The sequence below is a fragment of the Paraburkholderia sp. RL18-085-BIA-A genome (assembly GCF_046027075.1).
In the GTDB taxonomy this organism is placed as follows: domain Bacteria; phylum Pseudomonadota; class Gammaproteobacteria; order Burkholderiales; family Burkholderiaceae; genus Paraburkholderia.
In genome coordinates, this window is the sequence record NZ_JARESU010000007.1 from 114,164 (window position 1) to 170,527 (window position 56,364).

The window sequence follows — 56,364 nt, forward strand, 5'->3', positions numbered from 1 at the left end:
ACCGCGAACACGCCGGTCAGCAGCGCACCCACGATCCCGCCGATGCAGTGCACGCCGAACGCGTCGAGCGAATCGTCGTAACCGAGCTTGTGCTTGAGCCACGTTGCCGACCAGAAGCAGACCACGCCGGCCACGATACCGATCACCAGCGAACCCGCCATACCGACGAAGCCCGAAGCTGGCGTAATCGCCACCAGACCTGCAACGGCACCCGACACGATACCGAGTACCGACGGCTTACCCTTGGTTGCCCATTCGGCGAACATCCAGGCGAGCGCAGCTGCTGCGGTTGCCACTTGCGTTGCGAACATTGCGAAGCCGGCACGGCCGTCTGCCGCCACTGCCGAACCCGCGTTGAAGCCAAACCAGCCCACCCACAGCATGGCGCCACCGATCAGCGTGAGCGTCAGGTTGTGCGGCGCCATCGCTTCCTTGCCGTAGCCGACACGTTTGCCGAGCACCAGCGCGCAGACCAGCGCCGCAATGCCGGCGTTGATGTGCACCACCGTGCCGCCCGCGAAGTCGAGGATGCCCGCGCTAGCCAGCCAGCCGGTCGGTTCCCAGACCATGTGCGCGATCGGCGAGTAGACGATGATCGACCACAGCGTCATGAACACCAGCATCGCCGAGAACTTCATACGATCGGCAAACGCGCCCGTGATCAGTGCCGGGGTAATGATTGCGAACGTCATCTGATAGACGACGTAGACCGTTTCCGGGATCGTCGGTGCGAGGTGGCTGACGGTCAGCGTCGTGGCCTTGTCGCCCTTGATGTAGTTCATGCCCGCCATGAAGAAGCGCGAGAAGCCACCGATGAACGAGTTACCCGGCGTGAAAGCGAGGCTGTAGCCCACCACGACCCAGACGATCGACACAAGGCAGGTGATCGCGAAGCTTTGCATCAGGATCGCGAGCACGCTCTTCTTGCGGACCATGCCGCCGTAGAACAGCGCCAGACCCGGGATCGTCATGAACAGCACGAGCGCGGTGGAGGTCAGCATCCAGGCGGTGTCACCCGAATTGATCTTCGACGAATCGACCGAGAACGGCGCGGTCGGCGCGGCTGGTGCCGCTTCCGACGCAGCAGGCGCGCTGGCAGCCGCAGCGGCGGAAGCGTCAGCGGCCGGCGCCGAAGCGGCGGGCGCAGCCGATGCGTCCGGCGCCGGCGCGCTGGCCGTCGTGTCGGGAGCCGAGGCTGCTGCGGGAGCGGAAGCGTCGTCCGCGAGCGCGGCGCCCATACCGCCCGCGAGCAGCGAACCGGCCATCAGCAGGGACATCAATAATTTGCGCATCTTTCGTTTCCTCTTATCGCTATCTGTGTCGCAATCTTTTCGTATTACAGAGCGTCCGCGCCGGTCTCGCCGGTGCGAATCCGAACCACTTGTTCGATCGGCGTGACGAAGATCTTGCCGTCGCCGATCTTGCCGGTGCGTGCCGCGCGTTCAAGCGCTTCGATCGCCTGGTCGACGATGTCGTCCGAGACCGCGGCCTCGATCTTCACCTTCGGCAGGAAGTCGACGACGTATTCAGCACCCCGGTACAGCTCCGTGTGGCCCTTCTGCCGGCCGAAACCTTTGACTTCCGTCACGGTGATGCCCGACACGCCGATGGCCGACAAGGCTTCGCGCGCCTCATCGAGCTTGAACGGCTTGATGATTGCGGTGATGAGTTTCATGAAATCCCTCGCTAAGTTGCGTAACCCGTTGCGTAACCCGATTGCGTACCCATAACCCGTTCGCGTGGTCTCGTTTCACTGCCGGGAAAGCTTCCGACAGTGCGCGCGGGGCAGTAACAGCAACTCGCATGCCATGTTGTGTCAGACTGCGCCCCGCGCGCTTCGCACAAGGGGCGCAAGCTGCCCTGGCCGGATGGCTAACGGTGGCCACGCGCGGTGGCGCGGCGTATGGATCGTTGCTAGAGTGTCCGAAGGGTTTGAACGCAGACGCGCGCACCAAAGGCGCTCATGCGGCAGCGGCGCGCAACAGAGCACGCACCAAGACAGCCCATGCACGGCGGCCAAGCACAGGCGCAACGAAAAATGCACATTTTTTGTGCACAAAGGGGAACACCATGAAACAACCGAACGATGTTTTTAACGACTTTCAGGCTCGCATGAGCGAGCTGTTCAAGAACTCGCCGGCCAAAGATGTCGAACGCAACGTCAAAGCCATGCTGTCGCAGGGCTTTTCGAAACTCGATCTGGTCACGCGCGAGGAATTCGATACGCAGACTCAGGTGCTGGTGCGCACCCGCGCGCGGCTCGAAGAACTGGAGCGCCGCGTCGCCGAACTCGAACAGAAGCTGCCGGTCACCACGCAAACGCCGTAAGCACGCGTTGCTCGCAGCGCACTAGCTGCGTAGTGCTGCACATCACAGGCAAGCGAGCCGTGACGTCATCAGCGTTTTAGGGGACTCGCGCGCGCCCTGGCGCGCCGTCCGACGGGAGAAAACATGTCGCTTGCCGTGGTGCGCAGTCGCGCGCCGGCCTCCGGCCGCGCGCCCGAAGTAACCGTCGAGGTTCACCTCGCGAATGGATTACCCTCTTTTTCGATCGTGGGCCTTCCTGACCTGGAAGTGCGCGAAAGCCGCGAGCGCGTGCGCGCGGCGCTGCAAAACTGCGGCTTCGATTTCCCCGTCCGCCGCATCACCGTCAATCTCGCTCCCGCCGATTTGCCCAAGGAATCCGGTCGCTTCGATCTGCCAATCGCGCTGGGGATACTCGCCGCGAGCGGACAGATTCCCGCTGAATCCTTGCTGTATAGAGAGTTTGCCGGCGAACTATCGCTGACGGGCGCACTGCGGCCGATGCGCGGCGCGTTCGCGATGGCTTGCGGGACGGCGCGTAGCGCTGTTGCCCAGCCCGATAGTGCGGCGGCTTCGCTTTCCTCGCTTTCCGGCGAGCCGGCAACGGCCCACGTGCCGCCGGACCGCACGCCACAGCTCTACGTGCCTGCGTCCAGCGCGGCGGAAGCGGCGCTCGTACCCGGCGTCGATGTGTACGGAGCCACTGATCTACCGTCGCTATGCGCACATCTGACGGACACACCCGACGCCCGGCTCGCCCCCGTCGCCGCGCCGGACCTCGCGGCCGCTGCGCCGGCCGTCGTTCCTGACATGGCCGACGTGATCGGCCAGCGAGCCGCGCGGCGCGCGCTCGAAGTGGCTGCGGCCGGCGGGCATCACGTGCTGCTGATCGGGCCGCCCGGCGCGGGCAAGTCCATGCTCGCCGCCCGCTTGCCGGGCCTGCTGCCGCCAATGACCGACGACGAAGCGCTCAGCTCCGCCGCCCTCCTGTCCGCCAGCCGCGCCGGTTTCAGCCCGGCGCAGTGGCGGCAGCGGCCGTTTCGCGCGCCACATCATTCGTCGAGCGCCGCGGCGCTGGTCGGCGGACGCAATCCACCGCAACCCGGCGAGATCACGCTTGCGCATCTGGGCGTGTTGTTTCTGGACGAACTGCCCGAATTCGATCGCACGGTCCTCGAAACGCTGCGCGAGCCACTCGAAGCCGGCCGCATCACGATCTCGCGCGCCGCCTTGCAGGCGGATTTCCCGGCGGCCTGCCAATTGATCGCCGCGATGAACCCCTGTCCATGCGGATGGCGCGGCGACCCGGGCGGCCGCTGCCGCTGTACGGCGGAGATCGCGGCGCGCTATCTGCGCAAGCTGTCCGGCCCGCTGCTCGATCGGATCGACATCCAGCTCGAGATTCCGGCGCTCACGCCGGCTGAGTTGTCTGCCCGGGCGACCACGACGGGCGAGGCGAGCGCGGCCATCGCGCGGCGAGTATGCGTCGCGCGCGAGCGGCAATTGCTCAGGCAAGGCAAGACCAATCATGAACTGGCCGGACGGGAAGTGGACGAAGTCTGCCGTCCCGATCCGGCGGGCGAATCTCTGTTGCGCGAAGCCGGCGAGCGCTTCGGCTGGTCGGCGCGTGCTTACTTCCGGGTGCTGAAGGTCGCGCGCAGCATCGCGGATCTTGCCGGTTCAGCAATGCCGAGCGCAGCTCAGATCGCGGAAGCAATCCAATATCGCCGGGCTTTTGGCTCGGTGTGAAGAGAAAAATATGCTGTCAAGACTTGACTTATGCACATCTACGCGCTCCCGATATATTTTGATACATCTGAAAGGCGGATCGAAAGACGTCCAGAAAAGCCTTTGATTTGATTGAGTTTTTTAAAACGTCCGAAGCAGGCGGGCGCTGACAGAATGCCCACGGGATGGGCATCTGCGGCAAATGGCGGCGAGTTCTCAACAGAGTTATCCACAGGCACTTCGCGGAAGTGGAAAACTTCAACGTAAACCGGGAATTAGCGCGTGATGCTGCGAAGGAACTTTCACTGTCAGCGACAATCCAGCGCGCGCCGAATCGGCCAAAAATGCCGATTTCAATACAACTGGAACGACGAAAAAAACTGGTCGACCTGTTCCTGCGGCAACGGTTTGGAAGCGATGATCGCCGCCTGGTAGACATGCCGTCCGCGCGCCGCCAGCCGCGCGTAGACGGTGCGCATTTCGTGCTGCGAGCCCGCCTCGCCGCTCAGCTTCATTTCGAGGCCCAACACCTTGCCGCCCGCGGCGAGCGGGATTTGCACCGCATGCGCGTCCGGCGCCGCGCCTACGTTGCGGGCGAGGCCGTCGCGCAGGAAATCGAGCGCGGCGCGCTGGGTGGCTTCGTGGTCGTCCGGCAACATCACGGTGCCGACCGCAAACACGGCGTTGCCGGCCTCTGCCGTCTGCATCGCCATCTGCATCGGCGCGCCGTCGATTTGCACCGCGCGCTGATCGTTGCCCGGCTTCGCCGGAAAGTCGACGGTGTAGCCGTTGTCGTTGTTCATGACGGTGCGCCAGTCGAAAGTCGGCGAGCAGGCGCTCAGCGCGACGCCAAGCGCCAAGGTGCACGCCGCGGCGCCGAGTCCTGCGCGCGCCCGCTGCAGCAGCGAAGGCGAACCAGCGCCTGACGAGGCAACCGGCCGGCTCTCAGCTAACGGACCACGCCGGCACCCGTGACCAGAGACAAAACACAAAGGGATTCGGGACAGAAAATGACATACGCGGCGGCTACCGCTGCAAGCAGTTCGGAACATGGGGACAGAAGATCGGACTGACCAGAACGTAAAACCCTATTATCCGCTGCCGGCCTCGCTCCTGCTGCGCCAGCGGAATGGAGCTACAATAGCGACGCCATTCAGCACCGGGGCTAGCGCCCCAACCGACCCACTGTCCCGCGCACTCCGCGCGACTCCCGAGGTTCTGTTCATGAACTCCAATCCTTCCACCGCCGCCCGGCGCGCGAACCCGCTTCGCTACCTCATCGCGGCTGCCGTGGCCATCGCGCTGGCCGTCGCTGGATACTTCGCGTTTGCCGGCCAACAGCACGTGCCCGATGCGACCTTCACACTGCTGTCCGGACAGAAGGTCACGACCGCCGACCTCAAAGGCAAGGTCTACCTCGTCAACTTCTGGGCAACGAATTGCGACACCTGCATGAAGGAAATGCCGCAGATGGTCGAGACCTATAACCGCTTCAAGGGGCAGGGCCTCGAATTCGTCGCCGTCGCAATGAATTACGACGCGCCGATGTATGTGACCAATTACACGCAAACTCGCCAGTTGCCGTTCAAGGTTGCGATGGACGACGGCTCGGCCGCCAAGCAGTTCGGCAACGTGCAACTCACGCCGACCACGTTCCTGATCGACAAGGACGGCAAGATTCTGAAGCGCTACGTCGGTGAGCCGCAGTTCGCGGAACTCAACCAGTTGCTGGAAAAAGCGCTGAAGGCATAACGCCAGCCAGCCATTCTGAACTGATCAGATTCAAACGCGCCGGCTTCGCCTCGTGCCGCCGGCGCCGTCACTCGTCAGCGCTCTCCTTCCCCTTTGGCCGCGAGGCCATATCGCTTGATCTTCTCGTAGAGCGTGGCTTTGCCGAGCTGCAGCTTGTCCGCCGCCACCGCGACCACGCCGCCCGCCTGCTCCAACGCTTGCGCAATCATCGCCCGCTCGAATTGCTCGACGCGCTCCTTCAACGGCTGCGTGGCCGCGTCGTCGTCGGCGAAGGACATGACCGGATCGTCCGCGACGCCGAGCACGAAGCGATCGGCGGCATTGCGCAGTTCCCGCACGTTGCCGGGCCAGTCGCGCTGCATCAGGCTCGCGCGCTGGCGATCGGTGAGGATCGGCGCGGGCCGCTGATAGCGCACCGCCGCATCCAGCAGGAAGTGTTCGAAGAGCGGCACGATGTCCTCACGACGCTCGCCCAACGGCGGCAACGCGATCGTCACCACATTCAGCCGGTACAGCAGATCGCGCCGGAACGAACCGTCCGCGACATGCTCGGCCATATCGCCTTTGGCTGCGGCGACGACGCGGCAATTCACACGAATCGGCTGGTTCGAGCCGAGCCGCTCCAGCACGCCGTCCTGCAGCACGCGCAGCAGCTTGACCTGCAACGCGAGCGGCATGCTCTCGATCTCGTCGAGAAACAGCGTGCCGCCCGACGCATGTTCAAGCTTGCCGATCCGCCGTTTCGCCGCGCCCGTGAACGCGCCCGGTTCGTAGCCGAACATCTCCGACTCGAACATCGGCTCCGGCAGTGCGCCGCAGTTCACCGCGATGAACGGCTTGTCACGCCGCGGCGACAACTCATGCAGACTGCGCGCGATCAACTCCTTGCCCGCACCGGTGTCGCCATTGATCAGCACGGACGCGTCGGTCGGTGCGATGTTCGCGATCAGCCGCCGCACCTGTTCGATCGCGGGACTGCGGCCGATGATCCGCGGCGCCACCGTGCCCTGCCCGGCCAACTCTCGGCGCAACGCGAGGTTTTCCAGCACCAGCTTGCGGCGCTCCAACGCGCGCCTCACGGTTTCGATCAGCCGCTCGGACGCGAATGGCTTTTCGATGAAGTCATACGCGCCGTCGCGCATCGCCTGCACGGCCATCGAAATATCGCCGTGGCCCGTGACCAGGATCACCGGCACGTCGGGCGCGCGCTCGTGGCACTGCGCGAGCAGATCGAGACCGCTCGCGCCGGGCAGGCGAATGTCGCTGACGATCACGCCGGAGAAATCCGCGCTGATCATCTTCGCCGCGGACTCCACCGACGCGTGGCCGATCACGTCGAAGCCCGCCAGTTGCAAACTCTGCACGCTGGCGCGCCGCACCAGTTCGTCGTCTTCGATATACAGCACTTGCAGGCCGTGGTTCAGCATGGCGTTTTCCATCTTGATTCAGGAACCCGTGGTCAGCGGGTCTGCCGGGTGGTTCGTTTGCACGCGCGCGCGGCGCAGCGTCAACACGAATAGTGCACCGCCGTCCGGCGCGTTGCGCGCGATCAGCGTGCCGCCGCAATCGCGTGCGATCGACGAGGAGATCGCAAGGCCGAGGCCCAAGCCCTGGCCCATCTCCTTGGTCGTGAAGAACGGTTCGAACAGGCGCGGCAGGACATCGTCGGGAATGCCGGGGCCGTTGTCGTTCACCGCGAATGACAGGCTCTCCTGCGCGGCTTCGATCTCGACCACGATGCGCGGCGGGCTCATGCCGGCGGTCGCGTCGAGTGCATTGCCGAGCAGGTTGATCAGCACCTGTTCGAGCCGCAGATCGTCGCAATTCGCAATCAGTTCGGGATGGTCGTCGGCGAGACTGAGCGGCGTGCGCGTGCCGCTCGCCGCATCGAGCAAGGTGAACTCGACTTCGACTCCCTGCAAGCGCTTCTGCAGCAACCCGACGACGTTGCGCAGCGCCCGCACGACCGGCGCGCGCGCATTGCGCGGCCGCGCCCGGCCGACGAACAGCTTCAACTGATTGGTGATCTTGCCCATGCGCTCGGTGAGCGCCGCGATCGCTTCGAGATTCTCGCGCGCCGACGCCTGGTCGCCGCGTTCGAGCAGCACGCGTGTGTTGTCGGAGAAACCCCGCAATGCTGCGAGCGGCTGATTCAGTTCATGCGTGATGCCGGCAGCCATCTGACCGAGCGCGGCGAGCTTGCTCGCCTGGATCAGCTCGTCGTGCGCGGCGCGCAATTCCTGTTCGGCGCGCGTGCGTTCGGCCACTTCCTTTTGCAACTGTTCGTTTGCCTCGGAAAGGTCCGCGGTGCGTTCGGCGACGCGCTGGTTCAGTTCCGCGTAGGCCTTTTGCAACAACGCGCGGCTACGCATCACTTCATGTACGCGAGCGCGGCGCATGCGCCAGTAGAACGCCAGCAGCACGATCGAGAGATAGCCGAAACCAGTGACGATGGTCGCCTTGCGTGCGTCGGCGTCGACCGGATCGACGGGCGACATCGTGATCAGATGCCAGTCCGGCTCGCCCATGCTGCGCCGCGACGCGAGATAGCGCGGCGCCTGGCGGCCGCCGCCGATGCGCACGATCTGCGCATTGCCTTCGAGCGTGCGCTCGATTGTCACCGGCAGCGGAGCGATCGGCTGCTGCGCGTATTGACGCGCCTGGTAGATCGAATCGGCGACCGGCCCGGATAGCGGCCGTATCGTGTGGTACTTCCACGCCGGCACCGACGACAGAAAGATCACACCGTGATCGTCGGTGACGACGAGCGGCTCGGACGCATCCGCGCCCTGAAACCATTCGAGATCGAGTTTGACGACCGCCACGCCGACGATCTGGCCGTCGCGCCGCACCGGCTGCGAGATGTAATAGCCCGGCGCCTGCGAAATCGTGCCGATGCCGAAGAAGCGCCCCACGCGGCCGTCGATCGCATCGACAAAATACGGCCGGAACTGATAGCCCGCGCCGATGAAGCTGCCCGGCCCGCGCCAGTTGCTCGCGGCGACGCAGTAGCCGTCGCGCGGAATGATGTACGTGACCGTCGCCCGCGCATGACGGTTGAGGTCTTCGAGATAGAGATTGGCGCGCTTGACGTTGGCCGGAGTGGGATCGACGAGCACGTCCTGCACGATGGGATGCTCAGCGAGCAGATACGGCAGCGATTCGTAGCGCTCGAGCGTGCTTTTCAGCGCGATGGCGGTGCGCTCGACGCGCACGGCCGCATTGCGCCGCAAGTTGTCGATCCCGCTTTGCCACGCGATGCTGTAGGTCAGCCAGCATGCCGCCGCGAGCCCGGCAACGAGCGCGAAGAGGATCAGCAGGCGGCGCGTCACGTTAGTCATGTCCGTTCGGTAGGGATCGGACATTGTGGCATAAGGTGGCGCGCCCCCGGCGCTAGCTTCGCTGGCCGGCGGCGCAGTGGATCGGCGCGGAGCACCCGGTTTCATAGCGGGCGTCCGCAACCGTTAAGGTAGGACTCTGAGCCGGCGCGCGGCTTAGACGCCGGCCGGTTCTTTGACCACCACGTCGCCGCGCAATGCGGCATTCAGCTTACTGCGGTCCAGCTCCTTTTCCCATGCCGACACCACCACCGTCGCCACGCCGTTGCCGACGATGTTGGTCAGCGCGCGGCATTCGCTCATGAAGCGGTCGATGCCGAGAATCAGCACCATGCCCGACAGCGGAATGGTCGGCACCACTGCCAGCGTCGCGGCCAGCGTGATGAAGCCCGCGCCCGTCACGCCGCTCGCGCCCTTCGAAGTCAACATGGTTACCGCCAGCAGCGTGAGCTGCTGCATCCACGTGAGCTCGGTGTTGGTCGCCTGGGCGATGAACAGCACGGCCATCGTCATGTAGATGTTGGTGCCGTCGAGGTTGAACGAATAGCCGGTCGGCACCACGAGGCCCACCACCGAGCGCGAGCAGCCGAGCTTTTCGAGCTTCAGCATCAGTTGCGGCAGCGCGGCTTCGGACGAGCTCGTGCCGAGCACGATCAGCATCTCTTCCTTGATGTACGCAACGAAGCGAAGGATATTGAAGCCCACGAAGCGCGCGATGATGCCGAGCACCACCACCACGAACACGATCGAGGTCAGATAGAACGTGCCGATCAGCTTGAGCATCGGCAGCAGCGAGCCGATGCCGTACTTGCCGATGGTGAACGCCATCGCGCCGAACGCGCCGATCGGCGCCAGCTTCGTGATGATGCGCACGACGCCGAACAGCACGTGCGACAGACCCTCGATGAAGTTCGTCACGACCTTGCCCTTCTCACCGGCCGTCGCGAGCACCGCGCCGAACAGCAGCGCGATCAGCAGGATCTGCAGGATTTCGCCTTGCGCGAAAGCCGACGAGAGCGTGTCCGGGATCAGGTGCATCAGGAAGTCGACGGTGGTCTGACCGTGCGCCTTCGCGGCATACGACGCGACTGCCTTGCCGTCGAGCGTGGCCGGGTCGATGTTGAAGCCCGCGCCGGGCCTCAGCAGGTGGGTGGCGAACAGGCCGAGCACCAGCGCGAAGGTCGAGACGATTTCGAAATACAGCAGCGCCTTGCCGCCCACGCGCCCGACCTTCTTCATGTCTTCCATGCCGGCGATACCCGTGACCACCGTGCAGAAGATGATCGGCCCGATCACCATCTTGATCAGCTTGATGAAGCCGTCGCCGAGCGGCTTCATGTCGACGGCGAGGTTCGGGTAGTAGTGCCCGAGTGCGATGCCGATGACGATCGCCACGATCACCTGGACGTACAGCACTTTATAGAAAGGTTTCTTCACGATGGTTCCTGCTTGGGGAGGTGAGCTCAAGGCCTGCCACACTGCGCATCACGCGAACGAGGATTCGTCACGCCCGTGCACGGCAATAGGCCGCGACAAGACGACGAATTCAAAAGTACTGGGAAGGGAAATCGGACATCGTTGTCTCCTAGCTTTAGTTGTCGGACCGTTGCGGCCACGTAGTTTATTTCGCAAGGTCGATGCCAGCTGGGTGAGTCGCCTATCCAGTTGATTTATATTGGGTTTTTATCTCATCAACACGTGTACCGTCCGGGATTCCGGAAATCCGGACGGACGCTGTCGGGGAATCCGGAATTCATCGAGGCGATGTCTTCGGGAAAACCCCGACGGGCATGAGCATGCGTGCCCGGTAGGTCCGGGGCGGCGTTTGGCGTATCGACGACGCTCGCCGCGCTGCGGCGGCTCGATCGACTCCAGCATTTCATGGACGCATGGCAAGCATGTCGTGCGGCAACAGGTCGAGGCGATCTGTGCAGATCATATCGACGCCCCATTGCGCAAGCAGTTGTGCACGCGCGGGATCGTTCACCGTGTAGGCCAGCACGCGCAGCCCCGCGGCACGGATTTGCGCGACCAGCGGCTCGCTCAGATACCGGTGGCTCGCGTGCAGCGACACACAGTCCAGTTCGCGCACGATGCGCAACCAGTCCGCAGGCACCTGTTCGAACAGCATGCCGCGCGGCAGCGACGGCGCGGCGTCTCGCGCCGCGGCCAGCGCGTCGAACGAAAATGACGACAGCAACGGCGGCGTTTGTCCTTGCCACAATGTCGACGCGCCGCTTGCCACCAGCGTGCCCGTCAGTGCGTCGCGGCCCGGACACGGCTTGATCTCGATGTTGGCGGCAATGCCGTCGCGCGCGCATCGCTGCGCCGCGTCCGCGAGAGTCGCGAGGCGCACGCCGGCGAATTGCGCTCCGCGCCAGGTGCCGGCGTCGAGCGCGGCGAGTTGCTGCCAGGTGTGGTCGGCTGCGGCGCCGTGGCCGTTGGTGGTGCGCTCGAGCGTGTCGTCGTGCAGCAGGAAGAGCTGGTTGTCGGCCGAGAGCTTGGCGTCGAATTCGACCATCCGATAGCCGTGGCGCACACAGGCGTCAAAGCCGGCCAGCGTGTTCTCCGGCGCCAGCGTGCCGCCGCAGCGATGCGCGATCAGGCGCGGATACGGCCATTGTGCGGATGAACCGCGATCAATCCCATTTGCCACGTCTCGTTACCTTCCAGATAGAGCGGTTGAGTTTGCACTCGGCGCAGTGCCGGCCACCGTCACCACCATTGCCTCCGGCACCACCATGCGTGATGCGCGCGCCGCAGCGTGCCGCCTTCACGCGCGAGTGCCCGGCCGTAGTATCGCGCGTCGGCGAACGCGGCGATAGCAATCGCTGCACCTCGATTCTTGAAGTTCAGGCTGAATGCACGCCAGCTCGGAATGTACAAATCTACAGGCTCCCCAAAAATACAACACCATCCGGCTCAAGTAGTACGCTCAGATCGCATCGGCGCGCGCTCTCATCGGGGGAAATGCATGTGGCAGGAAGACCGTCACCAGAGAATTCGCGCGTTGCTGGGCTGCCGATTCAATGCGTCACCCAACTTACAGTCAAGGTGACGAAGCACCCGGCAAAAGTTTGAGGTGGGGATCTCTGATTATGGCCGCAATCATAGCCGCGTCATATTCACTGCCTCTTCATTCGTTACCCTAACTAATCTATAGCTGCGGCGTCATATTTCTCAACATGACATCGACGCCAGACTGGAAAATCACCAACAAGCGGCGAGCCGCATCCTGCTGCAACCGCAAAACGGTTCAAGGGCATGCAGTTCGTTCGCCGCGGCGTGAACGATGTTCGGCCTTGGCACCGACGGCGCGTTGACGCCGACCGGTTCCTTGCTGGACCAGAGCGCCGGCACGCCCGACGCGGAAATCGAGCGCGTCGCCAGAAAGGTGAACAGTCTGCTGATGGGGATCAGCGGCGATCTCGAACCGACCTCGCTCGACGATATCGAAACCGCGCTGCTTAAAAGCGCCGTGCAGCGCGCGCAAGGCAATCTGTCGGCTGCGGCGCGCACGTTGGGAATTACGCGGCCTCAGCTTGTTTATCGGCTCAAGAGCCGAGGTCTGCGGGTGTAGGTAATCGCAGGTCGCGGCCGGTTCGGCCGCCACCCGTCGCGCTGCGTGGCAGCGGGCAGCGCTCACCCACGCACCGCTATTGCGCCTACGATGCCGCCCGCGTCCGCAGCCTGCCTGCACCGAGTTCAAGAAGGAGAAGCGTGCTCACCACTCCGATCAACAGGCTGAACAGCACGTAGTACAACGGCGCGGTGTTGCTGCCCGTCACCTTGACGAGCCACGTGTTGATGAACGGCGCGAGGCCGCCGAACAGCAGCACCGCCAGGTTGTACGTCAGCGCGGCCCCTGTGGAGCGCACGCCCACCGGAAACACTTCAGTCAATACGATCGGCACAGGCGCCCACATAAAGCTCATGAAGAACGAGACGCCCACTTGCAACATCACCAGCGACTGGAACGAAGGCGCGGCGATGAAGTGATGGAAGAAGACCCACGCAGCGACACCGTAGCCCAGCATTCCCGGCAGCAGTACCGCCTTGCGTCCGTAGCGGTCGGACAGATACCCGCCCAGCGGACAACACAGCAGGATCACCGCGGTGCCGAGAAAGGTGGCGAGATTGGCGTCCGCCGCCGCGATGCCGAGCCGCTGCTTCGCGAAGATCGGCAGGAAGAACACGAACACGTACGCGGAGACCGTGCCCACTACGCAAATGCCGGTGCTGGAGATCATCTCGCGCGGATACTTTCGCACGAGGTCGCGCAGCGGTGTGCGCGTGGCCTTTTCGGTCGTGGTGGTCGCGGCGCGGCGATAAGCAAGAAACTCCGGCGATTCGTCGACCCTCGAACGGATGATCCACCCCACCGGTCCGATCAGGATGCCGACCAGAAACGGCAGGCGCCAGCCCCAGCTTTCCAGTTGCCCCGCGTCGAGCCGCGTGGTGAGCAGATACGCCACCGCCGCCCCCAGCGAAAACGCCAGCGCCTGCGAACACATCTGGAAGCTACCGAAGAAACCGCGACGGTGAGCCGGCGCGAATTCCACCAGCATCGTGGTTGCACCGCTAAACTCGCCGCCGGCTGAAATGCCCTGAATCATCCGCGCCAGCACCATCAGGATCGGAGCGGCGACGCCGATTGCGGCATAGGTCGGCAGCAAGCCGATCATGCCGGTGCCGACCGCCATCAACGCGATCGTGACCGACAGCGCCTTCTTGCGCCCCACCCTGTCTCCATACAGGCCCAACAGCACGCCGCCGAGCGGACGCACGGCAAACCCGATGCCGAAGGTCGCCAGCGTCAGCATCAGGGAGGCGAGCGGGTTGTCGGCCGGGAAATACAGCCGCGCGATGGTCGCCGCAAACAGCCCGTAGATAGCGAAGTCGAACCACTCGAACGCGTTGCCGAGAATGGAGGCAATCACCACCTTTCTCACCATCGCCGGCGACGGCATGGGGTTAGCGGACATTCCTGTTCTCCTTGATGGGGTGAATGGCGCGCGGGTCTAACCCAGCCGACGCCGTACGATTTCGACGAACACCGCCGCGCCAGAAGGCGCAGTGTCGTCGTCGAAATCGAATTCCGGGTGATGGCAGGTCAAACCGTCGTGGCCCAGGAAGAAGTACGAGCCCGGGCGCTGCTGCAACATGAACGCAAAGTCTTCGGATGCCATCAGCGGCGCCACGTTTGGGATCACGTTGTCGACGCCGAGCACGTGTTCAGCGGCGGCCCGCACCACTTCGGTCTGCTCGGGCGTGTTGACGGTGGGCGGTGAGCTTTGCAGATGCTCGAACTCCACCGTGCATCCGTACATGCGCGCCGCCCCGTCGCAGATGTCGCGCAGGCGCTTCAACGTCAGTTCCTGCGCGGCGACCGACAGCGTGCGCACGGTCCCTTCCAGCACCGCTGTATCCGTGATCACGTTGATCGCAGTACCCGCGTTGAACTTGCAGACGCTGACGACGGCGGTATCCAGTGGATCGATATTGCGACTCACGATGCTCTGAATCGATTGCACGATGGCCGCGCCGATCATCAGCGGATCGACCGACCGGTGCGGCATCGCGGCGTGGCTGCCGACACCCTGAATACTGATCCTGAAGAGATCGCAGGCCGACAGAATTGCGCCGCTGCGCACGCCGACCTTACCCGCCGGCAGCGCGTTGTTGTTGTGCAGCGCGTAGATCTCGTCGCAATGAAACCGCTCGAACAGGCCGTCGCGCATCATCTCCGAGCCGCCGCGCAAAGTTTCTTCGGCGGGCTGGAAGATCAGATGGACTGTGCCGCGAAACGCGCGATGCGCCGACAGGTGCTTCGCGACGCCCAGCAGAATAGCCGTGTGGCCGTCGTGACCGCAGCCGTGGAAGATGTTGTCGTGCGTCGAGCGGTGCGCCACGGTGCCCTTCTCCTGCATCGGCAGCGCGTCCATGTCCGCGCGCAGCCCGATCGACGGACCCGCCCCCAGCGTACCGCGAATCGTGCCGACCACGCCCGTTCCGCCGACCCCGGTCTGGACCTCGATGTCCCAACTGGTCAGCAGGTTGGCAACCATTTCGGCGGTGCGATGCTCGTTAAAGCCAAGCTCCGGATGACGGTGAATATCGCGCCGCCATTTCCGCATCGATTCAGCGAGCGCAACCCACTCCACGTTTGTCTGCATGCCTGCATCCCTTGAAACATGATGTATGTGGCCTCGCCCTCGCCGACGCGGGGCGAATCCCGTTTCACAAAGATACTTTAATAGTTGAAAGTTTCAACTAGTGATTTTACGTACAGATATGTGCGGCAACGAAGGTTCGTCTATCATCGGGATTGATGCGGGCGCCAGCATGTGCGGCGCCCCAGGCGCTTCCCCTCACCCAAACTGAACCGGATAACCCGAAGCGGTATGCCATCTGCCAAACCGAAGACCAGCGTCGCTGCCCAAGACATGAAGTTTGCGCAATACCTCACGTTCAAACTGGACCTGATCAAGAGCGAGATGATCAGCCGCGCCAATGCGGTGTACAAACCCGCGTGCGGCTTCGACGTGCGCTCGCTGCGCGTGCTGCGGATCATCTGCGATGAACCGGGCATCACGGCGACGGCGGTGCGGGAGCAGACCTTGATTGAAAAGACGCTGCTGTCCAAGGTGATGGCGGACCTGATCGAGCGCAAGCAGGTGCGGCGGACCATCCATCCGGACGATGCGCGCCATTTCCAGCTATGGCCGACTGCCGCCGGCAAACGCACGCGCGCGGCCAGCGACGAACTGGGGCGGACACTGGAAGCGGAGTTGTTGTCCGTACTCAGCGACGACGAGCACGCGGTGCTCGACCGGATCGTCGACAAGCTTGTCGGGGCGTTTCGCGCTTCGGCTCAACGCGAAGGTGCAAAATCCGCCGACTGACGGATTTGCAACGCGATCGATTGGGCTGAGGCGCTCCGAGCAGGCGCCGGGCCCATAAAAAAAGCCCGCAACACGTGCGGGCTTTCCTGATACTCAAACCAACGGGGCCAAAACCTTCAGACCACGCCCGCCCCATGCGCCTGCAAATCGGCGTGATAGCTCGAACGAACCATCGCGCCCACTGCCGCGTGCGTGAAGCCCATCTTGTACGCTTCTTCCTCGTACATCTTGAAGGTGTCCGGATGCACGTACGAGCGCACCGGCAGATGGTGTTCCGACGGCTGCAGATACTGGCCGATCGTCAGCATGTCCACGTCGTGCTCGCGCAGATCGCGCATCACTTGCAGGATTTCTTCTTCGGTTTCGCCAAGACCGACCATCAGGCCCGACTTGGTGGCGACTTCCGGATGCAGAGCCTTGAAGTCCTTCAGCAGCTTCAGCGAATGCGCGTAGTCCGAACCCGGACGCGCTTCCTTGTACAGACGCGGCACCGTTTCGAGGTTGTGGTTCATCACATCGGGCGGCGCGGCGTTCAGAATGCCGATCGCGCGGTCCAGACGGCCGCGGAAGTCCGGCGTCAGAATTTCAATGCGCGTTTCCGGCGACAGCTCACGCGTCTGACGAATGCATTCGACGAAATGCGCGGCGCCGCCGTCACGCAGATCGTCGCGGTCGACGCTGGTGATCACCACGTACTTCAGCTTCAGCGCGGCGATGGTGCGCGCGAGGTTGCCCGGTTCTTCCGCGTCGAGCGGATCGGGACGGCCGTGGCCGACGTCGCAGAACGGGCAGCGGCGCGTGCACTTGTCGCCCATGATCATGAAGGTCGCGGTGCCCTTGCCGAAGCATTCGCCGATGTTCGGGCAGCTCGCCTCTTCGCACACCGTATGCAGATTGTGCTCGCGCAGAATCTGCTTGATTTCGTAGAAGCGGGAATTGCCGGTTGCCGCTTTGACGCGAATCCAGTCCGGCTTCTTCAGCTTTTCGATCGGGACGATCTTGATCGGGATACGGGCGGTTTTGGCTTGCGCCTTCTGCTTCGCAGTGGCGTCGTAGGCAGCGGCGGAAGCCGGCACGCCTTCGGGCGCGGGAGAAGCTGCGAGGTTCGCGGTAACGTCAGTCATTCGTTCGGGTCCAGTCAGGCGGTGAGCGCACCGGCCTGTGATTGGGCGACGGCCGCGGGACTGCCGTCGAGGTTTGCGGTGAGGCGTGCTGCCAGGGTGCGGGCCACGTCGTCCCAGCCGGCGGCAGCGCCGAGCGTTGCCATGTCGACCGTTTCGAGCCCCGCGTAGCCGCATGGATTGATGGCCAGAAACGGCCGCAAGTCCATCTTCACGTTCAGGCTCACGCCGTGATAGCTACAGCCGTTACGGATTTTCAAACCGAGCGCCGCGATCTTGGCGCCGGCGTGGAGGCCTTCGTCCGGGCCGGGCGCCACGTAGATGCCGGGGGCGCCCGCCTTGCGTTCTCCGGCGAGATTATACGCCGCCAGGGTGTCGATCACGGCCTGCTCGATCCGCGTGACCATCTCGCGCACCATCAGCTTGCGGCGGCGCAAATCGAGCAGCAGGTAGGCAACCACCTGGCCGGGCCCGTGATACGTGATCTGGCCGCCCCGATCGACCTTGACCAGCGGGATGCCGCTGTCGGCGGCCAGCAGGTGGGCAGGATCGCCGGCCTGGCCTAGCGTGAAGACGGGGGGGTGTTCGACCAGCCAGATTTCGTCGGGGGTGTCAGCGGTGCGGGCGTCGGTGAACGCGCGCATTGCTTCGAAACTGACTTCGTAGGGTTCGCTGCCGCGCCAGCGCAGCGTAAGCGGCGCCGTGGCGGGCAAGGAAGACGGAGAAACCGGGGTGGCGCACATGATCCCGGCAGTTTACCGAAATCTGGGAATCCGCGCCCGACGTGACCGCATCGGGGATGCCTGGCGGCGACGGAGTGGCCGCGGCCCGGGTTGATTAGCGTGCGGATGGGCGGCGTTCATGGCTGGATCGACGCCCAGGTACGCCGCTCATGGCCGCACTCTGGCGCGCCATCTCACCGAACCCGCGCGCCGCCGCCCTACCGCCTCAAACCGTGCGCCAGCCGCCTCGCAAGCGCATCAGCAGCCGTTCGCCAATCCGCGCGAGCCAGTTCAGCGCGCGCTCGTCGCAACGCGTCGGCACGGAAAACGCGACCTTCGCGTGCGTGCTGCCCTCGGCGCTCAGCCAGAGCCGCTCGCCGCGCCGCAGCCGCAGCGTGTGGCCGGGCTGCAGCCAGTAGTCTTCGGTATCGTCGCTGCGCGTGACCCAGATCGCCCCGCCATGCACGACCAGCTTGGTGCTGCGGGCGACCTTCATCGGCAGCGTTTCGCCGTTACGGATTTCAAACGCGATGCTAGAGGAAATTTCTCGCATAATGCCCTCGCCAAAAATCGTTTCATGGCTACAATCGTAGGCGTAGCAAGGGTTTACGCAAAACGATCAATTTTCACCTCTATGTGAGAAATATTGCGATGGACCTCCGTCAACTGCCCGCCCTGAACGCGATCAAGGCATTCGAGGCCGCCGCCCGCCACGAGAGCTTCTCGCGCGCCGCCGACGAGCTTTTCGTCACCCACGGCGCCGTCAGCCATCAGATTCGCGCGCTCGAGGCCGAACTGGGCGTCTCGCTGTTCGCCCGCGACGGCAAACGCGTGCGGCTCACCGAAACCGGCCGGCGCTACGCCACGCACGTGCGCACCGCGCTGATGGCGCTCGCCGACGCCACCCGCGAAATCCGCGCCGGCGACCGCGAGCGGCGCCTCGTGGTATCAATGCTGTCGTCGTTCGCGGCGCGCTGGGTGACACCGCGCATCGGCAGCTTCATCGAGGCGCATCCGCAATGGGATCTGGAACTGCTGTCCACCAATGCGCTAACGGACTTCGCGCGCGACGACGTCGACGTGGCGATCCGTTTCGGCTTCGGCAAGTATTCGGGGCTGCATGCGGAGCTGTTGCTGGAGGAGATTTTCTTTCCGGCCTGCGCGCCGAATTTCAACGGCGGCGAGCTGCCGAAAACGCCGGCGGATCTCGCCAAAGTCCCGCTGCTGCGTTCCGACGACGAACTCTGGCGCCCGTGGTTCGACGCCGCCGGCCTCAGCGACTGGCCGGAGCCGAAGCGCGGCGTGCTTTACCAGGATTCGTCGAATCTGCTGCAGGCCGCGATCGACGGTCAGGGGGTCGCGCTCACCCGCCGCTCGCTGGCGATGCACGAGATCGCCGCGGGCCGCCTCGTGCGGCTATTCGACGTAGATTGCCCGAGCCCGTGGCAGTACTACTTCATCTGCCCGCCACCAATGCTGGAAACCGCCCGGGTCAAGGCGTTCCGCGACTGGGTATTCGACGAGGTGGGAAGGTTCAAGCAGTTGTTCGACCGGGCTTGCGAGGCGGGGCCCGCCGCAAGCGCAGGTCTGGCGGCTAACGCGTTGCGCGTCGCGCTGTGACACGAAGTATCGCGCGATGCGTTAAAGCACCACTTTGACCATCGGATGGCCGGTCAGCGCGCGATAGATATCGTCGAGATGCTCGCGGCTCGTGGCGCGCACAGTGACCGTCAGGCCCGTGTAGTTGCCGCCGCTGGACGGCCGCGTTTCGACGCGCGACGCATCGACTTCGCCGTCGAATTGGCGCACCACCGTGATGATGGTTTCGGCGAACTCCGGGTGCGATTTGCCCATGATCTTGATCGGGAAATCGCAGGGGAAATCAAACAGTGAGTCGTTCGCGGGATTCATTCTCTACTCCTTGCTGCGCTCGTTGCACTTCCTTGGCCTTGGCTCGCTGATACGCCGCGTACAGCGCCGCAAAGACCGCGCCCGGCTTGCCCTCGCCGACCGGTTGACCATCGAGCCGCGTGACCGGCAGCACTTCCTTGGTGGCCGAACTGACAATGATCTCATCGGCCGCGCGCAACTCGGCTTCGCTGATCTCACGCGCTTCGAAGCGGATCCCGCATTCGCCGGTCAGCTCTTCGATCAGACCGTAGCGAATCCCTTCGAGAATCTTGCGGCTGCGCGGCGGCGCCGACAACACGCCGCCCTTCACCATCCACACATTCGACGACGACCCTTCGGTCAACATGCCGTCGCGAAACTGGATCGTCTCGAACGCGTCGTTTTCGGCCGCGTATTGCGCCATCAGCACGTTGCCCAGCAACGACACCGACTTGATATCGCAATTGAGCCAGCGGCGATCTTCGGCGCTCACGCAGGGCACGCCTTGCGCGCGCTGCGCGGCGTCCGGCAGATGCAGCGGCGTGACCATCACGAACACGGTCGGCTGGACGCCGGCCGGAAACGCGTGGCCGCGCTTCGCCACGCCGCGCGTGACCTGAATATAGGCAATCGCGTCCTGATCTGCCGGCAGACCGCCGTCCGCCTCATTTGCCGCAACCACGCGCTCGATCAGTTCGCGCCAGCCGGCGTCGTCGAACGGATTGGCGATACCGATCTTGCCGACCGAGCCCGCGAGCCGCGCGAGGTGCTGCGGGAAGCGAAACGCGGTGCGGCCGCCCTCATGCGCGTACAGCGGCGCGACTTCGTAAATGCCGTCGCCGAAAATAAAGCCGCGGTCGAGAACCGGCACGCGCGCTTCGGACAACGGCACCAGCTCGCCGTTCAGATAAACGATCGGGTCGAGCGAAACATCGGAAACAGCGGTCATTGCGAACGGGCTCTCACTTCTTCTTGTTGAACATCAGCATCAGCGAATCCCACACGCGGCCCACCACGCCGGCTTGCGGCACGGCTTGCAACGCGACCACCGGGAATTGCGCGAGCACCTTGCCGTCGGCCACCAGCTTCGCGGTGCCGACCTGCTGACCGTTCGCGATCGGCGCGATCAGCGGATCGATCTGCTCGATCTGCGGCTTGACCTTGTCGGCCATGCCCTTCGGCAGGGTGATGTACTGGTCGCCCTTCACGCCGATCTGCACGCTGTCCTGCGCACCCTTGTAGACGCGCGGCGTGCCGACTACCTGATTCGCCTTGTACAGACGCACCGTGTCGTACGCGGTGTAGCCGTAGTTCAGCATCTTCAGGCCGTCCTGCACGCGGTCGTGCTCCTTGGTCTCGCCCATCATCACCGCGACGAGGCGGCGCGACGCGTCGGTCGTGCCCGGCAGCGAACGCCTGGCGCTTGCGATCAGGCAGTAGCCCGCCGCTTGCGTGTGGCCGGTCTTCAGGCCGTCGACGGTCGGGTCGATCCACAGCAGGCGATTGCGGTTCGGCTGCTTGATCTTGTTGTACGTGAATTCCTTGACCGAGAAGATGTTGTAGTAGTCGGGGAAGTCGCGAATCAGGCGCGCCGACAGCACCGCGAGGTCGCCCGCCGTGGTGTAGTGCTGCGGGTCGGGCATGCCGTTCACGTCGGCGAAATGGGTGTTCTTCATGCCGAGGCGCTGCGCTTCGGTATTCATCATGTTGACGAACTGCGCTTCGCTGCCGCCGACCAGTTCGGCCAGCGCGATCGCCGCGTCGTTACCCGACTGGACGATCATGCCGTACACCAGATCGTGCACGGTCACCGGCTTGTTCGCTTCGATGAACATGCGCGATTCGTCGGTGTGCACGCGGCGCACCGCTTCGCTCGGCATCACCGTCTGGTCCATCGTGATCTTCTTCGTCTGCAGTGCTTCGAAGACGAGATACGCGGTCATCAGCTTGGTTAGCGACGCCGGTTCCGCGCGCTCGTCGGCATTGCCGGACGCGAGCACCTGATTGCTGGTGGCGTCGACGAGCACCCACGAACGCGCGTTCACCGCCGGCGGCGGCACTTGCGCGAACGCGCTGCTGGCGACGAGGGTCGCCGGCAACACGATGCCGAGGGTGACGGCGCGGCTAAGCTTGACGGGAACGAAAGAAGCAACTGACGGGAATGACGTGCGGCCGGTGGTGGAGAAACGCATAGGGTCGATTCGTGCGGAAAAATACATCGTGCGCAGGGCGCATAGTTTGGAGGAGCCGGTCAGCGGGCGTCTGGCCGTAAACGGCGCGGCGCCCATTGGACTTCCGGCGACGCGATCGGTTCGCGCAGCGCGCCCCGCACCGGCACCGCTGCGCGCGAAAGGACGTTACGCGTCGCGCGAACTGCCGGCTGGGCGGCGCTGCGCCCAAAAAAGAGCGCTCATTATACGCGTGCTATTCCGCCAAACTTGCGCAACGGACGGCGATTAATTTGCGTTTTTCGCGCACCTGTACCCCGGAAAACGTGCGCGGCGCCCGGCTCATCGCCATGCGTCGACGATGATCCGCTTCAGCACATGCAGCTTGCGATGCAGAAAATGTTCCGCCCCCGGGATCACGACCACCGGCAATTCCTGCGGACGCGCCCAGTCGTAAACGGATTGAATGGGAACCGTCTCGTCGGTTTCCCCGTGGATCACGAGCGTGTTTTCCGGCACGGGCGCGACGTCCCAACGGCTCGCCGCCGTGCCGACCAGCACCATTCGCTCGATCTCCTGACCTTCCTCGCGCAGCTGCGCGGCCACGTGCGACAGCACGAACGTGCCGAATGAAAAGCCCGCGAGCACGAGGGGCAGATCGCGCTGCCCGGCTTCTGCGCGCATGTGGTCCAGCACCGCGCGCAGGTCGTCGCGCTCGCCGATGCCCGCGTCGTGCTCGCCTTGCGTTTCGCCGACGCCGCGAAAATTCGAGCGATACGTCACGTAGTTCAACTGCACGAGCGTGCGCGCGAGCGTCTGCGCGACCTTGTTGTCCATCGTGCCGCCGAACAGCGGATGCGGATGTGCGACCAGCGCGATGCCGCGCGGCGCGGCGCCGTTCTCGCGCATCTCGTCGGGCAGATCCAGCGCGACCTCGATCTTGCCGACCGGGCCGTCGATCAGATATTTCTTCGTATGTACGTTCATCGCAATGCTTATTGATCGATTTTCAGACGCTCGACGATCTTCCCGTTCGCGAGGTGCGAGTCGACGATCTCGTCGATGTCGCTCTCGTCGACATACGTGTACCAGACGCCTTCGGGATACACGACGACCGTCGGGCCAAGCTCGCAACGGTCGAGGCAGCCGGCCTTGTTGATGCGCACCTGGCCGGGGCCGGCGAGGCCGAGTTTCTTCACGCGTTTTTTCGCGTACTCCTGCATTTCCTGCGCGTTGCAGTTCGCGCAACTCGGGCGCTCGGCACCGGGTTCGCGCTGATTCAGGCAGAAGAAGACGTGGTACTTGTAGAAGGAGTCCATGATGTCCGGGGGCGAGACTGTAAGGGAGGGCATTGGCGCTGTAAGCGCGCCTGTTGTGCGGACGATTATAGCGAGCGGGGCTGATGACCGCCGACGCGGTCCATGCCCGAGGTGGGGTTCTGGTCGGCTTCCCGGGCGCTTCAAACGCGCATCAAGCATGCCTCGCGCACATCTCACGCGCGCTTCGTGCGCCGCCTGAGCCACGCCTGCTCGACGACAAACGCCAGCCACACGAGCGCCGCATACGGCCAGATCCACGCGAGCCAGCGCGCCAGCCCGTTGAAGTGCAGATACCGCCCTTGCCGCCAGTCGGCCAGCACGACGTCGAAATACGGATTCACCGGCAGCAGATTGACGAACACCAGCGCGACCACCAACGCCATGCCCGCCAGCGCCGCGCGCGTCCTGCGCCGCAGAGGCAGCGCGACGAGCGCGCAAGCCGTGCCGCACACGAGCCCCGCGAGCGCGCCAGGCGTCGCCCAGTCGAATGCAAGGCCCGACTGCGATTGCAGGAACGTGGCGCCCACCTTCACGCACAAGGTCATGACGACGAACAGCAGCAGTAGACGCGCGCGCGGCGCATGGCGGCGCACCGGCAGCGACGCCAGCGCGAGCACGGCGAACAGGTTGAGCGTGGTGATCACGGCTTCCCACGCGTCGTCGGGCAGCCAGGCGGCAGCCAGCGCCGGCCATGCGCCGACGTGCCAACCCGGCGGCGTCCATGCGAGCAGCGCGTCCTGCGACGTCGAATCGAAATGCAGCCACAGCACGCGCGGCCAGTTGCCCAGACCGAACAGGCGCGGCGCCGGGTACATCGTCGCGAACGGCCACGCGGCGACCAGACACGCGAGCGCCGCGCGGTCGCGTTCGAACCACAGCAGCCGCACGCGCCTCAACAAGCCGCGATCGAGCAGCGCGCCGGTCGCCGGTGACATGATTGCCGCGCCGAGCAGCGCGCCGAGCGTGTTGGCGGCCAGATCAAGGTTGGAAGCGACGCGCGTCGGCAGATACGTTTGCACCGCCTCCATCGTGCCGGACAGCAGCGCGCCGAGCACGAACGCAGCCGCGACCGCCAGCGGACCACGCCAGCGCGGGTAGACCGCGAGCACCACCAGCGCGCCAAACGGCATATAGCCGACCACGTTGGTGACGACGTCGAACGCCGTCAGGTACTGCGGCATGGGATCGAACAGAAAGGCGAACGGCGCGAGACCGAGCGAGCGCCAGCCCGAAAACGGATACCACGAACCGTAGACGATCAGCGCGGTATACAGCAGCAGCGCTTGCCGCGCCAGCACCGACGGGCGGCGCAGCCAGGGTCTTTCGCTCATGCAGCGCTCCGTTGCGTGCGCTGCCGGCTGGTCATTGCGCGGCGACCGTCGCCTGCGTGCCGAGCCACGCGGCGATCTGCGCGACCAGATCGTCGCTGGCCGTGGCGAGCGCGCGTGCGCCGCCGGCCGCGTCGGCTGAACCGGCGGGCGCGCGCGCGCTGAACGTGCGCTGGCCGATCACCTTGCCGTTGCGGATGAGGGTGGCGCGCGCGCCGATCACCGCGTGGCTTTCCGTCTGGCTGTCGAACACCTGCTCGAACTCCGTCAGATCCACTTTCAGCACCGGCGCGGCTACGCCGTCGGCACCCGTCAGCACGGTGCCGTGCGAACTGAGCGCGCCACGCAGGCGCTGGGTCAGCAACTGCGAAGGCATCATGGTCCAGTGGCTGTTCGCATACGACGCTGTCTGCTGCGCGTCGGCGTAGCTGAGCCGGTAGATCAGCCGGTCGGACTCGAGCATGGGCGGTGCGGTCACGTCGAGCACCTTGACGGCGGACAGCGAGCTTGCCGACGCCACCGCGCTCGGCGGCCCGAAATCGTAGCGAATGTCCGAGACCGCCGCGGACGTGCCCGCGCAACCCGCGGCCAGCACGCCGAACGCGAGCAGCACCGCTGCAGCGGCGCCCGAGGACCACAACCGTTGAATCGAGCGTGACATGAGATCGTTCCTTTCTTCAAACCTTCGGATTCAGCGCGCGGCGCGTGCGGCGGGCCACGTGAAGCCGGCCTCGCCTGGGCCCGGCGCCGCAGGCGGCGCGCCGAACAGCAGGCTGCGCGGACTGGTGCTGAACGTGTCCGCCGCGCGATCCACCGAGCGGGCCGCCGAACGCACGTCCTCCGCGAGCGAGGCAACGCGCGGCAAGGTGTCGTAACCGACCCGCGCCGACAACTCCTGCAACGTGCCGTTCATCGACGTGAGCACGTCGCCGGCCTGCTGCGCCGCCGTGCCGACCTTGTTCAGGTTGGCCTCCAACGGGCCGTTCAGGCCGGTGACCAGCTGGTTGGTCGAAGCCAGCGTGCGATGCAGTTGATCAATCGTCGCGGGCAGCTTGCTGGCGGCCGGCGCCATCTGCTGGGTCAGCGTGGCGACGCCGTCGGCGGCTTTCTGCAGGCTCGCCGCCGTGCCCTGCAGCTGCGCGGCCATCTCCGGCGACAACATGTTGTTCACGTCGTCGGCGACCTTTTCGAGCTTGCGCAGCAAGATGTCGCCGCGCTGCTGCAGCTGGTCGAGCAGGCCTGGGCGCATCGGCAGCTGCGCCACATTGTGAATCGACGACGGCAGCGGGCGCGGATCACGCCCGTTGTCATCGAGCTGGATGAAGGCAATCCCCGTCACGCCCTGGAAGCCCAGGCTGCCGAACGTCGAATGGGTGATCGGCGCGCGCGTGTCGACGAGGATGCGGACCAGAATCTGGCCCGGGTGGCTCGGATCGAATTTGATCGACTGCACCTTGCCGACGTCCAGCCCGCGATAGCGCACGGCGGCATCGGCAAAGAGCCCGGTCACGTTGGTGCGCGCGATCAGATCGTAGGGCACCCGCACGGAACGGTCGACGTTGAACAGAAAAGCCGCCGCCGCGATGGCCAGCAGCAGGACGACCGTGAAGAGTCCGGCCCAGAAAGCGTGCGACTTGTTTTCCATTGTCAGTTTTCCTGGTTCACAGCGGCAATTCGGACGACGCCGGCACGAGCGCCGCGCGCGGCAGCTTCGCGCGGCGCTCCGGCGGCAGCGCCTGCAACGCGCGGCGCCCACGCAGGCCGAGGAAATATTCGCGGATAAACGGATGATCGACGCCCGCCGTCTCTTCGACCGGCGCGGCGACCAGCACCTTGCGATCGGCCAGCACGGCAACGCGGGTGGACAGCGCGACCATCGTGTCGAGGTCGTGCGTGACCATCACCACCGTCAAACCCAGCGCGCGATGCAACGCGGAGATCAGTTCGACGAATTCGTCGGATGCCTCAGGGTCGAGCCCGGCGGTCGGTTCGTCGAGGAACAGCAGTTCGGGTTCGAGCGCGATGGCGCGGGCAATGCCGACGCGCTTGATCATCCCGCCCGACAGCGCCGACGGCATCTTCGACGCATGCTTGCAAGGCAGGCCGACCATCTCGAGCTTGAGCATCACGATGTCGCGCATCAGGTCTTCGGGCACCGTGCCGAGTTCGCGCACCGGCTGCGCGATGTTGTCGAACACCGACAGCGACGAGAACAGCGCACCGCGCTGAAACAGCATGCCGGAGCGGCTGCGCATCAGCAGCGCGGTTTCCGGCGAGATGGTCGCGAGATCCTCGCCGAACAGCTTGATGGTGCCGGACGACGGCCGCTCCAGGCCGAGAATCTGCCGCACCAGCGTGGTCTTGCCGGAGCCCGAGCCGCCGACGATCGACACGATCTCGCCGCGCCGTACGTCCAGGCTCAGATGCTGATGCACGATGTTGCGGCCGTAGCGCTTGGTGATGTCGATCACTTCGATCACCGGCTCGGCGATCGACGGCACGGGCTGGCCGCGCACGGCCTGGGTGAGTGGCGCGATCATCCGAGCCCCACTTTCTGGAAGAGAATCGCGAACACCGCGTCCGCGAGAATCACGATGGTGATCGAGGTCACCACCGAGGTCGTCGTGCCTTCGCCGAGACTCTGCGAATTGGCCTTGATGCGAAAGCCGAAGTGACAGCCGACGATCGCGATCAGCATGCCGAACGCGACGCCCTTGCCGAGGCCGATCCACAGATTCGCGATCGGCACCACGCCCGGCAACGCGCGCGCGAAGTAGCTCATGTCGATGCCGAGCACGACCTTGGCGGCGATCGCGCCGCCAGTCAGCGCGATGATGTTGGTCCACATCACGAGCAGCGGCATCGCCACGCCGAGCGCGATCACGCGCGGCAGGATCAGGCGCAGGCCGTGCGGGATGCCCATCACGCGCATCGCGTCGAGTTCCTCAGTCACGCGCATCACGCCGATCTGCGCGGTGATCGCCGAGCCGGAGCGGCCGGCCACCAGAATCGCCGAGAGCACCGGGCCCAGCTCGCGGATCACCGCCAGCCCGAGAATATTGACGATGAACTGGTTCGCGCCGAAGAGCCGCAACTGCTGCGCGGACAGATAGCTGAGCACGATGCCGATCAGGAACGCGACTAGCGCGGTGATGGGCAGCGCGCGGGCGCCGGCGTTGTAGACGTTCGCCGAGATCTCGGTCCACGGCGTGATTTTCGGATTGCGCAGGATCGCCAGCAGATCGAGCACGACGCGCCCGAGCATGGCGACGCCGCCGTACAGGTGTTCGAAGAACGAGAAGATCCCGAGGCCGAGGCGCGTGAACGGGTCGTGCTTGACCACCGGCTCAGCTTTCTCGCGCACCGTGTCGAGCAACGCGATGCGCTCGAAGATGTCGCGCTGCGTATCGTTGAGCGTGGTGTCGGGCGGCATCTTGTGGCCCCACACGCGCCACAGCGCCTGGCCGCCGACGTGATCCATCCTGTCGACCCGCGACAAGTCCCACTGGCCGATGCCCTCGGCGCCGGTCAGCGAGCGCAGCAGAGGGATCACATGCCCAGTGGCGCGGTCGCGCGCGAGCGCGAGCGCCGTCCACTGGCCCGAAAGCCGGACGATCTTGCCCTGGCTGCCGGCCGCGACTTCAAGGCCGGGCGGAGTGTCGTAGTTCAAGGATCGCGAGAATCTGGTTATCGGATTAGGGGTCATTGTAGCGAACGCGCGGCCGATAAGCCGTGCTAGAAACCTCATGGAGTTCGCTGTGGCTACAATATGCGCCATGAACGCTTCCAAGACCCCACCCAAGGTCGCGCCCGCGGCTGCAACGGGCGCCGACTGGCGCATCGACCGCGAGCGCGCCGTCGCGCTGTTCGGCGCGCATGCGCACGACTGGCCGATCGAAATCGTCGAGGAAACCGGCTCGACCAACGCCGACCTGATGGCGCGCGTGAAGGCGCTGCCGCGTCGAGCCGGCGCACTGCCGCGGCCGATCGTGCGGGTCGCGTATCTGCAAACCGCCGGCCGTGGCCGCCGGGGCCGTCCGTGGTATGCGGAGCCAGGCAACGCGCTGCTGTTTTCGGTGGCGTGCGTGCTGCCGCGGCCGCTCGAAGGGCTCGCGGGCCTGAGCCTCGCCATCGGCGTCGCGCTGGTCGACGGACTGCGCTCGCTGCCGGTGGCCGGCCCCGGTCAGATCGCGCTGAAGTGGCCGAACGACGTGCTGCTTGAAGGCGACAAGCTGGCCGGCATCCTGATCGAAACCGCGTGGAGCACCGACGACGCCAGCGCCGTGGTGATCGGCATCGGCACCAATGTGAAGGGCGCCGACGAGCTGGCGGCCAAGGTCGGCGCGCTGAACGCCGGCGCACCGCCGCAAGCGCGCGGCACCATGCCGACCGCGTTGCAACGCGCGCTGCCCAATGCCAATCTCACCGACACGCTCGCCGCCGAACTGAATGCGCTCGAACCGGCACTACAACGCTTCGGCGCGGAAGGGTTCGCGCCGTTCCAGGCGCGCTGGAACGCCGTGCATGCTTACGCGGGTCGCGAAGTGGTGCTGCTGGAACAAGGCGAGGAACTGGCGCGCGGCGTGGCGGCAGGCGTCGACGAGAGCGGCCAGTTGCTGCTCGATACCGCCAGCGGCCGCCAGACCATTGCAACCGGCGACGTCTCGCTGCGTCTGGCCGACGGTGCCGCATGACGAGCGGCGCGCCTTATCTGCTAATCGACGCGGGCAATAGCCGGATCAAGTGGGCGCTGGTGCGCGTGGACGGCACGCAGCTCGCGGCCGGCGCGCTGACCCACGCAACGCATGGCGGCTCCAATCAACCCGACTGGTCGAGCATGCCGACGCCCGCCGGCGCCTGGCTGTCCAACGTCGCCGGCGAAAGCGTGGCCAAGCGGATTACGGCGCTGCTCGACGCGCACTGGCCGCAACTGCCGCTCACCACGATCCGCGCCTGCGCGCAGCAATGCGGCGTGACCAATCGCTACGCCACGCCGCACACGCTCGGCAGCGACCGCTGGGCCGGCATGATCGGCGCGCATGCGGCGTTTCCCGGCGAACATCTGCTGATCGCGACGTTCGGCACGGCAACCACGCTCGAGGCATTGCGGGCGGACGGCTGCTTTGTCGGCGGTCTGATCGCGCCCGGCTGGACGCTGATGATGCGTTCGCTCGGCGAGCACACCGCGCAACTGCCGACGCTCGACGCCGCCGCCGCCCGTGGCCTGCTCGATGACGGCAGCGCGCCCGACGCGTCGCGCCGCGGCCCCTTCTTTGCGACCGACACACCGCGCTCGCTGTCCGCCGGTTGCACCCTAGCGCAGGCGGGTTTGATCGAGCGGACCTGGCGCGACTTGCAGGATGAGTGGCAAGTGCCGGTGCGGCTGGTGGTCGGCGGCGGCGCCGTGGACGAAGTGGCGAGCGCGCTCAAAGTACCGCATACTCGCCACGATTCGCTCGTGCTGTCCGGCCTGGCGCTGATCGCCGCCGAAAGCGCAACGCAACACGGCGCCTAAGTCGCGGCCCTGAAGACGACAGCGCCTCACTTTTTCTCGACGGGACAACCGACAATGCTTCGCTGGCCGATCGCCATATTGTTACTTGCCAACATCCTGGCATTCGTCGCCGTGCGCGGCGTATTCGGTCCGCCGCCCACCGCCGGCGGACGCGAGCCTATTCACCTGAATCGCGAAGTTCACCCGGAGTGGTTAAAAGTGCAGGCGGTCACGACTGCGCAGGCGACCGATCAGCCTGTCGTCGGCGGTCCGGCGCCGGCAGCGCCGATCGCGGCATCCGAATTGCCGCAGTAAGAAGGCGGGCGGAGACAGGTTCAAGTGGGCGGGGTGGCGCGCCCGGCCTCAGGTCTCCGGCGATATGGCGATATGGCGACGTGACGACATTGCGACGTCATGCCCGCAGCAGCTAATCAGCCTTGCGTGCGAACCTTCTTCAGCAGCGCGGTGGTCGAGCGATCATGCTCGAACGGAATTGCCAGCGCCTTGCCGCCCCAGCCGCGCACGATGGCCGACTCCGGCAGCGCATCCATATCGTAGTCGCCGCCCTTGACCAGCACGTCCGGCCGCAGCGCCGAAATCAACTCGACCGGCGTCTTCTCGCCGAAGCACACCACGTAATCGACGCTCTCCAGCGCCGCCAGCAACGCCATCCGGTCGGCTTCGTTGTTGATCGGCCGGTCGTCACCCTTGCCGAGCATGCGCACCGAAGCATCGCTGTTCACGCCGACGATCAGACAGGCGCCCAAGGCCTTGGCATCGGCGAGATACGTCACGTGCCCGCGATGCAGGATATCAAACACGCCGTTGGTGAAGACGACCGGCGCGCTCAACGAAGGGCGCAGCTTCACCAGTGCATCGCGCGTAAGAATCTTGCGTTCGAAAGTAGCAGCCATCACAAAACGGAAGGAATAGAGAAAATGCCGTCACGATACACGGCGGATGCCATCAAGCAAAACGGTCCAGCAGGCTCACGCCTGCCGGACCGTTTTCTGAAACCTTAAAAACTTTGCGCGGCGTGGTCGCCGAACGAGCCTGAGTTCGCGCATCCACGCATGAACTCACCCGCACCAAGCGCATCAAGCCGGTTGTTCCGCCGACTTCTGATCCGCCTGCAAGCGCGCAACCACTTCCTTGCGATAACGGTTCAATTCCTGCGCCGTATTGAACGTGCGCTCGAACAGAATCGACAGATTGTGCAGAATGCGTTCGACGACCTTCTTTTCCCAGCCGTCGTCGAAACGGATCTGCTCGTCGAGCCAGCGTTCGAGCCACTCCGGGTCCGGCAGGCGCGATTGAATCGTGTCGCGCGGGAACAGCGCCTGATTCACGTGCAGGTTGGTGGGATGCAGCGGCTTTTCCGTGCGGCGTGCCGATGCCATCAGCACACCGATCTTCGCAAACGCGGCACGCGCGATGTCGCCGGTTTGCGCCATCGCTTTCTTCATGTAGCGCAGATACGCGCCGCCATGACGCGCTTCGTCGCGCGAAATGGTTTCGTAGATCTGCTTGATGACCGGTTCGGTGTGCCATTCGGCCGCGCGGCGATACCAGTGATTCAGGCGGATTTCGCCGCAGAAGTGCAGCATTAGCGTTTCGAGCGGCGGCGCCGGATCGAACTCGAAACGCACTGCGTGCAGTTCTTCTTCGGTCGGGCACAGTTCGGGCTTGAAGCGGCGCAGATATTCCATCAGCACCAGCGAATGCTTCTGTTCTTCAAAGAACCACACGCTCATGAACGCGGAGAAATCGCTGTCGTGATGATTGTCACGCAGAAACATTTCCGTGGCGGGTAACGCCGACCATTCGGTGATCGCGTTCATCTTGATCGTCGCGGCCTGCTCGTCGGTCAATAGCGATGCATCGAACTTGTCCCAGGGAATGTCTTTCTCCATGTCCCATCGAACGGATTCGAGCGATTTATAAAGTTCCGGATAAAGCATGGTGTTCATAGTCCCACCCCTGTTCTGCGCATACTGTCTGTGTCTGTCACTACTACATGTAGCAATTTTTGCTTACGACGAACGAAACGCGCCGTTTGTCGGCCAAGCATTCAATTTTACGCGGTAATCGGCTGCCCAGATGCACCGGACAGCAAAGAAGTCCGGGCGTGTGCGCCAGCGCGGCTAACTTTGGATAAGTTAAGCGCTGGGCGGCCAACCGTGGGTGAGGGATACCCTGTGCCTGAGGTCGAGCCAGTCTGCGATGAAAAACGCACCGTCCAGCCCTGCGCCGGTGGTTCCCGGCGTCGAATTAAGCGAGGGCGGCTGGACTGGTTCTTGTCAGCGCACGCCCAAAAGCCAAATTAAGCTTACACAATGATAGCACGCTGACTTGTCCGAACTTGCGCGACGGCAGCCGTAAATACACTAGTTGATTGACCTTTTTCAACAAATCGCACGATTCGCGCAGTGTCGCGGACAATCGGGGGCAAAACCATGACACGCGGCGAATTTATCGTTTAGTGTCGTGCCGGTGCATGGCTTGCCTCCCGCCTTTCGTTCTGTCTGCCGTTCTGTCTTTCGTTCCTGCCGTTAAGTAGACTTTTTCGCGCTTGAACCGCTCGCGCTCGTGCTACCCCCGCGCTTTGCGGCTGCCGGCGCCCGCTTCACAGCCGGTCGTTTCGTGGCGGCCTTCGCGTCGTCGGTCGACTCAGGCGAGGCGCCAGCCGCCGCACTGCCCGCTGCCGATGCGCTCGCCGCATCCTGCTCCGGGTCCGTTGCCGCCCTGCCGCCCGCCGCGGCGACAGCCACTGCCGGTTGCGTCATCGCGAACTGGGCGATCTGGTTGAACTGGGATTGCAGCAGATTCCACCACGCGGACGCGTCGAACGTGGGCGTGGCGGGCGCCTCTTCGCCGTTCTCGGCCGAAGCCGCGTTGTCCGGTTGTGCCGCGGCGCTTTCCGACGACGCGGCGCTTTGCGCGGCCGGAGCGGCCGGATGCGGCCAGCCACTCGCCGGCGTGTGGCTCGGCGCGGCGGATGCCGCAGCCGGCTGCGTCATCGACGACTGCGCGAACGCGCCGAACGCGCGCAGTGTCGCGAGCGTCGCGCGCTGCACTTCGAGCGCCTGAATCGCGGACTGCAGCATGCTCAGATTCAGCTTCAGCCATTGTTCGACCGCGCGCATGTCGGTGATGCGCTTGTCGAGTTCCTCGACGTTGGTGAGCGGCGCCATCATGTCGGACATCATCGACAGCGACGGCCCGAGGCCGCCGCCAGGTTGCGCACCGGTGAGCGCGGAGCCGAACGGCGAGAGCCGCAGCATGCCCCACATGCGATCGAGCATCTCAGCGGGCGGAAAACCCGGAAAGCCGGGAAAGGGCGGCGTGGAATCAGTCGTGTCGGTCATGCTTGTCGCCTCGCTGCATAAGGGGAAGGAGTGAGCGCGATGCGCGCGCGTGAGTCGTGAGTCGTGAGTCGTGAGTCGTGAGTCGTGAGTCGTGAGTCGTGAGTCGATCATACCTTGCAGAACCCCGCGTCAGGTCCGCTCGTCACCCGTCCCGCCGTTGTCGGTGCCGTTGTTGACACCATCGCCCGACGGTTGCTGCGGCGGCTCGCGCCACGGGTCGGCTCCGCCGAAATCGGGTGCGCGGCGCTCGCGCAGCGAGTTCACGCCTTCACGCACGTCCGGTCCGGCAAAACCCATGAATTCCAGCGCGAGCGATGTATCGAACGCGGGCCCCGCCGAGCGCAGCCAGTTGTTCAACGCGTACTTGGTCCAGCGGATCGCCGTTTGCGAACCATTGGCAAGCTTGCGCGCGACTTCGAATGCCTTGGGCAGCAGATCGTTTTCGTCGACGGCGAGCGACACGAGGCCGATACGTTCCGCTTCTTCACCGCTCATTGGCTCGCACAGCATCAGGTAGTACTTGGCCTTCGCCATCCCGCACAGGAGCGGCCAGACGATCGCCGCGTGATCGCCCGCGGCCACGCCCAGGCGCGTATGCCCGTCGATGATCCGCGCGCCCTTCGTCGCGATCGAGATATCGGCGAGAAGCCCCGCCACGAGTCCCGCGCCGACCGCCGGACCGTGCATCGCCGAAACGATTGGCTTGCTGCAATTGATCACGTTATAGACGAGATCGCGCGCCTCGCGCCACACGCGCGCGCGCACGTCGAAATCGGTCGCCATGTCCTCGACCAGTTGCAGATCGCCGCCCGCCGAAAAGCCCTTGCCCTCGCCGCGAATGATCGCGACCCGCGTGTCGGGATCGCGGTCGATGTCGCGCCAGATCTCGGCGAGTTCGAAGTGCATGCGCGCGTTGGCGGTGGCGAGTCCGCTTTTGTTCGCGCCCTCGCCGCTCATCACGACTTCGAGCAGGCCATGCGGATGACGATGCAACTGGAGCGACTGGTAGTGCGCGTAATACGCGTCGTTACTGTGTGGTGCTTGAGACATGGTAAGCAATCCGTATGTTGCTGCGTCGGTTGAGTCGGTTGAACCGGGGCCGCGCCGGCAAGCGCATGGGCTGCGAATTCAACGCGGCTGATAAACCCACTTCGCGTTCCTGATTTCGACCATCACGCGCGCCCTTTGATCGAGCCCGAGATGATCGGTGGCGCTCATATTGACCACGCCATTGGTGTCCGCGAGTCCATGCGTCGCTTCGAGCGCATCGCGCAGCGCGCGGCGAAACTCCGGCGTGCCCGGCGCGCCCGCCTTCAGCGCGATCGGCACGGCCTGATTCAGCAATGCGCCCGCGTCCGAGGTGTACGAGCCGAACGCCGACACGCTGCCGGGTCCGCGCAGCGCCTCGAAGCGCGCGATGTAGTCGAGCGCGAGGCGCTTGGCCGGATGATCGGCCGGCAATTGCGCGGCGACCAGCACCGGACTCGCGGGCAGGAAGGTGCCGTTGCAATCGGCGCCGCACACGCGCAGGAAGTCGTTATTGCCGACCCCGTGATTGTGAGAGATCAGCCCTTTGTAGCCACGCTCGCGCAGTGTCTTCGGCGGCAGCGCGGCGGGGGTGCCCGCGGCGCCCACCACCACTGCATCGGGATGGGTCGCGAGGATTTTGAGGACCTGGCCGGTCACGCTCGGATCGGTACGATTGAAGCGCTCGCTCGCCACCATGGCCATGTGATGTAGTTGCGCGAATTTCGCGACTTCGGTGTAGAAGGTCTCGCCGAGCGCGTCGGCCTGGCCGATGAACGCGATGGTCTTGACGCCGTGGGTGCTCGCGTGTTCGGCGATCGCCGACGCCATCATCGCATCGGTCTGCGGCGTCTTGAATACCCAGTGGCGTTTCGCATCGACAGGCTCAATGATCTTCGCCGACGACGCGAGCGAGATCATCGGCGTTTGACCTTCGGCGACCACGTCGATCATCGCCAGCGAATTCGGCGTGATCGACGAACCGATGATCGCGTCGACGTGATTCTCGGAGATCAGTTTCTTGGTGTCCTGCACGGCCTGGGTGGTGTCGGAGGCGTCGTCGAGCACGATGTACCCGACTGTCTGGCCGCCGATCTGCTTGGGCAACAACGCGACCGTGTCGCGTGCGGGAATGCCGAGGGACGCGGCCGGTCCGGTGAGCGACAGCACCATGCCGATCTTGACCTGCGCGAACGCCATCGCGGGCAATGCACAAGCAAGCGCGGCGCACAGCGAGCCGGCGCGACGCGCGAGACGAGCGCGCGGCTTGCCCGCGTTCGCGTTCGACGCGCGACAGCGCTCGTTTTCAGATTCAAGGGATTCCAATCGCGGCATGCTGTCTCCTCACGTCGCTTTTTCGTTTTGATGGACGGCCGATGCCCCACTCGCGCGCTGCCGGGCGCAGGTCTCGGGTCTTGAGATTTCAACGGGTCTTATGCGGTCTTTTGTAACACCCAGCGGCCAGCCACCCCGGCCCCCGGCCGCCGCGCCAGTCAGTGTAGCCGCGCGCCGGGGCGGCGGCATCGGGCGAAACCCTTTCGCCGATACGAGGTTTGCGCCGAGGTTTGCGCGGATGCGCTCTCAGGTCGCGTGCCGCGTTGCGCCCGACAAGCCGGCTTCAAACCAGGCTTCAAACCAACTTCAATCCAGCGGCGCGATGCCCTGCTCGATCGAACCGAAAATCGACTTGCCTGCTTCGTCGAACATTTCGATCTTCACGACATCGCCGTACTTCATGAACTCGGTTTGCGGCGCGCCGTGCTCGATGGTTTCAAGGCAGCGCTTCTCGGCGATACAGCAGTAGCCGCGCTTCGCGTCCTTGTTCGACACGGTGCCCGAGCCGACGATCGCCCCGGCGCGCAGGTTGCGCGTTTTCGCCGCGTGCGCGATCAGTTGGCCGAAGTGAAACACCATATCGGTGCCGGCATCCGGCTGGCCGACCTTTTTGCCGTTCCAGTGGACGATCATCGGCCGGTGCACGCGGCCCTCGCGCCAGTGTTCACCCAGCTCGTCGGGCGTGACCGCGACCGGCGCGAACGACGTGGCCGGCTTGCTCTGGAAAAAGCCGAAGCCCTTCGCGAGTTCGGCGGGAATCAGATTGCGCAGCGACACATCGTTGACGAGCGTGATCAGACGCACGCTTCTGAGCGCCTGGTCGGGCGTGACGCCCATCGGCACGTCGGCGGTGATCACAGCGACTTCTGCTTCGAAGTCGATGCCGAACGCTTCCGACGCGCACACCACGTCGTCTTTCGGACCGATGAAGTCGTCGCTGCCGCCCTGGTACATCAGCGGATCAGTCCAGAATTCCGGCGGCATTTCGGCGCCGCGCGCGCGCCGCACCAGTTCGACATGGTTCACGTACGACGAGCCGTCGGCCCACTGGAAAGCGCGCGGCAGCGGCGCCATGCACTCCTTCGCGTCGAAGGAGAAGGTGTTGCGCGCGCGGCCCTGATTGAGCGCGTCATACAGGTCCTGCAGTTGCGGCGCGTAGAAGGCCCAGTCGTCGAGCACGCGCTGCATGGTGGGCGCGATCGCGTCGGCAATGGCCGCGGTGTGCAGGTCGCGGGACACGACGATCAGTTGGCCGTCGCGCGTGCCGTCCTTCAGCGTGGCAAGTTTCATAGAAGAGTGAACCGTGTTAGTGACGATGGAGGGAATCTATTCTACGATGGTGAATCGGTGTGGCCCAAGCGGACGGGGGCTAGTGCGGGTAGAGGCGGGTTGCGGCGCGGGTTGTCAGTTGCGCGTTGCGGGCATGATGCCTGGCACGGTTGACAAGCGCGGTTGACAAGCGCGGTCGTGAGTGTCGCCGCGCAGCCCGCTTGCCAACCCTGCTAGTTGGCCACGCTCGTAAGCCCGATTGTCCGCGCGGCCACTCATTTCTTTCCGTCATTTTTTGAACGCGCTCGATGCGCCCTGCTCATGCCTTCAACTGCCCGCTCCGGCGCGATCCGCACCTCCGCCGACAACGCCCCCGCTGAACCGCTCGACGCCCCCGAAGCTGACGACGAGAGCATCGAGGCCGGCGAGGAGAAACTGCGCTCGGGCATCCAGTCGATCGAAGTCGGTTTCAAACTGCTCGACGTGCTGACCCGCGAACCGCGCGCGATGATGCTGCGCGATCTCGCGCAACGCGCCGGCATGAGTCCGGCGAAAGCGCATCGCTATCTGGTGAGTTTCCTGCGCCTCGGCGTGGTCGCGCAGGACCCGCTGTCGGGCCGCTACGAACTCGGCGGCTTCGCGTTGCAATTGGGGCTCGCTCGGCTTGCGCGCGTCGACGGCGTGAAGCTCGCGCGTATCGCGCTCGCCGAACTGCGCGACCGGCTCGATCTGACGGTCGGCATCGCGGTGTGGGGCAATCAGGGGCCGACCATGGTTCACTGGATGGAATCGAGCCATCCGGAGAAGGCATCGTTGAAACTCGGCGACGTGATGCCGCTGCTCAGTTCCGCCACCGGCCTGCTGTTCGCCGCGTATCTGCCGGCAAGCAAGACCGCCGCGATGCTTGAGCGCGAACTGGCCGACTCACGCCGCTCGTCGCATATGAGTGGCCCGCACACGCGCGAAGAGGTGGACAAGGTTCTGGCCGAGGTGCGCGAGCACCAGGCCGCGCGCGTGGAAGGCATGTTGCTGCCGAGCATTCACGCGTTCTGCATGCCTGTGTTCGACTCGAGCGGCGAACTCGCGCTCGGCCTCGTCACGCTTGGCCAGGAAGGCGCGTTCGATATCAGTTGGGGCGGCGAGATCGATAGGGCGCTGCGCGAATGCGCGGAAAAGCTTTCGTACGAGCTGGGGTATAGTGCCGCGCCGCGTCACGCGGATTGATGCAGCGGTCGCGACTCGATCAAAGGCGCTGAAACCTGAAGCTGTTGCACCACGCACCATGTGCCGTGCAAAACGTTTGGCTTGCGCGGGTTTTCGCCGGTGCGGAACATCGTGCGTGGCCAGGCGGTCGAAACCGTTCGCCGCCAGATAACGCGCCTGATCACGCGTTAGCAGTGCCGATCGGGCGCCTTTTGCGGGCAACCGGCGCAAGCGCAGCGCACTCAGCAATCCCAACACTTTCGGTCCACACACATTCAATCGCCGATGGCCACCGCTTCCGCCACACGCCGTTCCAATCGACCGCCGCCCAACGGGCCGCGCGACGGTTCGCGCGCATGGCGGTGGCTTGCGGTACTCGCGGCGGTGGCTGTCCTGCACTGGATCGCCGCGCAGTGGTTCGAGCGCAACCGCGCAACGCTGAATCCGGCGGACCACGAGCGTGTGCCTGTGCAAGTCGCGCTGCTGACGCCCGAACGGATCGAAAGCAAACCCGCCGCTGCCGCGCCGCCTAAGCCTGCCCCGGCGCCGACGCGCAAGGCCGTGGCGAGTCCGCCGCGCGAGCATGTGCTGACTGCGCTACAGCCGGCAACCCAAGCCGCGCCGCCGGCTGCCGCGGCGTCGGACGTGGCGGCGAGCGAGCCGACCGCCACTCCCGGCCCCGGCGTGAGCGCCGGGGCAATCGCGACCGCCACCGCCGCAGCCAGCGCACCCGCTGCCGCCAGCGCGCCACAAACATCGACTGGCGTGAAGTTTTCGGTCCCGCCATCCGGCGAATTGCAGTACGACACGTTCTACAACGGCGTGCGCAACCCGCCCGGCACGATCCACTGGACCAGCAACGGGCAAAGCTACGAAATGATTGTCTCGGTGCCGGTGCCTTTCGTCGGCCCCTTCGTCTATTCAAGCCATGGCCGCATCGATGCGTTCGGCCTCGCGCCGGACCAGTACGTCGAAAAACGCGGCCGTCGTGCGGAAGACATCGCGATCTTCAATCGCAACGAAAAAAAGATCGCCTTCACACGAACGCCGGCCACGTTGCCGTTGCCCGATGGCGCCCAGGATCGTTTCAGCATGGTGATGCAGCTCGCCAGCCTCGTGCGCGGCGACCCGGCTGCCTACAAGCCTGGCGTGACACGGCAGTTCTTCGTGGTCGATAACGACAGCGGCGAAAACTGGCCGGTCGAGACGATCGGCGACGAAACGATCCGCACGACCGAAGGCTATCTCGACACGCGTCATTTCAAACGCCTGCCTCGCCATGAAGGCGATATGCGCCGCATCGATGTGTGGCTTGCACCGGCGCTCGGCTGGCTGCCGGCGCGCATCGTGCAAACGGAACCGAACGGCACGCAAGTCGAGCTGTTGTGGCACGGCAAGCTCGATCTCGACAGTGCGGGCTCGGCTGACGGGAGCGACGCAGCCGCGGCATCCCCGTCTCCGTCGCCTGCTTCGCCCGATAATTCAGCAAACCCACAGCCCGCCGGCCCCTCGGCAACTACGCCCGACGCCACGACCGCTTCGCCGGTCGATTCGACGGTGCCAGGCATCATTAAGCCCTGATATCCCCTTCGTGGAACAGGGTCTTCCACAGATCGTCGAAACTTCAGCAACGACGCTGACTCGCACGAATTGCTGCAACCGTTCGCGTGGCTCCCACGTATACACAGCACAGGCAACACACGCGGCGCACGCGAACAGACTCTTCCACTGCGTTCCCTTCAAGGAGCCCGCATGCAAGTGAACATCAACGGAATCGAAACGCGCTACGTGCTGAGCAACGAGGGCGGCGGCCCGTGGCTGACGTTCATTCATCAACTCGGCGGCGACCTGTCGGTCTGGGACCAGCTTGCCGGTTATTTCCGCGACGACTACACCGTGCTGCGCTACGACGTGCGCGGTCACGGTAAGACAGCGGTGTCCGGCAAGCCGTTCAGCGTGAGCGATCTGTCAGACGATCTCGCCGCGCTGCTCGACGCGCTCGATGCCCCGACGACGCATCTGGTCGGCATGTCGATGGGCGGCATGATCGCGCAACAGTTCACGCTAAACCACCCTTCGCGCATCGACAGTTTGACAATTGCCGACAGCACGAGCGGCACGTTGCCGGAAAACCGCTCGGTATGGGACCAACGCGCCCATGCGGCGCGCAGCGACGGCATGGCAGCGTTGCTGCCCTCTACGCTAAGCCGTTGGCTCACCCCCGATTTTCAGGCCGCGCATCCTGAAGCAATCGAACAGATTCGCGACGTACTCGCGCATACGTTGCCAGAAGGCTACGCGATGGCATGCGAAGCGCTGCGCGATTTCGACATACGCAGTAAGCTGGCAGGTATCCGTTGCCCAACCCTCACTGTGGCGGGGCGCCACGACTCGGGCACGCCGCCTGCTGCTACGCAGGCAATAGCAGACGCCATCGAAGGCGCACAGTTCGAACTGCTCGATGCCGCACACCTCGCACCCATCGAGCAATCTCATCGTTTTGCTGCACTGCTTGAAACGTTTCTTGAAAGGCCGGTCTAACCGGTAGGTTCGGAACCTTTACAAGCGTCAATCCGGACCCACCCCTTGAATTCCACAACATACGCTCCACGTATGGTGCAGAAACGGCCAGGAGCCAACGGAAATAAGGAGTGTCGCCATGCAAATGATCTACAACAGCCCCAACTATTGTGTCGTCGAGTTTCCGCCGCAGGAGGGTCTGCTGGCCATGAAGTCGGGTGGCTATGAGATCGTCGACAAAAACATGCAGCGTGAAATCTACATTGACGGTGCAATGGCGGCGCGTTTTCGCGAGCACGTGCAGAAGCTGATCGAAGAGGAACCGTCGCTGGACGAAGTCGACGAATTTCTCGGCCAGTTCGACAGCCTGATGCATCAGCCGGTGATCCTTCACTAACCGCGAGGACATAGGAATCCACTCGACGTTTTTGGCGACCTACATTCTGATTGACCGCGCCGCCGCTCCAACCGGCGGCCCTTGAGCAAGGTGGTCAGCAGTTATGAAGCGGCCCAGCAGGCTTTCGCCTCGCTGGGCCGTTTTCTATGCGGGCCGTTCGTGCGCGCGCTTTTCAAAGCGTTCGCCCGCGATGGTGACCCACGCGCTTCTCGTTTCGCGTTATCTTTTCCGCACCGTCCCCTGTCACGACAGCCGAGGCGGCAGCTTCGCCCGCGCCGGGCACATCCTGCCGGCAGCGGCTACAATGACAGGTTTTCCGAAAAAGCCGGCGCAAGCCCTCGTCCGCCATGAACCAGCCTGCTCAAACCGCCACGCCAGTCCGTCCCGAGCCCGCCTACACGCGCGGCGCGGCGCTGCCCGCGCTGCTCAAGTCGCGCATCCTGATCCTGGACGGCGCAATGGGCACGATGATCCAGCGCTACAAGCTCGACGAAGGCCGCTATCGCGGCGAGCGCTTCAAGGACTACGGGCGCGACATCAAGGGCAACAACGAGTTGTTGTCGATCACCCAGCCGCAGATCATCGCCGAGATTCACGAGCAGTATCTGGCGGCGGGCGCGGACATTATCGAAACCAACACGTTCGGCGCGACCACGGTGGCGCAGGCGGACTACGGCATGGAAGCGCTGGCCGTCGAGATGAATCTGGAATCGGCGAAACTGGCGCGCGCCGCGTGCGACAAGTATTCGACGCCGACCAGGCCGCGCTTCGTCGCCGGCGCGATCGGACCGACGCCGAAGACCGCGAGCATTTCCCCTGACGTGAACGATCCGGGCGCGCGCAACGTGACCTTCGACGAACTGCGCACGGCCTACTACGAGCAGGCCAAGGCGCTGCTCGACGGCGGCGTGGACCTGTTCCTCGTCGAAACTATCTTCGACACGCTCAACGCGAAGGCCGCGCTGTTCGCGCTCGACGAGCTGTTCGAAGATACCGGCGAGCGTCTGCCGATCATGATCTCCGGCACCGTCACGGACGCGTCCGGGCGCATTCTGTCAGGGCAAACCGTCGAGGCGTTCTGGAACTCGCTGCGTCACGCGAAGCCGCTCACATTCGGTTTGAACTGCGCGCTGGGCGCGGCGCTGATGCGCCCGTATATCGCCGAGCTGGCGAAGCTGTGCGACACATACGTGTCGTGCTATCCGAACGCCGGCTTGCCGAATCCGATGAGCGATACGGGGTTCGACGAATTGCCCGCGGATACCTCGGGCCTGCTCAAGGAATTCGCGCAGGCCGGTCTCGTGAATATCGCCGGCGGCTGCTGCGGCACGACGCCGGAGCACATTGCGGCGATCGCGCAGGCGCTCGCCGAAGTGAAGCCGCGTCAATGGCCAACCCAGTATCGCGACGCCGCTTGAGTCTCATCAGTCAGGCGGCCTGAACAGCGGCCCCCGCTCCCGCGTCATCGAACCAGACGCACCCAATGACGTACCTCAGCCGCACTTACGCCGCACCCAAGCCGCACCTCAACGCAAGCAATCGACTCGCACATACGCCATGACCGATCACACCATGCGCCTTGCCGGCCTCGAGCCGTTCAACGTCACGTCCGGGACGCTCTTCATCAACGTCGGTGAACGCACCAACGTGACGGGCTCGAAAGCGTTCGCACGAATGATCCTGAACGACCAGTTCGACGATGCGATCGCCGTCGCGCGCCAGCAGGTCGAAAACGGCGCGCAGGTCATCGACGTCAACATGGACGAGGCGATGCTCGATTCGAAAGCGGCGATGGTGCGCTTCATGAATCTGATCGCATCGGAACCGGACATCGCGCGCGTGCCGATCATGATCGACTCGTCGAAGTGGGAAGTGATCGAAGCGGGCCTGAAGTGCGTGCAAGGCAAGGCGATCGTCAACTCGATCTCGCTGAAGGAAGGCGAAGAGGCGTTCCGTCATCACGCGAACCTGATTCGCCGCTACGGCGCGGCCGCCGTGGTGATGGCGTTCGACCAGCAAGGCCAGGCCGACACCTTCGAGCGCAAGACGCAAATCTGCAAACGCTCGTATGACTTCCTCGTGAACGAAGTGGGCTTCCCGCCGGAAGACATCATCTTCGATCCGAACATCTTCGCGATCGCCACCGGTATCGAGGAACACAACAACTACGCGGTCGACTTCATCAACGCAACGCGCTGGATCAAGCAGAACCTGCCGTATGCGAAGGTGAGCGGCGGCGTGTCGAACGTATCGTTCTCGTTCCGCGGCAACGACCCGGTGCGTGAGGCGATCCACACTGTGTTCCTCTATCACGCGATCCAGGCGGGGATGGACATGGGCATCGTCAACGCGGGGCAGCTCGGCGTGTATGCCGATCTCGATCCCGAGTTGCGCGAACGCGTGGAAGACGTCGTGCTGAACCGTCGCGAGGACGGCACCGACCGGCTGCTCGAAATCGCCGACAAGTTCAAGACCGGCGCCGCGAAGAAGGAAGAGAACCTCGAGTGGCGCAACCAGCCGGTCGAGAAGCGTCTTTCGCACGCGCTCGTGCACGGCATTACCAACTTCATTGTCGACGACACCGAGGAAGTGCGCGCGAGGATAGCCGCCGAAGGCGGCCGGCCGATCACCGTGATCGAAGGCCCGCTCATGGACGGCATGAACATCGTCGGCGACCTGTTCGGCCAGGGAAAGATGTTCCTGCCACAAGTCGTGAAGTCGGCGCGCGTGATGAAGCAGGCGGTCGCGCATCTGATCCCGTTCATCGAAGAAGAAAAGAAGCAGCTGGCCGCGGCCGGCGGCGACGTGCGCGCGAAGGGCAAGATCGTCATCGCTACCGTGAAGGGCGACGTGCACGACATCGGCAAGAACATCGTTTCAGTGGTGCTTCAGTGCAATAACTTCGAAGTGGTCAACATGGGCGTGATGGTCTCGTGCAACGACATTCTCGCGAAGGCGAAGGTCGAAGGCGCGGACATCATCGGGCTGTCGGGTCTGATCACGCCGAGCCTCGAAGAGATGGCTTACGTCGCGTCGGAAATGCAGCGAGACGACTACTTCCGCGTGAAGAAGATTCCGCTGCTGATCGGCGGCGCGACCACCTCGCGCGTGCACACGGCCGTGAAGATCGCGCCGCACTACGAAGGTCCGGTGGTGTACGTGCCGGACGCGTCGCGCTCCGTCTCGGTGGCGTCGAGCCTGCTGTCCGACGAAGGCGCGGCGAAGTACGTCGACGAACTCAAGGCCGACTATGACCGCATCCGCGATCAGCACGCGAACAAGAAAGCGCAGCCGATGGTCACGCTCGCCGAAGCCCGCGCGAACAAGACCAAGGTCGACTGGGCGAGCTACCAGCCGGTCAAGCCGAAGTTCATCGGCCGGCGCGTGTTCAGGAACTTCGATCTGAGCGACCTCGCAAACTATATCGACTGGGGTCCGTTCTTCCAGACGTGGGACCTGGCGGGCCCCTATCCGGCGATCCTGAACGACGAGATCGTCGGCGAATCGGCGCGGCGCGTGTTCTCGGACGGCAAGTCGATGCTCGCGCGTCTGATCCAGGGCCGCTGGCTGCAGGCCAACGGCGTGATCGCGCTGTTGCCGGCCAACAACGTGAACGACGACGACATCGAAATCTACACGGACGAATCGCGCTCGGAAGTCGCGCTCACGTGGCGCAATCTGCGCCAGCAGAGCGTGCGTCCGGTGGTGAACGGCGTGATGCGGCCGAACCGGTCGCTCGCCGACTTCATCGCGCCGAAGGACTCGGGCGTGGCCGACTACATCGGCATGTTCGCGGTGACGGCTGGTCTGGGCGTCGACGTGAAGGAAAAGCAGTTCGAAAAGGATCACGACGACTACAGCGCGATCATGCTGAAGGCGCTCGCGGACCGCTTCGCGGAAGCGTTCGCCGAAGCAATGCATGCACGCGTGCGGCGCGACCTGTGGGGCTACTCGAACGCCGAAACCCTCTCCAACGACGACCTGATCGCCGAAAAGTATCGGGGCATCCGCCCGGCGCCCGGCTATCCGGCCTGCCCGGATCACCTGGTGAAGGGCGGCATGTTCGACGTGCTGCAAGCGAATGAAATCGGCATGAGCGTGACCGAATCGCTGGCGATGCTGCCGGCGGCGAGCGTGTCGGGCTTCTATCTGGCGCACCCGGACAGCACGTATTTCTCGGTCGGCAAGATCGGCCAGGACCAGCTCGAAGACTATGCGCAGCGCATGTCGCTGTCGAAACAGGACGCCGAGCGGGCGTTGGCGCCGTTGCTGTAAGCCGTGTGGCGGGAAACCCACTATATCGGGTCTGAAAGACTGAATATTTGCGGCAACGCAATTTTCGGCTTTGTAGACTGAGCCGGTTTTATCCCGCCAGGCGCGGCCAAAACGCGTCGGCTCATCCAATTGCAATCGCCAACGGAGAAAATCGTATGAAGAAGCTGACGCTGTTATTGACTGCTGTTTCCCTTGCGGTGGGCGCCTCGGCGGCGCTGGCCCAGCCCGCTGCGCCGGGCGGCTCCAGCGCGGTCAGTTCGTATTCGCCGCCGACGGAGAAACACGTCAAGAAGCCGAAGAAGCAGAAAGCGACGAAAGGCGCGTCGGCTCCGATGGCCGCGCCGGCGGACGCCGCCAGCCAGTAACAGTACGGCCCATCGGTCGGATCAAAGCGTTGAACGACAAAGAGCCCGCATCGAGCGGGCTCTTTTCGTTGGGTGCGCATTTGATGCGCCGGGGTTGGATCACCAGGTTTTACCGTTGCAGCACACGCGCTCGCCCGGCATGACGGAAATCACAGCCCCCAGACGATGTCCGCGTTTTCCTTCTGCGCCGCGCGCAGCATGTCGAGGAATGGATACGCGCGCTGCGCCAGCCCCGGCGGGATCTCGTGATGGTCGTGGCCGTCCTCGCCCTCGTGGAAATGGCCTTCGTGTTCGGCGCGCTCCTGCTTGTCGAAGGTGATCGCCGCCTCGAGTTTCTCGATGGCCGGGCCCAGTTCGTCGTGAGTGATGACGCCCCGCGCGCCAAGGCGTTTGCCGACAATGCCGACCAGATACTGAGCCAGATTCTCCAGCATCATCACGTCTGGGCAGGCGCGGCATTTGAAAGTAATCAGCATGACTGTTCCCTTTTTCGTTTTGTCGGATTGACACGCGAGCGGCTTAAAGGCGACCGCCAGCGCGCGCTACGTTGACTCGCCGATCAGGCGCGGCGGCCACGGCCCTTGCTGGGCATCTCATTGAACATATTAGCACCTGCTAAAATCCGTCTGGACGGAAAAGCGCGCCGCAATGCGCGGCGCGCGGCGAAGCGCAAGCAGCGTGGCCGGGCCGATGGGCCGCAACCCCGCAAGCCGCGGCAGCCACCGCCACGGCATGCTGCCATGCACCGCCAAGCGCGCTGCAGGCAACGTGCCCGATCGCGCGCCCGAAGCGCCGCGGCGGGCGCATCGCCGCTTTCCACGCTTCTGACGAATCGGCTGCGCCAGTCGCGCGGCCGGCGCCTCTTCCGCATCACCGGATTGCCTCACTGGACTCGCAACAAGCATGCTGCCCGCACATAAACGTACCCTCGAAACACTGCTCGCCGACACCGTGAAGCAGGTCGCGCTCGCCACGCAAGGCGCGAGCGAAGCCGCTTTCGTGTCGCCCACCATCACGCTGGAGCGCCCGAAGGTCGCCGCGCACCGCGACGTCGCGTGCAATGTGGCGATGCAACTCGCCAAGCCGCTGCGCGCCAATCCGCGCCAGCTGGCCCAACAGATCGTCGACGCGCTGCTCGCGCAGCCGCAAGCTCAGGGTCTGATCCAGGCGGCCGAAGTGGCCGGCCCCGGCTTCATCAACCTGCGTCTCGCGGCTTCGGCCAAGCAGGCGGTGATCGCCGCCGTGTTCGCGGAGAAAGAGACCTTCGGCCGCTCGCAACGCGACGCCGGCAAGCATGTGCTGATCGAATTCGTGTCGGCCAACCCGACCGGCCCGTTGCACGTCGGTCACGGCCGCCAGGCCGCGCTCGGCGACGCGCTGTCGAACGTGCTGGCCTCGCAAGGCTGGGACGTGCATCGCGAGTTCTACTACAACGACGCCGGCGTGCAGATCCACACGCTCGCGCTGTCGACCCAGGCACGCGCCCGCGGCCTCGCGCCCGGCGACGAAGGCTGGCCGGCTTCGGCGTACAACGGCGAGTACATCGCCGACATCGCGAAGGACTATCTGGACGGCGCCACGGTGGCCGCGAGCGACGGCGAGCCGGTCACCGGCGCGGGCGACGTCGAAAACCTCGAGGCGATCCGCCGCTTCGCCGTGGCCTACCTGCGCCGCGAGCAGGACATGGACCTGCAGGCGTTCGGCGTGAAGTTCGACCAGTACTACCTGGAGTCGTCGCTGTACACGGAAGGCCGGGTCGAGAAAACCGTCGACGCGCTAATCGCCGCCGGCAAGACCTACGAACAGGAAGGCGCGCTGTGGCTGCGCACCACCGACGACGGCGACGACAAAGACCGCGTGATGCGCAAGACCGACGGCACCTACACGTACTTCGTGCCGGACGTCGCCTATCACGTCGCCAAGTGGGAGCGCGGCTTCACGAAGGTCATCAACATTCAGGGTTCGGACCACCACGGCACGATCGCGCGCGTGCGCGCCGGCCTGCAGGGTCTCGGCATCGGCATTCCGAAGGGCTATCCCGACTACATCCTGCACAAGATGGTCACGGTGATGCGCAACGGCGAAGAGGTGAAGATCTCCAAGCGCGCCGGCAGCTACGTGACGGTGCGCGATCTGATCGAATGGTCGGGCGGCGCGACGCCGGGCTCGGAAGCGGCCGTCGACCTGATCGATGAAGAAACGATTCGCCGCGGCCGCGATGCCGTGCGCTTCTTCCTGATCTCGCGCAAGGCGGATACGGAATTCGTATTCGACATCGACCTCGCGCTGAAGCAGAACGACGAAAATCCGGTGCATTACGTGCAGTATGCGCACGCGCGCATCTGCTCGGTGATCGCCGAATGCAAGACGCGCTATGGCTCGGACAAAAACACGGATGAGAGCACGCTCGCCAGCGTCGACGTGTCGCCGCTCATGAGCGAACGCGCGATGGCCCTGCTGAACAAGCTCGCCGAGTTCCCTGACATGCTGCAACACGCCGCCGACGAACTCGCGCCGCACGCGGTCGCGTTCTACCTGCGCGACCTCGCCGGGGAATTCCACTCGTTCTACAATGACAGAGCCGAACGCGTGCTGGTCGACGATGCGGCCGAGCGCAATGCACGCGTCGCGCTGCTCGCCGCCACGCGTCAGGTGCTGGCCAACGGTCTCGCGACGATCGGCGTCTCCGCTCCCGTCAAAATGTAATTCCTCCGGCGCAACATGCACGCGGCCGTCGCTATAATCGGCGGCCGTTCCTGGATTCTTTTTGCAGGTGATTCATACGATGGCAAAACCACGCCGCACAACAAAGCAATCGAAACAAACCGGGGGGACTTTTCTCGGCATCGTGCTGGGCCTGATCGTCGGCCTAGCGATCGCGGTAGTGGTGGCGCTGTATATCACCCGTGCGCCTACGCCGTTCGTGTCGAAGGTGGCGCCGCCCGCGGCGTCCGACACCGGCACTGGCACGGGCCAGGCGCAATACGATCCGAACCGTCCGCTGCAAGGCAAGACACCGGGGCAGCCGGTGCCGCAAGCCGCGCAGCCCGCGCCGCCGAACACCGCGCCGGGCCAGACCAATTCGCAAACCCAATCGGGCATGCTCGAAGAACCGCAGATCGTCGAAGTGCCGCCGTCGGCCGGCAATGCGAACGGCACGGCGCTCGCGCCGAAGCCGTCGCAGGATAACGGCACGGGCGCTAGCGCCGCACAGGCTCCGGCGAAGAAGCCGCAAGCGTCCAGCGCGCCGGCCGCCACCGCGGCAGGCTCGGCGCCGAAGAGCTCGTCGGCTGCCACGGCCGCGAACGCCAAGCCGGGTTCGGGCGTGGCGCCCGCGCCGGGTGACGCGAACACCGGCTACTTCCTGCAAGTGGGCGCGTACAAGACCGCCGCCGACGCGGAACAGCAGCGCGCGCGTCTCGCGTTCCAGGGCTTCGAATCGAAGGTCACCCAGCGGGATGCGGGCGGCGTCACGTATTATCGCGTGCGCATCGGACCGTTCTCGAAGTTCGAGGACATGAATTCGAACCGTCAGCGTCTGTCGGACGCGGGCGTGGATACCGCCGTGATCCGCTTCACCAAACAATAAACAAACGGTAATCGTCGGCACGCGCAGCCACCGAACTATCGGCGCGCAGCGCGTGTCACAAGCACGTCGGACGCTTGCAACGTCCTATGCCGAATCTAAAAAAACGGTGACGGGCATTTGCGTGGCGCCACCGTTTCATCGCCTACTCGAGTCAACCCACCATGAAAAAACTGCTGAGCATTCTGTTCCTCTCGCTGGGCCTGGTTGCCGCCACGGCGCAGGCATCGCCCGCCGCGCCGGTATCGGGCAAGGACTACACCGTTCTGGCCACGCCGCAGCCCACCGACGTGCCGGCCGGCAAGATCGAAGTCACCGAGTTCTTCTGGTATGGCTGCCCGCACTGCAACGAATTCGAGCCGTACCTCGAAGCATGGATCAAGAAACAGGGGCCGGACGTGGTGTTCCGGCGCGTGCCGGTCGCCTTCCGCGACGACTTCATTCCGCATTCGAAGATGTATCACGCGCTCGACGCGCTGGGCCTCGCCACGGAGCTGACGCCGAAAGTCTTCAATGAAATCCACGTCAACAAGAACTACCTGATGACGCCGGAAGACCAGGCCAAATTCCTCGCGAAGAACGGTGTCGATCCGAAGAAGTACATGGAAGCGTACAACTCGTTCTCAGTGCAAAGCGCGCTGCAGAAAGACAAGAAGCTGCTCGACGACTATAAGATCGACGGTGTGCCGACGCTGGCCGTGCAAGGCAAGTATGAAACCGGCCCGGCCGCGACCAACAGCCTCCCGGGCACGATCCAGGTGCTCGACTACCTGGTGCAGCAAGTCCGCGCCAAGAAGATGTAAAGACGAGGCGCCGGAATGAGTTCACCGCTGAAGGTCTTCATTACCGGCGCTTCGAGCGGCATCGGCCTCGCGCTCGCCGACGAGTACGCCCGGCGCGGCGCGATTCTCGGCCTCGTTGCCCGCCGCGGCGACGCCCTCGCGGCCTTCCAGCAGTCCCACCCGCACAACGCTGTCTCCCTCTATTGCGTCGACGTTCGCGACGCCGAAGCGCTCGCCGATGCGGCCGCGCGCTTCATCGCGCAACACGGCTTGCCCGATGTCGTGATCGCCAACGCGGGCATCAGCCGCGGCGCCGTTACCGGCCACGGTGATCTACGCGCCTTCCGCGAAGTCATGGACGTCAACTACTTCGGCATGGTCGCCACCTTCGAGCCGTTCGCCGCCTCGATGATCGCCGCGAAGCGCGGCACGCTGGTCGGCATCGCCAGCGTCGCCAGTGTGCGCGGCTTGCCGGGCTCCGGCGCATACAGTGCGTCGAAGTCGGCGGCGCTCAAGTATCTCGAAGCGTTGCGCGTCGAGATGCGGCCGTTCGGTGTCGGCGTGGTCACCATCGCGCCCGGCTATATCCGCACGCCGATGACCGAGCACAACCCGTACACCATGCCGTTCCTGATGGACGCGCAGCGGTTCGCGGTGAAAGCCGCGCATGCGATCGAGCGGCAGACCGCTTTCGCCGTGTTCCCCTGGCAGATGCGGATCGTCGCGATGCTGCTGCATGTGCTGCCGCGCTGGCTCTACGACTACGCGTTCGAACGCGCGCCGCGCAAGCCGCGCGCCACCGCTGAGTAAATCATGCAGCCCCGTGCGGTCGATGCAGCCGGCGTCGCGCACGAAACGGCGGGTGCCGACGCGCGCATTGTGTCGCTGGTGCCGAGCATCACCGAGACCCTCTTCGCACTGGGTCTCGACGGGCAGATCGTCGGGCGGACCGGCTTTTGCGTGCATCCACGCGACAAGGTACGCGCAGTGCGCAAGGTCGGCGGCACCAAGGCTGTGAATCTGGACGCCGTTCGCGCGCTGCGCCCTACTCATCTGATCGTCAATATCGACGAAAACGAGCGCGAAACCGTCGAGCAATTGCGGGCATACGTGCCGCACATCGTCGTGACCCACCCGCAGACACCGCAAGACAACGTGGCGCTTTACGCGCTGCTGGGCGCGATCTTCGACCGCGTACAGGAAGCGCAGCGCCTGAGCGAGACGCTCGAAGACCGGCTGCGCGCCGCCGCGACACACGCGTTCGCCGCGCAGAGCGTGCTGTATCTGATCTGGCGCGAGCCGTGGATGACCGTCGCGCGCGACACGTATATCGCCGCCATGCTGCGGCTCGTGAACTGGCACACACTGCCCGACGTGCAAGGCGGAGCGGCAGGCGCCGCGCGCTATCCGACACTCGACTTCGACGCCTCGCCGTGGCTCGCCGGCGTCGAACGCATCCTGCTGTCCAGCGAGCCGTATCGCTTCACGCCGACACATCGCGATGCGCTCGCGCGCGATCCGCGCCTGGCCGACAAGCGCATCGAGTTGATCGACGGGGAAATGGTGTCGTGGTACGGCGTGCGCGCGATCGAGGGCGTCGACTATCTGATGCGGCGAGCGACCGCGGCATGACCATATGGATATGCGGATTATGTTGTTGTCGCCGCAATCACCCTTCGATAAGCTTCCGCGAAGGCCGCGACGCGCACGGGTAGGCTCACCCGACCCTGCGCGAACGCCGGAAACGTATCACAATCCGTGACGACGCCAACGCCCTTCCCGCGTCACCGGAATAACCACACAACCAGACGCACTGCCTGACTGCGCTTGTTATGGGAGAACCTATGCGCTTCAAACTGCTCGCAGCCGCCGTACTGTTCACGGCGCCCGCGCTCGTGCTCGCCAAACCGCTGACCGTCTGTACCGAGTCGAGCCCCGACGGCTTCGACGTGGTGCAGTTCAATTCGCTCGTCACGACCAATGCGTCGGCCGATGTGATCTTCAATTCACTGGTCTCGTACGACGAGGCCGCGAAGAAAGTGGTGCCGGCGCTGGCCGACAAATGGGATGTGAGCGCCGATGGCCTCACCTATACGTTCCATCTGCGCCCGAACGTGCAGTTCCAGACCACTGACTACTTCAAGCCCACGCGCGCGCTGAATGCGGACGATGTCGTCTTCACGTTCGAGCGCATGCTCGACGACAGCAACCCGTGGCACAAGGTGGCAAGCGCGAGCGGCTTCCCGCATGCGCAGTCGATGGGCTTGCCCAAGCTGATCAAGTCGGTCAGCAAGGTGGACGACAACACCGTCAGGTTCGAACTGAACGCACCGGACGCGACCTTCGTGCCGATCCTGACCATGGGTTTCGCGTCGATCTATTCGGCCGAATACGCCGATCAGTTGCTCAAGGCCGGCAAGCAGGTCGATCTGAACGCGAAGCCGATCGGCACCGGCCCGTTCGTGTTGAAGAGCTACACGAAGGACGCGGTGATCCGCTACGACGTGAACCCGACGTACTGGGGGCCGAAGCCGAAGATCGATCGCCTGATCTACGCGATCACGCCGGACGCGACCGTCCGTGCGCAGAAGGTGAAAGCGGGCGAATGCCAGATCGCGCTGTCGCCGAAGCCGCAGGATCTGGCCGACGCCAAGGGCGACAAGTCGCTCGCCATCGTGCAGACGCCGGCGTTCATGACGGCGTTCGTCGCGTTGAATACGGAAAAGAAGCCGCTCGACAATCAGAAGGTGCGCGCCGCGCTGAACATGGCGTTCGACCGCACCACGTATCTGAAGACCGTGTTCGACAACACCGCGACGCCGGCCACGAACCCGTATCCGCCGAACACGTGGAGCTATAACAAGTCGATCAAGGGGTGGCCGTACGATCCGGTGAAGGCGAAGAAGCTGCTCGCCGACGCGGGCTATCCGAACGGCTTCGAAACGACGATCTGGGTGCGGCCGAACGGTAGCGTGCTGAATCCGAATCCGAAGGCCGGCGCCGAACTACTCCAGGCCGACTTCGCGAAGATCGGCGTGAAGGCAGACGTGAAGGTGATCGAATGGGGCGAATTGATCAAGCAGGCCAAGCAAGGCCAGCATGATTCGCTGTTCATGGGCTGGGCCGGCGACAACGGCGATCCGGACAACTATCTGTCGCCGCTCTTCAGTTGCAACGCGGTGAAGTCGGGGATCAACTTCGCGCGCTTCTGCGATCAGGATCTGGACAAGCTGATCTCCGAAGGCAAGGCCACGCCTGACCAGGCCAAGCGCACCAAAGCGTATGACCAGGCACAGCAGATCATCCACGATCAGGCACTGTGGATTCCGCTCGGGTATCCGACCGCCGCAGCGATCACGCGCACGAACGTGAGCGGTTATCACGTGAGTCCGTTTGGACGGCAGAACTTCGGAACGGTGGCTGTGCAGTAATTCCGCGTGCGCCGGAAGGTACACAAAGGCGCACGAAAAGCAAAAAGCCCGGTTTGCGCAACAGCGCAAACCGGGCTTTTTTACTGGTGCATGCGAACGATCACGCCACCGAAAAACGGATCACACCGTCCGCGTCGTGCGTGCGCTTCAGTTCGCCCGCGAGCCACAGCAGGTGCAGATGCGCGAGCGCTTCACCCAGCGCGAAAGTCATCTGATGGATATCGAGCTTGCGCTTGAACATCAACGGCACGATGTCCGCGGCGCTGCGCGGCTTCTCCGCGCATGCTTCGCGCACTTCGGCGAGGCGCGCATCGTGATGCTCGCGCAGTTGCTGGATGCGGGTGCGCACGCCGCGAAACGGCTTGCCATGCGACGGCAGCACCAGCGTATCCTCAGGCATCACCTCGTAGCGCTTGAGCGACTCCAGATACAGCGCGAGCGGTGTACCTTCCGGCTCGATGTCGAACACCGACACGTTGGTCGAAATGCGCGGCAGCACCATGTCGCCGGAGATCAGCACGCCTTTCTCTTCGCAATGCAGCGCGCAGTGTTCCGGCGAATGGCCGAAGCCCGTCACCACCCGCCACGTCTTGCCGCCGATCTTCACGCCGTCGGCTTCGCGCAGACGCCGGTATTGCCCGGGAATCGCCGGCACGAGGCTCGAGTAATAGCTCTTGCGATTGCGCAGCTGCTCGAGCGAGTCCGGATCGTTCAGGCCATGCCGCGCGAAGTGCCGCGCCGCCGCCTCGCCGCCGGCGTTCGAACCGTCGCCGGTGGCCATCACGCGGGCCTGCATGTATTCGCCGAGCGTCATCCATAGCCGCGCGTCCCAGCGCTGCTTGTCGCCGCCGCTGCATACCCAGTGCGCGAGGCCGATGTGGTCCGGATGGCAGTGCGTGACGATCACGCGCAGCACCGGCAAGCCGTCGAGCACCGAGTCGAACACGGTCTCCCAGGTCTGCTTGATGGTGTCCGACGTGATGCCGCAATCCACCACCGTCCAGCCCTGCTTGCCGTCGATCTCGTCACGCAGCAGCCACAGGTTGATGTGATCCAGCGCGAAGGGCAGCGGCATGCGCAGCCAGAACACGCCGGGCGCTACTTCCATCGTGTGGCCCGCTTCCGGCAAGCGGTCGTTGAACGGGTACTGGAGTTGATGTTCGAGTGCATTCATTGGTGAAGTCTTCCTCCGTCGGCCGTCCGTCATGGCAAGGTGTGCGATGCCGGCCGGCGTGGTTGTGGCGCGTTTGTGGCGTTATGGTGGCTGGTTCCCGCCCTCTCGCGCCGTAGTTGCAGCAATGGTTGCGTTCCGCTCAGGTTGACGATAACGTAAACGTCGATTCTATCGTTCAATCCGATTTTCTGCCCGGCCACGGGATGCCCTGATGAACACGCAATACACGATCACCGAGCTCGCGCGGGAATTCGACGTCACGCCGCGCGCGATCCGCTTCTACGAAGATCAGGGTTTACTCTCGCCGAGCCGCGAAGGGTCAAGCGGTCTGCGCCGGGTCTATTCGGGCCGCGACCGAACGCGGCTGAAGCTCACGCTGCGCGGCAAGCGGCTCGGCTTCACGCTGTCGGAAATTCGCGAGTTGCTGGATGTGTACGAATCGCCGACCGACACCGTGCCGCAATTGCATGCGTTCCTTGCCACGGTGGCACGTCATCGCGAGGTGCTGGAGCGTCAACTGGAAGATCTCAACGCGACGCTGGAAGATCTCGCGCAATATGAGGCGCAGGCGCGCGCGCTGCTCGATGGCGGCGCACGTGAGGCCAGACCCGCGTAAGTGCGGAGCGCTGCAGAGGAAACGCAACGTAACGCAGTGAAGCGCAGTGAAGTGAAGCGCAATGCAAATTTTTTGCTGGACGTTGCGCCGGTGAACCCGAGCCGAACCGGCGCAATGAGCGGAGATAGTCTGAAAGTCGGCCAACGCCTGCGAACGCCCACAAGGCGTCGAGGCGCGAGCCGAGCGGCGCGATGCGTCGCGGGCCCACCCGGACGATACAATCACGGGTGTCTTCACGACATGGGACGAATGCACGGTCGACATGAATCACTTCCCCAAACTGCTGTCGTCGCAAATCGGCTTTGACGTCGCCCAGACGATGCTCGAAGGATTCGACCGCCATTACCGGATCTTCCGCAACGCCGCGATCCGCGCGAAGACGCTTTTCGAAGCCGGCGACTGGCACGCCCTGCAAAAGCTCGCACGCGAGCGCATCACTTCGTACGACGAGCGCGTCGAGGAATGCGTTGAAGCGCTCGAAGACGAATACGACGCGGAAAACATCGACGACGAAGTGTGGCAACAGATCAAGCTGCACTACATCGGTCTGCTGACCACGCACCGCCAGCCCGAGTGCGCCGAGACGTTTTTCAATTCGGTGTGCTGCAAGATCCTGCACCGCTCGTATTTCAACAACGACTTCATTTTCGTGCGCCCGGCGATCTCGACCGAATACCTGGAGAACGACGAGCCGGCCGCGAAGCCGACCTTTCGCGCGTACTACCCCGGCAAGGATGGCCTCGCCGCGACGCTCGAACGCATCGTCACGAACTTCCAGCTCGAGCCGCCATTCGAAGACCTGACGCGCGACGTCGGCTGCGTGATGCAGACGATCCACGACGCGTTCGGCGCATTCGACGAAGCGCCGAACTTCCAGATTCACGTGCTCGCGTCGCTGTTCTACCGGAACAAGTCGGCGTATATCGTCGGACGGATCATCGACGGCGA

The 56,364-nt window shown here is 64.5% G+C and carries 54 protein-coding genes (2 of these 54 only partly in view); 24 read left to right on the plus strand and 30 right to left on the minus strand.

Annotation, left to right across the window (positions count from 1 at the left end; translation table 11 throughout):
* Together P0D89_RS07165 and P0D89_RS07170 are read right to left on the minus strand one after the other, a co-directional pair.
* A protein-coding gene (locus P0D89_RS07165) for an ammonium transporter (protein WP_408354269.1) crosses the window boundary here: on the minus strand, positions 1 to 1,292 show its 5' portion. 190 nt of this gene lie to the left of the window's left edge; 1,292 of the gene's 1,482 nt are visible here — the first part of the coding sequence; the start codon lies at positions 1,290 to 1,292; its stop codon lies off the left edge, out of view.
* 44 nt (positions 1,293 to 1,336) lie between these two features.
* Entirely contained in the window at positions 1,337 to 1,675 is a 339-nt protein-coding gene (locus P0D89_RS07170; protein ID WP_013088261.1) for a P-II family nitrogen regulator, read from the minus strand.
* A gap of 395 nt (positions 1,676 to 2,070) precedes the next feature.
* Here P0D89_RS07170 and P0D89_RS07175 point away from each other — a divergent pair, with 395 nt between their 5' ends.
* Positions 2,071 to 2,328: an accessory factor UbiK family protein gene (locus tag P0D89_RS07175; protein WP_154564624.1), complete on the plus strand. Its 258-nt coding sequence runs from the start codon at positions 2,071 to 2,073 to the stop codon at positions 2,326 to 2,328.
* A gap of 123 nt (positions 2,329 to 2,451) precedes the next feature.
* Positions 2,452 to 4,053 carry a YifB family Mg chelatase-like AAA ATPase gene (locus tag P0D89_RS07180; RefSeq protein ID WP_408376286.1) on the plus strand — a complete coding sequence of 534 codons (1,602 nt, stop codon included), beginning with the start codon at positions 2,452 to 2,454 and terminating at the stop codon, positions 4,051 to 4,053.
* Between the two features lie 332 nt (positions 4,054 to 4,385).
* Here the strand turns inward: P0D89_RS07180 and P0D89_RS07185 are convergent, their stop codons facing one another.
* Complete coding sequence (locus P0D89_RS07185) at positions 4,386 to 5,084, minus strand: hypothetical protein (protein ID WP_408376287.1); 699 nt, start codon at positions 5,082 to 5,084, stop codon at positions 4,386 to 4,388.
* Positions 5,085 to 5,256: 172 nt separating this feature from the next.
* Between P0D89_RS07185 and P0D89_RS07190 the strand changes: the two genes are divergently transcribed.
* Complete coding sequence (locus tag P0D89_RS07190) at positions 5,257 to 5,784, plus strand: TlpA disulfide reductase family protein (protein ID WP_408354282.1); 528 nt, start codon at positions 5,257 to 5,259, stop codon at positions 5,782 to 5,784.
* 74 nt (positions 5,785 to 5,858) lie between these two features.
* On the opposite strand, the gene P0D89_RS07195 is transcribed toward P0D89_RS07190, so the two are convergent.
* The 4 genes from P0D89_RS07195 to ugpQ all read right to left on the minus strand — a co-directional run bounded on the left by P0D89_RS07195 (position 5,859) and on the right by ugpQ (position 11,778).
* Positions 5,859 to 7,211: a sigma-54-dependent transcriptional regulator gene (locus P0D89_RS07195; RefSeq protein WP_408376288.1), complete on the minus strand. Its 1,353-nt coding sequence runs from the start codon at positions 7,209 to 7,211 to the stop codon at positions 5,859 to 5,861.
* Between the two features lie 18 nt (positions 7,212 to 7,229).
* Positions 7,230 to 9,230: a sensor histidine kinase gene (locus tag P0D89_RS07200; RefSeq protein WP_408376289.1), complete on the minus strand. Its 2,001-nt coding sequence runs from the start codon at positions 9,228 to 9,230 to the stop codon at positions 7,230 to 7,232.
* A gap of 48 nt (positions 9,231 to 9,278) precedes the next feature.
* Positions 9,279 to 10,559 carry a dicarboxylate/amino acid:cation symporter gene (locus P0D89_RS07205; protein WP_408376290.1) on the minus strand — a complete coding sequence of 427 codons (1,281 nt, stop codon included), beginning with the start codon at positions 10,557 to 10,559 and terminating at the stop codon, positions 9,279 to 9,281.
* Positions 10,560 to 11,001: 442 nt separating this feature from the next.
* On the minus strand, positions 11,002 to 11,778 hold the full coding sequence (ugpQ, locus tag P0D89_RS07210) for a glycerophosphodiester phosphodiesterase (protein ID WP_408376291.1): 777 nt from the start codon (positions 11,776 to 11,778) through the stop codon (positions 11,002 to 11,004).
* Positions 11,779 to 12,414: 636 nt separating this feature from the next.
* On the opposite strand from ugpQ, the gene P0D89_RS07215 reads away from it, so the two are divergent.
* Complete coding sequence (locus tag P0D89_RS07215) at positions 12,415 to 12,702, plus strand: helix-turn-helix domain-containing protein (protein WP_408376292.1); 288 nt, start codon at positions 12,415 to 12,417, stop codon at positions 12,700 to 12,702.
* Positions 12,703 to 12,787: 85 nt separating this feature from the next.
* Here the strand turns inward: P0D89_RS07215 and P0D89_RS07220 are convergent, their stop codons facing one another.
* Both P0D89_RS07220 and P0D89_RS07225 read right to left on the minus strand, forming a co-directional pair.
* On the minus strand, positions 12,788 to 14,107 hold the full coding sequence (locus tag P0D89_RS07220) for an MFS transporter (protein WP_408376293.1): 1,320 nt from the start codon (positions 14,105 to 14,107) through the stop codon (positions 12,788 to 12,790).
* Between the two features lie 36 nt (positions 14,108 to 14,143).
* Positions 14,144 to 15,298, minus strand: coding sequence for a M20 aminoacylase family protein (locus P0D89_RS07225; protein WP_408376294.1), 1,155 nt, complete (start codon positions 15,296 to 15,298; stop codon positions 14,144 to 14,146).
* A gap of 228 nt (positions 15,299 to 15,526) precedes the next feature.
* Between P0D89_RS07225 and P0D89_RS07230 the strand changes: the two genes are divergently transcribed.
* Positions 15,527 to 16,027, plus strand: coding sequence for a MarR family winged helix-turn-helix transcriptional regulator (locus P0D89_RS07230; RefSeq protein WP_408376295.1), 501 nt, complete (start codon positions 15,527 to 15,529; stop codon positions 16,025 to 16,027).
* Between the two features lie 116 nt (positions 16,028 to 16,143).
* Here P0D89_RS07230 and lipA read toward each other — a convergent pair whose 3' ends face one another.
* The 3 genes from lipA to P0D89_RS07245 form a co-directional block, all read right to left on the minus strand.
* Positions 16,144 to 17,151: a lipoyl synthase gene (gene lipA / locus P0D89_RS07235; RefSeq protein ID WP_408376296.1), complete on the minus strand. Its 1,008-nt coding sequence runs from the start codon at positions 17,149 to 17,151 to the stop codon at positions 16,144 to 16,146.
* Positions 17,152 to 17,165: 14 nt separating this feature from the next.
* Positions 17,166 to 17,891, minus strand: coding sequence for a lipoyl(octanoyl) transferase LipB (gene lipB, locus P0D89_RS07240; protein WP_408376297.1), 726 nt, complete (start codon positions 17,889 to 17,891; stop codon positions 17,166 to 17,168).
* A 205-nt stretch (positions 17,892 to 18,096) separates the two neighbouring features.
* Positions 18,097 to 18,423, minus strand: a complete 327-nt coding sequence (locus tag P0D89_RS07245; RefSeq protein ID WP_408354318.1) for a DUF2917 domain-containing protein — start codon at positions 18,421 to 18,423, stop codon at positions 18,097 to 18,099.
* A gap of 98 nt (positions 18,424 to 18,521) precedes the next feature.
* Here P0D89_RS07245 and P0D89_RS07250 point away from each other — a divergent pair, with 98 nt between their 5' ends.
* The gene (locus tag P0D89_RS07250; protein ID WP_408354321.1) at positions 18,522 to 19,490 is read left to right on the plus strand and encodes a transcriptional regulator GcvA; all 969 of its coding nucleotides are present in this window, start codon (positions 18,522 to 18,524) and stop codon (positions 19,488 to 19,490) included.
* Between the two features lie 21 nt (positions 19,491 to 19,511).
* On the opposite strand, the gene P0D89_RS07255 is transcribed toward P0D89_RS07250, so the two are convergent.
* The 10 genes from P0D89_RS07255 to P0D89_RS07300 all read right to left on the minus strand — a co-directional run bounded on the left by P0D89_RS07255 (position 19,512) and on the right by P0D89_RS07300 (position 28,245).
* Positions 19,512 to 19,781 (minus strand): DUF493 family protein, encoded by a 270-nt coding sequence (locus P0D89_RS07255; RefSeq protein ID WP_149668558.1) that lies wholly within the window; start codon positions 19,779 to 19,781, stop codon positions 19,512 to 19,514.
* Positions 19,753 to 20,709, minus strand: a complete 957-nt coding sequence (locus P0D89_RS07260) for a D-amino acid aminotransferase (protein ID WP_408376298.1) — start codon at positions 20,707 to 20,709, stop codon at positions 19,753 to 19,755. The genes P0D89_RS07255 and P0D89_RS07260 overlap by 29 nt, the downstream gene beginning before the upstream one ends.
* Before the next feature lie 13 nt (positions 20,710 to 20,722).
* A complete protein-coding gene (locus P0D89_RS07265) occupies positions 20,723 to 21,952 on the minus strand; it encodes a D-alanyl-D-alanine carboxypeptidase family protein (RefSeq protein WP_408376299.1) in 1,230 nt (409 codons plus the stop codon).
* Between the two features lie 318 nt (positions 21,953 to 22,270).
* Positions 22,271 to 22,915: an alpha/beta hydrolase gene (locus P0D89_RS07270; RefSeq protein ID WP_408376300.1), complete on the minus strand. Its 645-nt coding sequence runs from the start codon at positions 22,913 to 22,915 to the stop codon at positions 22,271 to 22,273.
* Between the two features lie 8 nt (positions 22,916 to 22,923).
* The gene (locus tag P0D89_RS07275) at positions 22,924 to 23,247 is read right to left on the minus strand and encodes a (2Fe-2S) ferredoxin domain-containing protein (protein ID WP_408354334.1); all 324 of its coding nucleotides are present in this window, start codon (positions 23,245 to 23,247) and stop codon (positions 22,924 to 22,926) included.
* A 173-nt stretch (positions 23,248 to 23,420) separates the two neighbouring features.
* Positions 23,421 to 24,578 carry a VanZ family protein gene (locus tag P0D89_RS07280; RefSeq protein ID WP_408376301.1) on the minus strand — a complete coding sequence of 386 codons (1,158 nt, stop codon included), beginning with the start codon at positions 24,576 to 24,578 and terminating at the stop codon, positions 23,421 to 23,423.
* 31 nt (positions 24,579 to 24,609) lie between these two features.
* Positions 24,610 to 25,236 carry an ABC-type transport auxiliary lipoprotein family protein gene (locus P0D89_RS07285; RefSeq protein WP_408376302.1) on the minus strand — a complete coding sequence of 209 codons (627 nt, stop codon included), beginning with the start codon at positions 25,234 to 25,236 and terminating at the stop codon, positions 24,610 to 24,612.
* A gap of 30 nt (positions 25,237 to 25,266) precedes the next feature.
* A complete protein-coding gene (locus P0D89_RS07290; protein ID WP_408354343.1) occupies positions 25,267 to 26,220 on the minus strand; it encodes an MlaD family protein in 954 nt (317 codons plus the stop codon).
* 16 nt (positions 26,221 to 26,236) lie between these two features.
* On the minus strand, positions 26,237 to 27,115 hold the full coding sequence (locus P0D89_RS07295) for an ABC transporter ATP-binding protein (RefSeq protein WP_408354346.1): 879 nt from the start codon (positions 27,113 to 27,115) through the stop codon (positions 26,237 to 26,239).
* Positions 27,112 to 28,245, minus strand: coding sequence for an MlaE family ABC transporter permease (locus tag P0D89_RS07300; RefSeq protein ID WP_408354349.1), 1,134 nt, complete (start codon positions 28,243 to 28,245; stop codon positions 27,112 to 27,114). Before P0D89_RS07300 ends, P0D89_RS07295 begins: the two co-directional genes overlap by 4 nt.
* A 106-nt stretch (positions 28,246 to 28,351) precedes the next feature.
* Here P0D89_RS07300 and P0D89_RS07305 point away from each other — a divergent pair, with 106 nt between their 5' ends.
* From P0D89_RS07305 to P0D89_RS07315, 3 genes are read left to right on the plus strand one after another with little or no spacing between them, the layout of a single operon-like run.
* Positions 28,352 to 29,269 carry a biotin--[acetyl-CoA-carboxylase] ligase gene (locus tag P0D89_RS07305; protein ID WP_408376303.1) on the plus strand — a complete coding sequence of 306 codons (918 nt, stop codon included), beginning with the start codon at positions 28,352 to 28,354 and terminating at the stop codon, positions 29,267 to 29,269.
* Positions 29,266 to 30,090 (plus strand): type III pantothenate kinase, encoded by an 825-nt coding sequence (locus tag P0D89_RS07310; protein ID WP_408376304.1) that lies wholly within the window; start codon positions 29,266 to 29,268, stop codon positions 30,088 to 30,090. Before P0D89_RS07305 ends, P0D89_RS07310 begins: the two co-directional genes overlap by 4 nt.
* 54 nt (positions 30,091 to 30,144) lie before the next feature.
* Positions 30,145 to 30,384, plus strand: coding sequence for a hypothetical protein (locus P0D89_RS07315; protein WP_408354358.1), 240 nt, complete (start codon positions 30,145 to 30,147; stop codon positions 30,382 to 30,384).
* A gap of 116 nt (positions 30,385 to 30,500) precedes the next feature.
* Here the strand turns inward: P0D89_RS07315 and rfaE2 are convergent, their stop codons facing one another.
* From rfaE2 to P0D89_RS07345, 6 genes are all read right to left on the minus strand, one after another.
* Positions 30,501 to 30,983 carry a D-glycero-beta-D-manno-heptose 1-phosphate adenylyltransferase gene (gene rfaE2, locus P0D89_RS07320; RefSeq protein WP_408354361.1) on the minus strand — a complete coding sequence of 161 codons (483 nt, stop codon included), beginning with the start codon at positions 30,981 to 30,983 and terminating at the stop codon, positions 30,501 to 30,503.
* Between the two features lie 183 nt (positions 30,984 to 31,166).
* A complete protein-coding gene (locus P0D89_RS07325) occupies positions 31,167 to 32,039 on the minus strand; it encodes a ferritin family protein (RefSeq protein ID WP_149668572.1) in 873 nt (290 codons plus the stop codon).
* 582 nt (positions 32,040 to 32,621) lie between these two features.
* Positions 32,622 to 33,437, minus strand: coding sequence for a PhaM family polyhydroxyalkanoate granule multifunctional regulatory protein (locus P0D89_RS07330; RefSeq protein WP_408354366.1), 816 nt, complete (start codon positions 33,435 to 33,437; stop codon positions 32,622 to 32,624).
* Positions 33,438 to 33,566: 129 nt separating this feature from the next.
* On the minus strand, positions 33,567 to 34,487 hold the full coding sequence (locus tag P0D89_RS07335; RefSeq protein WP_408376305.1) for an enoyl-CoA hydratase/isomerase family protein: 921 nt from the start codon (positions 34,485 to 34,487) through the stop codon (positions 33,567 to 33,569).
* A gap of 78 nt (positions 34,488 to 34,565) precedes the next feature.
* On the minus strand, positions 34,566 to 35,798 hold the full coding sequence (locus P0D89_RS07340; RefSeq protein ID WP_408376306.1) for an ABC transporter substrate-binding protein: 1,233 nt from the start codon (positions 35,796 to 35,798) through the stop codon (positions 34,566 to 34,568).
* 306 nt (positions 35,799 to 36,104) lie between these two features.
* On the minus strand, positions 36,105 to 37,088 hold the full coding sequence (locus tag P0D89_RS07345; RefSeq protein ID WP_408376307.1) for a fumarylacetoacetate hydrolase family protein: 984 nt from the start codon (positions 37,086 to 37,088) through the stop codon (positions 36,105 to 36,107).
* A gap of 300 nt (positions 37,089 to 37,388) precedes the next feature.
* Between P0D89_RS07345 and P0D89_RS07350 the strand changes: the two genes are divergently transcribed.
* The 7 genes from P0D89_RS07350 (at position 37,389) to P0D89_RS07380 (ending at position 45,827) form a co-directional block, all read left to right on the plus strand.
* Positions 37,389 to 38,291: an IclR family transcriptional regulator gene (locus P0D89_RS07350; protein ID WP_408376308.1), complete on the plus strand. Its 903-nt coding sequence runs from the start codon at positions 37,389 to 37,391 to the stop codon at positions 38,289 to 38,291.
* A gap of 264 nt (positions 38,292 to 38,555) precedes the next feature.
* Complete coding sequence (locus P0D89_RS07355) at positions 38,556 to 39,851, plus strand: DUF3108 domain-containing protein (protein ID WP_408376309.1); 1,296 nt, start codon at positions 38,556 to 38,558, stop codon at positions 39,849 to 39,851.
* Positions 39,852 to 40,022: 171 nt separating this feature from the next.
* Positions 40,023 to 40,811, plus strand: a complete 789-nt coding sequence (locus P0D89_RS07360; protein ID WP_408376310.1) for an alpha/beta fold hydrolase — start codon at positions 40,023 to 40,025, stop codon at positions 40,809 to 40,811.
* Between the two features lie 118 nt (positions 40,812 to 40,929).
* Positions 40,930 to 41,187 carry a BTH_I0359 family protein gene (locus P0D89_RS07365; RefSeq protein WP_074762832.1) on the plus strand — a complete coding sequence of 86 codons (258 nt, stop codon included), beginning with the start codon at positions 40,930 to 40,932 and terminating at the stop codon, positions 41,185 to 41,187.
* Between the two features lie 347 nt (positions 41,188 to 41,534).
* A complete protein-coding gene (locus tag P0D89_RS07370; RefSeq protein ID WP_408376311.1) occupies positions 41,535 to 42,605 on the plus strand; it encodes a homocysteine S-methyltransferase family protein in 1,071 nt (356 codons plus the stop codon).
* A gap of 46 nt (positions 42,606 to 42,651) precedes the next feature.
* Positions 42,652 to 45,462 carry a methionine synthase gene (gene metH, locus P0D89_RS07375; RefSeq protein WP_408376333.1) on the plus strand — a complete coding sequence of 937 codons (2,811 nt, stop codon included), beginning with the start codon at positions 42,652 to 42,654 and terminating at the stop codon, positions 45,460 to 45,462.
* Positions 45,463 to 45,617: 155 nt separating this feature from the next.
* A complete protein-coding gene (locus P0D89_RS07380; RefSeq protein WP_408354391.1) occupies positions 45,618 to 45,827 on the plus strand; it encodes an acid-shock protein in 210 nt (69 codons plus the stop codon).
* Between the two features lie 149 nt (positions 45,828 to 45,976).
* On the opposite strand, the gene P0D89_RS07385 is transcribed toward P0D89_RS07380, so the two are convergent.
* On the minus strand, positions 45,977 to 46,303 hold the full coding sequence (locus P0D89_RS07385) for a DUF1840 domain-containing protein (RefSeq protein WP_408354394.1): 327 nt from the start codon (positions 46,301 to 46,303) through the stop codon (positions 45,977 to 45,979).
* A 427-nt stretch (positions 46,304 to 46,730) separates the two neighbouring features.
* Here P0D89_RS07385 and argS point away from each other — a divergent pair, with 427 nt between their 5' ends.
* The 6 genes from argS (at position 46,731) to P0D89_RS07415 (ending at position 53,626) form a co-directional block, all read left to right on the plus strand.
* Positions 46,731 to 48,533 (plus strand): arginine--tRNA ligase, encoded by a 1,803-nt coding sequence (gene argS / locus P0D89_RS07390; RefSeq protein WP_408376312.1) that lies wholly within the window; start codon positions 46,731 to 46,733, stop codon positions 48,531 to 48,533.
* 61 nt (positions 48,534 to 48,594) lie between these two features.
* A complete protein-coding gene (locus P0D89_RS07395; protein ID WP_408376313.1) occupies positions 48,595 to 49,416 on the plus strand; it encodes an SPOR domain-containing protein in 822 nt (273 codons plus the stop codon).
* 161 nt (positions 49,417 to 49,577) lie between these two features.
* Positions 49,578 to 50,216, plus strand: a complete 639-nt coding sequence (locus P0D89_RS07400; RefSeq protein ID WP_408354403.1) for a thiol:disulfide interchange protein DsbA/DsbL — start codon at positions 49,578 to 49,580, stop codon at positions 50,214 to 50,216.
* Between the two features lie 15 nt (positions 50,217 to 50,231).
* Positions 50,232 to 51,005 (plus strand): SDR family oxidoreductase, encoded by a 774-nt coding sequence (locus P0D89_RS07405; protein WP_408354406.1) that lies wholly within the window; start codon positions 50,232 to 50,234, stop codon positions 51,003 to 51,005.
* Positions 51,006 to 51,008: 3 nt separating this feature from the next.
* Complete coding sequence (locus P0D89_RS07410) at positions 51,009 to 51,827, plus strand: helical backbone metal receptor (RefSeq protein ID WP_408376314.1); 819 nt, start codon at positions 51,009 to 51,011, stop codon at positions 51,825 to 51,827.
* Positions 51,828 to 52,039: 212 nt separating this feature from the next.
* Entirely contained in the window at positions 52,040 to 53,626 is a 1,587-nt protein-coding gene (locus P0D89_RS07415) for an ABC transporter substrate-binding protein (protein ID WP_408354411.1), read from the plus strand.
* 100 nt (positions 53,627 to 53,726) lie between these two features.
* Here P0D89_RS07415 and P0D89_RS07420 read toward each other — a convergent pair whose 3' ends face one another.
* On the minus strand, positions 53,727 to 54,800 hold the full coding sequence (locus P0D89_RS07420; RefSeq protein WP_408376315.1) for an MBL fold metallo-hydrolase: 1,074 nt from the start codon (positions 54,798 to 54,800) through the stop codon (positions 53,727 to 53,729).
* A gap of 211 nt (positions 54,801 to 55,011) precedes the next feature.
* Between P0D89_RS07420 and P0D89_RS07425 the strand changes: the two genes are divergently transcribed.
* Both P0D89_RS07425 and aceK read left to right on the plus strand, forming a co-directional pair.
* Complete coding sequence (locus P0D89_RS07425; RefSeq protein ID WP_408376316.1) at positions 55,012 to 55,416, plus strand: MerR family transcriptional regulator; 405 nt, start codon at positions 55,012 to 55,014, stop codon at positions 55,414 to 55,416.
* A 262-nt stretch (positions 55,417 to 55,678) separates the two neighbouring features.
* A protein-coding gene (gene aceK, locus P0D89_RS07430; protein WP_408376317.1) for a bifunctional isocitrate dehydrogenase kinase/phosphatase crosses the window boundary here: on the plus strand, positions 55,679 to 56,364 show its start. It continues 1,162 nt past the right edge of the window; only the first 686 of its 1,848 coding nucleotides appear in the window; the start codon lies at positions 55,679 to 55,681; its stop codon lies off the right edge, out of view.

Bases quoted from the DNA above. Each gene is read 5' to 3' on its own strand.
- P0D89_RS07170 (WP_013088261.1), bottom strand. From the start codon at position 1,675: ATGAAACTCATCACCGCAATCATCAAGCCGTTCAAGCTCGATGAGGCG.
- P0D89_RS07175 (WP_154564624.1), top strand. From the start codon at position 2,071: ATGAAACAACCGAACGATGTTTTTAACGACTTTCAGGCTCGCATGAGC.
- P0D89_RS07180 (WP_408376286.1), top strand. From the start codon at position 2,452: ATGTCGCTTGCCGTGGTGCGCAGTCGCGCGCCGGCCTCCGGCCGCGCG.
- P0D89_RS07185 (WP_408376287.1), bottom strand. From the start codon at position 5,084: ATGTTCCGAACTGCTTGCAGCGGTAGCCGCCGCGTATGTCATTTTCTG.
- P0D89_RS07190 (WP_408354282.1), top strand. From the start codon at position 5,257: ATGAACTCCAATCCTTCCACCGCCGCCCGGCGCGCGAACCCGCTTCGC.
- P0D89_RS07195 (WP_408376288.1), bottom strand. From the start codon at position 7,211: ATGCTGAACCACGGCCTGCAAGTGCTGTATATCGAAGACGACGAACTG.
- P0D89_RS07200 (WP_408376289.1), bottom strand. From the start codon at position 9,230: ATGAAACCGGGTGCTCCGCGCCGATCCACTGCGCCGCCGGCCAGCGAA.
- P0D89_RS07215 (WP_408376292.1), top strand. From the start codon at position 12,415: ATGTTCGGCCTTGGCACCGACGGCGCGTTGACGCCGACCGGTTCCTTG.
- P0D89_RS07220 (WP_408376293.1), bottom strand. From the start codon at position 14,107: ATGTCCGCTAACCCCATGCCGTCGCCGGCGATGGTGAGAAAGGTGGTG.
- P0D89_RS07225 (WP_408376294.1), bottom strand. From the start codon at position 15,298: ATGCAGACAAACGTGGAGTGGGTTGCGCTCGCTGAATCGATGCGGAAA.
- P0D89_RS07230 (WP_408376295.1), top strand. From the start codon at position 15,527: ATGCCATCTGCCAAACCGAAGACCAGCGTCGCTGCCCAAGACATGAAG.
- lipA (WP_408376296.1), bottom strand. From the start codon at position 17,151: ATGACTGACGTTACCGCGAACCTCGCAGCTTCTCCCGCGCCCGAAGGC.
- lipB (WP_408376297.1), bottom strand. From the start codon at position 17,891: ATGTGCGCCACCCCGGTTTCTCCGTCTTCCTTGCCCGCCACGGCGCCG.
- P0D89_RS07245 (WP_408354318.1), bottom strand. From the start codon at position 18,423: ATGCGAGAAATTTCCTCTAGCATCGCGTTTGAAATCCGTAACGGCGAA.
- P0D89_RS07250 (WP_408354321.1), top strand. From the start codon at position 18,522: ATGGACCTCCGTCAACTGCCCGCCCTGAACGCGATCAAGGCATTCGAG.
- P0D89_RS07255 (WP_149668558.1), bottom strand. From the start codon at position 19,781: ATGAATCCCGCGAACGACTCACTGTTTGATTTCCCCTGCGATTTCCCG.
- P0D89_RS07260 (WP_408376298.1), bottom strand. From the start codon at position 20,709: ATGACCGCTGTTTCCGATGTTTCGCTCGACCCGATCGTTTATCTGAAC.
- P0D89_RS07265 (WP_408376299.1), bottom strand. From the start codon at position 21,952: ATGCGTTTCTCCACCACCGGCCGCACGTCATTCCCGTCAGTTGCTTCT.
- P0D89_RS07270 (WP_408376300.1), bottom strand. From the start codon at position 22,915: ATGAACGTACATACGAAGAAATATCTGATCGACGGCCCGGTCGGCAAG.
- P0D89_RS07275 (WP_408354334.1), bottom strand. From the start codon at position 23,247: ATGGACTCCTTCTACAAGTACCACGTCTTCTTCTGCCTGAATCAGCGC.
- P0D89_RS07280 (WP_408376301.1), bottom strand. From the start codon at position 24,578: ATGAGCGAAAGACCCTGGCTGCGCCGCCCGTCGGTGCTGGCGCGGCAA.
- P0D89_RS07285 (WP_408376302.1), bottom strand. From the start codon at position 25,236: ATGTCACGCTCGATTCAACGGTTGTGGTCCTCGGGCGCCGCTGCAGCG.
- P0D89_RS07290 (WP_408354343.1), bottom strand. From the start codon at position 26,220: ATGGAAAACAAGTCGCACGCTTTCTGGGCCGGACTCTTCACGGTCGTC.
- P0D89_RS07295 (WP_408354346.1), bottom strand. From the start codon at position 27,115: ATGATCGCGCCACTCACCCAGGCCGTGCGCGGCCAGCCCGTGCCGTCG.
- P0D89_RS07305 (WP_408376303.1), top strand. From the start codon at position 28,352: ATGAACGCTTCCAAGACCCCACCCAAGGTCGCGCCCGCGGCTGCAACG.
- P0D89_RS07310 (WP_408376304.1), top strand. From the start codon at position 29,266: ATGACGAGCGGCGCGCCTTATCTGCTAATCGACGCGGGCAATAGCCGG.
- P0D89_RS07315 (WP_408354358.1), top strand. From the start codon at position 30,145: ATGCTTCGCTGGCCGATCGCCATATTGTTACTTGCCAACATCCTGGCA.
- rfaE2 (WP_408354361.1), bottom strand. From the start codon at position 30,983: ATGGCTGCTACTTTCGAACGCAAGATTCTTACGCGCGATGCACTGGTG.
- P0D89_RS07325 (WP_149668572.1), bottom strand. From the start codon at position 32,039: ATGAACACCATGCTTTATCCGGAACTTTATAAATCGCTCGAATCCGTT.
- P0D89_RS07330 (WP_408354366.1), bottom strand. From the start codon at position 33,437: ATGACCGACACGACTGATTCCACGCCGCCCTTTCCCGGCTTTCCGGGT.
- P0D89_RS07335 (WP_408376305.1), bottom strand. From the start codon at position 34,487: ATGTCTCAAGCACCACACAGTAACGACGCGTATTACGCGCACTACCAG.
- P0D89_RS07340 (WP_408376306.1), bottom strand. From the start codon at position 35,798: ATGCCGCGATTGGAATCCCTTGAATCTGAAAACGAGCGCTGTCGCGCG.
- P0D89_RS07345 (WP_408376307.1), bottom strand. From the start codon at position 37,088: ATGAAACTTGCCACGCTGAAGGACGGCACGCGCGACGGCCAACTGATC.
- P0D89_RS07350 (WP_408376308.1), top strand. From the start codon at position 37,389: ATGCCTTCAACTGCCCGCTCCGGCGCGATCCGCACCTCCGCCGACAAC.
- P0D89_RS07355 (WP_408376309.1), top strand. From the start codon at position 38,556: ATGGCCACCGCTTCCGCCACACGCCGTTCCAATCGACCGCCGCCCAAC.
- P0D89_RS07360 (WP_408376310.1), top strand. From the start codon at position 40,023: ATGCAAGTGAACATCAACGGAATCGAAACGCGCTACGTGCTGAGCAAC.
- P0D89_RS07365 (WP_074762832.1), top strand. From the start codon at position 40,930: ATGCAAATGATCTACAACAGCCCCAACTATTGTGTCGTCGAGTTTCCG.
- P0D89_RS07370 (WP_408376311.1), top strand. From the start codon at position 41,535: ATGAACCAGCCTGCTCAAACCGCCACGCCAGTCCGTCCCGAGCCCGCC.
- P0D89_RS07380 (WP_408354391.1), top strand. From the start codon at position 45,618: ATGAAGAAGCTGACGCTGTTATTGACTGCTGTTTCCCTTGCGGTGGGC.
- P0D89_RS07385 (WP_408354394.1), bottom strand. From the start codon at position 46,303: ATGCTGATTACTTTCAAATGCCGCGCCTGCCCAGACGTGATGATGCTG.
- argS (WP_408376312.1), top strand. From the start codon at position 46,731: ATGCTGCCCGCACATAAACGTACCCTCGAAACACTGCTCGCCGACACC.
- P0D89_RS07400 (WP_408354403.1), top strand. From the start codon at position 49,578: ATGAAAAAACTGCTGAGCATTCTGTTCCTCTCGCTGGGCCTGGTTGCC.
- P0D89_RS07405 (WP_408354406.1), top strand. From the start codon at position 50,232: ATGAGTTCACCGCTGAAGGTCTTCATTACCGGCGCTTCGAGCGGCATC.
- P0D89_RS07410 (WP_408376314.1), top strand. From the start codon at position 51,009: ATGCAGCCCCGTGCGGTCGATGCAGCCGGCGTCGCGCACGAAACGGCG.
- P0D89_RS07415 (WP_408354411.1), top strand. From the start codon at position 52,040: ATGCGCTTCAAACTGCTCGCAGCCGCCGTACTGTTCACGGCGCCCGCG.
- P0D89_RS07420 (WP_408376315.1), bottom strand. From the start codon at position 54,800: ATGAATGCACTCGAACATCAACTCCAGTACCCGTTCAACGACCGCTTG.
- P0D89_RS07425 (WP_408376316.1), top strand. From the start codon at position 55,012: ATGAACACGCAATACACGATCACCGAGCTCGCGCGGGAATTCGACGTC.